This window comes from Pseudomonas sp. TE4620 (assembly GCF_056279045.1).
In genome coordinates this window covers 2,093,944-2,148,643 of record NZ_JBWBQO010000001.1, presented here as the reverse complement: position 1 = coordinate 2,148,643, position 54,700 = coordinate 2,093,944, and the positions used below count along the sequence as shown (strand labels likewise).

The 54,700-nt window shown below is 61.7% G+C and carries 54 protein-coding genes and 2 pseudogenes (2 of these 56 running past the window's edge); 23 read left to right on the top strand and 33 right to left on the bottom strand.

The window, feature by feature from the left end; translation table 11 throughout:
• Positions 1-512 carry the 3' portion of a GNAT family N-acetyltransferase gene (locus ACZ9A3_RS10080; protein WP_203583957.1) on the top strand. It extends 61 nt beyond the left edge of the window, so the window shows 512 of its 573 coding nt (coding positions 62-573); its start codon lies beyond the left edge, outside the window; it ends in the stop codon at positions 510-512.
• Here ACZ9A3_RS10080 and ACZ9A3_RS10075 read toward each other — a convergent pair.
• From ACZ9A3_RS10075 to ACZ9A3_RS10065, 3 genes are read right to left on the bottom strand one after another with little or no spacing between them, the layout of a single operon-like run.
• Positions 501-1,154, bottom strand: coding sequence for a hypothetical protein (locus ACZ9A3_RS10075; RefSeq protein WP_203583956.1), 654 nt, complete (start codon positions 1,152-1,154; stop codon positions 501-503). The two genes, ACZ9A3_RS10080 and ACZ9A3_RS10075, sit on opposite strands and share 12 nt — an antisense overlap.
• Before the next feature lie 54 nt (positions 1,155-1,208).
• Positions 1,209-2,564 (bottom strand): MBL fold metallo-hydrolase RNA specificity domain-containing protein, encoded by a 1,356-nt coding sequence (locus ACZ9A3_RS10070; RefSeq protein ID WP_203583955.1) that lies wholly within the window; start codon positions 2,562-2,564, stop codon positions 1,209-1,211.
• A gap of 31 nt (positions 2,565-2,595) precedes the next feature.
• Entirely contained in the window at positions 2,596-3,483 is an 888-nt protein-coding gene (locus ACZ9A3_RS10065) for a universal stress protein (RefSeq protein ID WP_476252497.1), read from the bottom strand.
• 204 nt (positions 3,484-3,687) lie between these two features.
• Here ACZ9A3_RS10065 and ACZ9A3_RS10060 point away from each other — a divergent pair, with 204 nt between their 5' ends.
• A complete protein-coding gene (locus ACZ9A3_RS10060) occupies positions 3,688-4,236 on the top strand; it encodes a GNAT family N-acetyltransferase (protein WP_460421686.1) in 549 nt (182 codons plus the stop codon).
• A 59-nt stretch (positions 4,237-4,295) separates the two neighbouring features.
• Here ACZ9A3_RS10060 and ACZ9A3_RS10055 read toward each other — a convergent pair whose 3' ends face one another.
• Entirely contained in the window at positions 4,296-5,222 is a 927-nt protein-coding gene (locus ACZ9A3_RS10055; RefSeq protein ID WP_258717131.1) for a universal stress protein, read from the bottom strand.
• Positions 5,223-5,491: 269 nt separating this feature from the next.
• Here ACZ9A3_RS10055 and ACZ9A3_RS10050 point away from each other — a divergent pair, with 269 nt between their 5' ends.
• The 3 genes from ACZ9A3_RS10050 to ACZ9A3_RS10040 all read left to right on the top strand — a co-directional run bounded on the left by ACZ9A3_RS10050 (position 5,492) and on the right by ACZ9A3_RS10040 (position 9,498).
• Positions 5,492-6,565 (top strand): NAD(P)-dependent alcohol dehydrogenase, encoded by a 1,074-nt coding sequence (locus tag ACZ9A3_RS10050; RefSeq protein WP_258717130.1) that lies wholly within the window; start codon positions 5,492-5,494, stop codon positions 6,563-6,565.
• A gap of 819 nt (positions 6,566-7,384) precedes the next feature.
• On the top strand, positions 7,385-8,185 hold the full coding sequence (locus tag ACZ9A3_RS10045; RefSeq protein ID WP_258717129.1) for a helix-turn-helix domain-containing protein: 801 nt from the start codon (positions 7,385-7,387) through the stop codon (positions 8,183-8,185).
• A gap of 71 nt (positions 8,186-8,256) precedes the next feature.
• Positions 8,257-9,498 carry an MgtC/SapB family protein gene (locus ACZ9A3_RS10040; protein ID WP_476252496.1) on the top strand — a complete coding sequence of 414 codons (1,242 nt, stop codon included), beginning with the start codon at positions 8,257-8,259 and terminating at the stop codon, positions 9,496-9,498.
• Between the two features lie 51 nt (positions 9,499-9,549).
• On the opposite strand, the gene ACZ9A3_RS10035 is transcribed toward ACZ9A3_RS10040, so the two are convergent.
• Genes ACZ9A3_RS10035 through ACZ9A3_RS10025 form a run of 3 tightly spaced genes read right to left on the bottom strand, consistent with a single transcriptional unit; the run spans position 9,550 to position 10,708 of the window.
• Positions 9,550-9,969, bottom strand: coding sequence for a DUF6691 family protein (locus ACZ9A3_RS10035; RefSeq protein WP_476252495.1), 420 nt, complete (start codon positions 9,967-9,969; stop codon positions 9,550-9,552).
• Between the two features lie 2 nt (positions 9,970-9,971).
• On the bottom strand, positions 9,972-10,406 hold the full coding sequence (locus ACZ9A3_RS10030) for a YeeE/YedE family protein (protein ID WP_476252494.1): 435 nt from the start codon (positions 10,404-10,406) through the stop codon (positions 9,972-9,974).
• Positions 10,403-10,708 carry a metalloregulator ArsR/SmtB family transcription factor gene (locus tag ACZ9A3_RS10025; RefSeq protein ID WP_476252493.1) on the bottom strand — a complete coding sequence of 102 codons (306 nt, stop codon included), beginning with the start codon at positions 10,706-10,708 and terminating at the stop codon, positions 10,403-10,405. Before ACZ9A3_RS10025 ends, ACZ9A3_RS10030 begins: the two co-directional genes overlap by 4 nt.
• A gap of 157 nt (positions 10,709-10,865) precedes the next feature.
• Here ACZ9A3_RS10025 and ACZ9A3_RS10020 point away from each other — a divergent pair, with 157 nt between their 5' ends.
• Genes ACZ9A3_RS10020 through ACZ9A3_RS10005 form a run of 4 tightly spaced genes read left to right on the top strand, consistent with a single transcriptional unit; the run spans position 10,866 to position 14,249 of the window.
• Entirely contained in the window at positions 10,866-10,997 is a 132-nt protein-coding gene (locus ACZ9A3_RS10020) for a hypothetical protein (protein WP_476252492.1), read from the top strand.
• Positions 10,998-10,999: 2 nt separating this feature from the next.
• A complete protein-coding gene (locus ACZ9A3_RS10015) occupies positions 11,000-11,968 on the top strand; it encodes an ABC transporter ATP-binding protein (protein ID WP_476252491.1) in 969 nt (322 codons plus the stop codon).
• A complete protein-coding gene (locus tag ACZ9A3_RS10010) occupies positions 11,965-13,197 on the top strand; it encodes an ABC transporter substrate-binding protein (RefSeq protein WP_476252490.1) in 1,233 nt (410 codons plus the stop codon). Before ACZ9A3_RS10015 ends, ACZ9A3_RS10010 begins: the two co-directional genes overlap by 4 nt.
• Positions 13,194-14,249, top strand: a complete 1,056-nt coding sequence (locus tag ACZ9A3_RS10005) for a FecCD family ABC transporter permease (RefSeq protein ID WP_476252489.1) — start codon at positions 13,194-13,196, stop codon at positions 14,247-14,249. The genes ACZ9A3_RS10010 and ACZ9A3_RS10005 overlap by 4 nt, the downstream gene beginning before the upstream one ends.
• A 121-nt stretch (positions 14,250-14,370) precedes the next feature.
• Here the strand turns inward: ACZ9A3_RS10005 and ACZ9A3_RS10000 are convergent, their stop codons facing one another.
• A complete protein-coding gene (locus ACZ9A3_RS10000; RefSeq protein ID WP_476252488.1) occupies positions 14,371-15,372 on the bottom strand; it encodes a zinc-dependent alcohol dehydrogenase family protein in 1,002 nt (333 codons plus the stop codon).
• Between the two features lie 109 nt (positions 15,373-15,481).
• Between ACZ9A3_RS10000 and ACZ9A3_RS09995 the strand changes: the two genes are divergently transcribed.
• Positions 15,482-15,892, top strand: a complete 411-nt coding sequence (locus ACZ9A3_RS09995; RefSeq protein WP_258597709.1) for a winged helix-turn-helix transcriptional regulator — start codon at positions 15,482-15,484, stop codon at positions 15,890-15,892.
• A 12-nt stretch (positions 15,893-15,904) separates the two neighbouring features.
• Here the strand turns inward: ACZ9A3_RS09995 and sorB are convergent, their stop codons facing one another.
• The 5 genes and pseudogenes from sorB to ACZ9A3_RS09970 form a co-directional block, all read right to left on the bottom strand.
• On the bottom strand, positions 15,905-16,534 hold the full coding sequence (sorB, locus tag ACZ9A3_RS09990) for a SorB family sulfite dehydrogenase c-type cytochrome subunit (protein WP_476252487.1): 630 nt from the start codon (positions 16,532-16,534) through the stop codon (positions 15,905-15,907).
• 91 nt (positions 16,535-16,625) lie between these two features.
• Positions 16,626-17,930: pseudogene (locus ACZ9A3_RS09985) on the bottom strand (TonB-dependent receptor); the annotation flags it as partial.
• A gap of 91 nt (positions 17,931-18,021) precedes the next feature.
• Positions 18,022-18,855 (bottom strand): FecR family protein, encoded by an 834-nt coding sequence (locus ACZ9A3_RS09980; protein ID WP_476252486.1) that lies wholly within the window; start codon positions 18,853-18,855, stop codon positions 18,022-18,024.
• On the bottom strand, positions 18,852-19,373 hold the full coding sequence (locus tag ACZ9A3_RS09975) for an RNA polymerase sigma factor (protein WP_476252485.1): 522 nt from the start codon (positions 19,371-19,373) through the stop codon (positions 18,852-18,854). The genes ACZ9A3_RS09980 and ACZ9A3_RS09975 overlap by 4 nt, the downstream gene beginning before the upstream one ends.
• A 105-nt stretch (positions 19,374-19,478) precedes the next feature.
• Entirely contained in the window at positions 19,479-19,910 is a 432-nt protein-coding gene (locus ACZ9A3_RS09970; protein ID WP_195884004.1) for a nuclear transport factor 2 family protein, read from the bottom strand.
• A gap of 208 nt (positions 19,911-20,118) precedes the next feature.
• Between ACZ9A3_RS09970 and ACZ9A3_RS09965 the strand changes: the two genes are divergently transcribed.
• Positions 20,119-20,820: an EthD domain-containing protein gene (locus ACZ9A3_RS09965; protein WP_476252484.1), complete on the top strand. Its 702-nt coding sequence runs from the start codon at positions 20,119-20,121 to the stop codon at positions 20,818-20,820.
• Here the strand turns inward: ACZ9A3_RS09965 and ACZ9A3_RS09960 are convergent.
• Entirely contained in the window at positions 20,817-21,293 is a 477-nt protein-coding gene (locus tag ACZ9A3_RS09960; protein ID WP_476252483.1) for a nuclear transport factor 2 family protein, read from the bottom strand. The two genes, ACZ9A3_RS09965 and ACZ9A3_RS09960, sit on opposite strands and share 4 nt — an antisense overlap.
• A gap of 105 nt (positions 21,294-21,398) precedes the next feature.
• On the opposite strand from ACZ9A3_RS09960, the gene ACZ9A3_RS09955 reads away from it, so the two are divergent.
• A complete protein-coding gene (locus tag ACZ9A3_RS09955; RefSeq protein WP_476252482.1) occupies positions 21,399-23,252 on the top strand; it encodes an ABC transporter ATP-binding protein in 1,854 nt (617 codons plus the stop codon).
• Positions 23,253-23,276: 24 nt separating this feature from the next.
• On the opposite strand, the gene ACZ9A3_RS09950 is transcribed toward ACZ9A3_RS09955, so the two are convergent.
• Positions 23,277-23,888, bottom strand: coding sequence for a dTMP kinase (locus ACZ9A3_RS09950; protein WP_093383050.1), 612 nt, complete (start codon positions 23,886-23,888; stop codon positions 23,277-23,279).
• Positions 23,889-24,030: 142 nt separating this feature from the next.
• Between ACZ9A3_RS09950 and ACZ9A3_RS09945 the strand changes: the two genes are divergently transcribed.
• The 4 genes from ACZ9A3_RS09945 to ACZ9A3_RS09930 all read left to right on the top strand — a co-directional run bounded on the left by ACZ9A3_RS09945 (position 24,031) and on the right by ACZ9A3_RS09930 (position 26,999).
• Positions 24,031-24,237 carry a DUF6124 family protein gene (locus ACZ9A3_RS09945; protein ID WP_258597698.1) on the top strand — a complete coding sequence of 69 codons (207 nt, stop codon included), beginning with the start codon at positions 24,031-24,033 and terminating at the stop codon, positions 24,235-24,237.
• A gap of 109 nt (positions 24,238-24,346) precedes the next feature.
• On the top strand, positions 24,347-25,378 hold the full coding sequence (locus ACZ9A3_RS09940) for a hypothetical protein (RefSeq protein ID WP_476252481.1): 1,032 nt from the start codon (positions 24,347-24,349) through the stop codon (positions 25,376-25,378).
• A 42-nt stretch (positions 25,379-25,420) separates the two neighbouring features.
• Positions 25,421-26,146 carry a hypothetical protein gene (locus tag ACZ9A3_RS09935; RefSeq protein ID WP_476252480.1) on the top strand — a complete coding sequence of 242 codons (726 nt, stop codon included), beginning with the start codon at positions 25,421-25,423 and terminating at the stop codon, positions 26,144-26,146.
• Positions 26,147-26,219: 73 nt separating this feature from the next.
• Positions 26,220-26,999 carry a YcxB family protein gene (locus ACZ9A3_RS09930; protein WP_476252479.1) on the top strand — a complete coding sequence of 260 codons (780 nt, stop codon included), beginning with the start codon at positions 26,220-26,222 and terminating at the stop codon, positions 26,997-26,999.
• On the opposite strand, the gene ACZ9A3_RS09925 is transcribed toward ACZ9A3_RS09930, so the two are convergent.
• The 11 genes from ACZ9A3_RS09925 to ACZ9A3_RS09875 all read right to left on the bottom strand — a co-directional run bounded on the left by ACZ9A3_RS09925 (position 26,900) and on the right by ACZ9A3_RS09875 (position 39,150).
• Positions 26,900-27,829, bottom strand: a complete 930-nt coding sequence (locus ACZ9A3_RS09925) for an AEC family transporter (RefSeq protein WP_213601299.1) — start codon at positions 27,827-27,829, stop codon at positions 26,900-26,902. The genes ACZ9A3_RS09930 and ACZ9A3_RS09925 overlap by 100 nt on opposite strands.
• A 5-nt stretch (positions 27,830-27,834) precedes the next feature.
• Positions 27,835-28,887 (bottom strand): NAD(P)/FAD-dependent oxidoreductase, encoded by a 1,053-nt coding sequence (locus ACZ9A3_RS09920; protein WP_176794259.1) that lies wholly within the window; start codon positions 28,885-28,887, stop codon positions 27,835-27,837.
• The gene (locus ACZ9A3_RS09915; protein ID WP_093383062.1) at positions 28,877-29,227 is read right to left on the bottom strand and encodes a cupin domain-containing protein; all 351 of its coding nucleotides are present in this window, start codon (positions 29,225-29,227) and stop codon (positions 28,877-28,879) included. Before ACZ9A3_RS09915 ends, ACZ9A3_RS09920 begins: the two co-directional genes overlap by 11 nt.
• Entirely contained in the window at positions 29,224-30,393 is a 1,170-nt protein-coding gene (locus ACZ9A3_RS09910; protein ID WP_045198930.1) for a CaiB/BaiF CoA transferase family protein, read from the bottom strand. Before ACZ9A3_RS09910 ends, ACZ9A3_RS09915 begins: the two co-directional genes overlap by 4 nt.
• Positions 30,390-31,934, bottom strand: coding sequence for a methionine--tRNA ligase (locus ACZ9A3_RS09905; RefSeq protein ID WP_213601300.1), 1,545 nt, complete (start codon positions 31,932-31,934; stop codon positions 30,390-30,392). Before ACZ9A3_RS09905 ends, ACZ9A3_RS09910 begins: the two co-directional genes overlap by 4 nt.
• Positions 31,927-33,216, bottom strand: a complete 1,290-nt coding sequence (locus tag ACZ9A3_RS09900) for an ATP-grasp domain-containing protein (protein WP_476252478.1) — start codon at positions 33,214-33,216, stop codon at positions 31,927-31,929. The genes ACZ9A3_RS09905 and ACZ9A3_RS09900 overlap by 8 nt, the downstream gene beginning before the upstream one ends.
• A gap of 11 nt (positions 33,217-33,227) precedes the next feature.
• Positions 33,228-34,586: a lysine N(6)-hydroxylase/L-ornithine N(5)-oxygenase family protein gene (locus ACZ9A3_RS09895; RefSeq protein ID WP_476252477.1), complete on the bottom strand. Its 1,359-nt coding sequence runs from the start codon at positions 34,584-34,586 to the stop codon at positions 33,228-33,230.
• A gap of 52 nt (positions 34,587-34,638) precedes the next feature.
• Positions 34,639-35,775 carry an NAD(P)/FAD-dependent oxidoreductase gene (locus tag ACZ9A3_RS09890; RefSeq protein WP_093383074.1) on the bottom strand — a complete coding sequence of 379 codons (1,137 nt, stop codon included), beginning with the start codon at positions 35,773-35,775 and terminating at the stop codon, positions 34,639-34,641.
• Positions 35,772-37,109: a KamA family radical SAM protein gene (locus ACZ9A3_RS09885; RefSeq protein ID WP_213601307.1), complete on the bottom strand. Its 1,338-nt coding sequence runs from the start codon at positions 37,107-37,109 to the stop codon at positions 35,772-35,774. The genes ACZ9A3_RS09890 and ACZ9A3_RS09885 overlap by 4 nt, the downstream gene beginning before the upstream one ends.
• Positions 37,110-37,347: 238 nt before the next feature.
• The gene (locus ACZ9A3_RS09880) at positions 37,348-38,235 is read right to left on the bottom strand and encodes an isocitrate lyase/PEP mutase family protein (protein WP_258597689.1); all 888 of its coding nucleotides are present in this window, start codon (positions 38,233-38,235) and stop codon (positions 37,348-37,350) included.
• Positions 38,236-38,244: 9 nt separating this feature from the next.
• Positions 38,245-39,150, bottom strand: coding sequence for an amidohydrolase family protein (locus ACZ9A3_RS09875; protein WP_476252476.1), 906 nt, complete (start codon positions 39,148-39,150; stop codon positions 38,245-38,247).
• A gap of 124 nt (positions 39,151-39,274) precedes the next feature.
• On the opposite strand from ACZ9A3_RS09875, the gene ACZ9A3_RS09870 reads away from it, so the two are divergent.
• Positions 39,275-40,159 (top strand): LysR family transcriptional regulator, encoded by an 885-nt coding sequence (locus ACZ9A3_RS09870; protein ID WP_045198920.1) that lies wholly within the window; start codon positions 39,275-39,277, stop codon positions 40,157-40,159.
• Between the two features lie 33 nt (positions 40,160-40,192).
• Here the strand turns inward: ACZ9A3_RS09870 and ACZ9A3_RS09865 are convergent, their stop codons facing one another.
• Both ACZ9A3_RS09865 and ACZ9A3_RS09860 read right to left on the bottom strand, forming a co-directional pair.
• Positions 40,193-40,525, bottom strand: a complete 333-nt coding sequence (locus ACZ9A3_RS09865; protein WP_476252475.1) for a hypothetical protein — start codon at positions 40,523-40,525, stop codon at positions 40,193-40,195.
• Positions 40,526-41,896, bottom strand: a complete 1,371-nt coding sequence (locus ACZ9A3_RS09860) for an aminotransferase-like domain-containing protein (RefSeq protein WP_093383083.1) — start codon at positions 41,894-41,896, stop codon at positions 40,526-40,528. It abuts the gene before it with no gap.
• A gap of 138 nt (positions 41,897-42,034) precedes the next feature.
• Here ACZ9A3_RS09860 and ACZ9A3_RS09855 point away from each other — a divergent pair, with 138 nt between their 5' ends.
• From ACZ9A3_RS09855 to ACZ9A3_RS09830, 6 genes are all read left to right on the top strand, one after another.
• Complete coding sequence (locus tag ACZ9A3_RS09855; RefSeq protein ID WP_476252474.1) at positions 42,035-43,321, top strand: hydroxymethylglutaryl-CoA reductase, degradative; 1,287 nt, start codon at positions 42,035-42,037, stop codon at positions 43,319-43,321.
• A complete protein-coding gene (locus ACZ9A3_RS09850) occupies positions 43,321-44,232 on the top strand; it encodes a hydroxymethylglutaryl-CoA lyase (protein WP_093383089.1) in 912 nt (303 codons plus the stop codon). Before ACZ9A3_RS09855 ends, ACZ9A3_RS09850 begins: the two co-directional genes overlap by 1 nt.
• A 58-nt stretch (positions 44,233-44,290) precedes the next feature.
• Positions 44,291-44,767 carry a hypothetical protein gene (locus ACZ9A3_RS09845; protein WP_093383092.1) on the top strand — a complete coding sequence of 159 codons (477 nt, stop codon included), beginning with the start codon at positions 44,291-44,293 and terminating at the stop codon, positions 44,765-44,767.
• Complete coding sequence (locus tag ACZ9A3_RS09840; protein ID WP_476252473.1) at positions 44,764-46,152, top strand: tripartite tricarboxylate transporter permease; 1,389 nt, start codon at positions 44,764-44,766, stop codon at positions 46,150-46,152. Before ACZ9A3_RS09845 ends, ACZ9A3_RS09840 begins: the two co-directional genes overlap by 4 nt.
• Positions 46,153-46,236: 84 nt before the next feature.
• Entirely contained in the window at positions 46,237-47,490 is a 1,254-nt protein-coding gene (locus ACZ9A3_RS09835) for an OprD family porin (protein ID WP_258597684.1), read from the top strand.
• A 100-nt stretch (positions 47,491-47,590) separates the two neighbouring features.
• Entirely contained in the window at positions 47,591-48,517 is a 927-nt protein-coding gene (locus tag ACZ9A3_RS09830) for a class I SAM-dependent methyltransferase (protein WP_230090851.1), read from the top strand.
• 47 nt (positions 48,518-48,564) lie between these two features.
• On the opposite strand, the gene ACZ9A3_RS09825 is transcribed toward ACZ9A3_RS09830, so the two are convergent.
• From ACZ9A3_RS09825 to ACZ9A3_RS09805, 5 genes and pseudogenes are all read right to left on the bottom strand, one after another.
• Positions 48,565-49,872, bottom strand: coding sequence for an MFS transporter (locus tag ACZ9A3_RS09825; RefSeq protein ID WP_093383098.1), 1,308 nt, complete (start codon positions 49,870-49,872; stop codon positions 48,565-48,567).
• A gap of 90 nt (positions 49,873-49,962) precedes the next feature.
• Positions 49,963-51,181 (bottom strand): annotated as a pseudogene (locus tag ACZ9A3_RS09820) (fumarylacetoacetate hydrolase family protein).
• Between the two features lie 20 nt (positions 51,182-51,201).
• Positions 51,202-52,260 carry an Ldh family oxidoreductase gene (locus tag ACZ9A3_RS09815; protein ID WP_195883982.1) on the bottom strand — a complete coding sequence of 353 codons (1,059 nt, stop codon included), beginning with the start codon at positions 52,258-52,260 and terminating at the stop codon, positions 51,202-51,204.
• Positions 52,261-52,276: 16 nt separating this feature from the next.
• Positions 52,277-53,857 carry an aldehyde dehydrogenase (NADP(+)) gene (locus ACZ9A3_RS09810; protein ID WP_476252472.1) on the bottom strand — a complete coding sequence of 527 codons (1,581 nt, stop codon included), beginning with the start codon at positions 53,855-53,857 and terminating at the stop codon, positions 52,277-52,279.
• Between the two features lie 39 nt (positions 53,858-53,896).
• Positions 53,897-54,700, bottom strand: the 3' portion of a protein-coding gene (locus ACZ9A3_RS09805) for a UxaA family hydrolase (RefSeq protein WP_045198906.1). It continues 744 nt past the right edge of the window; the window shows 804 of its 1,548 coding nt (coding positions 745-1,548); its start codon lies off the right edge, out of view; its stop codon occupies positions 53,897-53,899.

Here is a 54,700-nt window from a genome sequence, read left to right as displayed (position 1 = left end):
GCGAACACTGGATCGAGCCGCTAAAGGATGGTGGGCACGTCCTCATCAGACCTCTGCGTGCAGAGGATCGCGAGCGAGAAAGGGCCTTCATCATGCGTCTTTCACCAGAGTCGCGACACTTTCGCTTTTTGTGCCAAATCAAAGAGCCAGGAGAAGCCATGCTTGATCAGTTGATGACCGTCGATCAGCGGGAGAAAATGGCATATGTGGCTTTGGCACACGTCAAAGGTGAACTCCTAGAGGTCGGTATCAGTCGTTATGCAGCAGGCGCCCAGCCAGATGAATGTGAGTGTGCGGTTACCGTTGATGATCAATGGAAGCATCGCGGCCTAGGAGCGCTGTTACTTAGCCACCTGATCGATAAGGCTCGGGCGAATGGGTACAAAGAGATGTACTCAATCGACTCGGCGGCCAATACGGCGATGCATGATCTAGCTCGTGACTTCGGCTTTTCGACTGCGCGTGATCCCAGCGATGCCTGCCAGGTTATCCATCGCCTTTCATTGACTTGATGAGCGCTGCGAAGCTGCAGACTGCTCACCAGAAATCACACGGTTCAGACATTGCTGCTCGTCCTCCTCAGTAATGCCTTGGAAATCACTTACTTCAAAGACTGAAGTGTTGAACAGGGCGAGCCGCAATACACCATTTCTGTCCAGAAACACCTCAGACAAACACAAGCAGATGGGCGAAGAAATAGATACCGACCTCCCATCCTCCCCCGGGAACGCAAGCTGATCGTTGAGGTTCGTTTCACAGGCAGCAACGATGGTACGAATTGATCGAGCCGCGTAGTACAACGTTGTGGGATACCCCACCCCTATGGTTATCAGAAAACACAAAACCAAGTTCGATTCCTTAGCGTAGGTCGAGATACGATCAACCTTATGCCGCCACCCTGTTGAGCCAGGATTGAAAATAGCTTTACCAACAAACAGGGTGTAACGATGTTGCACAATGACCCCAACGCACAGACTGATCGCAACAAAGCCCAGTAAGATCCAGGGCTTGGCCGTAAGCAACTCAACAGCACCATCGAACCAGCCTGCAATAGATACCAACACTACGAAGCTCACCACTCCAGCAATTATGCCGAAGCTAGCTCGTGGCCTTTTCAACCAGGCTTTAAGCTTCTCTTTACTGGTTGCGTTCATGGTCAATACCCTCACATTAGTCCGTGCCAAAGTAGGCTATACGGTGCTGGGCAACTAAAGCTCTACGGTTTCAAGGTGCTCTGGCACTGACACCGACCAACCAAGCTCAAGGCTGATTCGGCGCCGCAGCGTATCAGCTGCATGGGGTTCACCATGCACCACAAAGGTATGCCGAGGGGGCCTCTTGAAGCCCCGCAACCACTGCATGATTTCATCAGCATCGGCATGCGCCGACAGACTCTCCATGGCAGAAACCTGAGCGCGTATCGGGACATCCTCACCGTGCATACGGATTGTCCTAACTCCAGCAATGATGTCCGCTCCGCGAGTACCACCGGCCTGAAACCCAGAAAACAACAACGTATTGCGGGGGTTGGGAGCCAGCGCCTTCAGGTGATGCAGTACCCTGCCCCCGGTTGCCATGCCACTGGCTGCGATGATCACCGCAGGGTCGCGAAGCTGGTCAAGGTGTTTTGATTCGTCGACTGTACGAATGATATGGGTGCTACGGCACATCGCTGCGCACTCCTCGGCAGATAGGCGATGCTCTTGGTGAAAGCGCTGATACAGCGCGGTGGTATCTGATGCCATTGGACTATTGAGGTAAACCGGAATGTCTGGGATTCGGTGCTCTCTTTTGAGCGCATACAGGTAGTACATCAATAATTGCGCACGCCCAACGGCAAATGACGGAACCAGGGTGATGCCGTGCCTTAGCAGTGTTTGATTAATGACATTGGCGAGATACGTCTCTGGAGCCTCCTTCGGGTGCTGTCGGTCACCATACGTAGATTCGACCAAAAGAATGTCTGCGTTCTCGATCAGCTCCGGGGTTCGCATGATAGGGTCGTTGGGGCGCCCTAGGTCACCAGAAAACACTATGGTTTGGCCTCCTGCATTTATTTCGACAGTCGCGGCACCTAAAATATGACCTGCAGAACGAAGATAGACCTGCAGACCGTCGACGATTTCAACCGAGTGATGTAGTTCCAGCGGGCGGAGATGTGCAAGTGCTCGCTTCGCCTCCTCTTCCGTGTACAGCGCCTGAGCGGGGTGGTGTTTGGAGTAGCCACGTCGGTTTGCATAGTCGGCTTCCTCTTCCTGTAGGCGACCACTGTCGAGCAACAGGATCCTCACCAGCTCACAAGTGGCCGCAGTCGCATAAATCGGCCCACGAAACCCATTCCGAACCAGAACTGGAAGGTAACCGCTGTGATCGAGGTGCGCATGGGTAAGGACTACCGCATCGATTTCATCCACTGGTATAGGTAAAGATTGCCAGTTGCGTAAGCGCAACTGCTTGTATCCTTGGAACAGTCCACAATCGACAAGCACCTGCGTCGAGTTGTGCTGGAGTAGATACTTGCTTCCGGTAACCGTACCCGTCGCACCAAGAAATGTGAGCTGCATGATTCTGACCTCGAAAGCTGGCCGGAGGGCTCTAGTTGCCGGAATTAACAGCCAGTACGCTGCAATGTGCCGAGTTCACTATCCGGTCTGTCGTATCACCGAGCAGTTTGCCCAAGCCTTTAGGTTGCACTATCCCCATAACCACAACATCAACAGCCAAATCGCGCACCAGATCGCTGATAGCGTTCACTGGCGGCCCTTGGACAAAATGTCGACATTCAGTAGCAACGCCGTAGAAGTCGGCCAGTTCATCATAAGGTTCGCGTAATACAGCAATTAGCTCCTCAACCCAGTCCAAAGCCGCATTCGAATCGGCAACAAAGATTGGTGAAATGTCATAGGCAGAAAGCAGGTGCAACTGAGCATTGCATTGCAGCGCCATGGCCGTGGCTGCGCGGATTATTTTGTGATTGAAGTCGTTTCCTTGCTCCGAATTGGCCGTATCGACGGCTGCAAGGATTACGTTGGGAAGAGGCACATTGCCATGCTGGACAAAATGTACAGGTACCGGGCTGGCGCGCATCAGCTCGCTATCGAAAGAGACCCCAAACACCCGCTTGAGCGCTGAAACCTCATCAATGTCCTTGATGACCATGTCGGGACGAAGCGTGTGAATGCAGTCAACCACGTCCTTGACGGGATCGTCGGTCAATGCTGCCTGGCTGGTAGCGCACGCATCGTCTATATGTATTGCCCCAACCGTTTCCGTCAATCGATCACGATATTGTGAGAACTGCTCGGCGATTTGCTGTTCAACCTCTACTTCTTCTCGCCAGTTGCTAAGCCCATGAGGTTCAAATAAACCCAAGACATGCAACCCTGCCACCGTCGTTTTAGCCAAAGCCTTGGCGCGTTGTGCCGCTGGCGAGGTCAAATCGGCATCCAGGGCAAGCAGCAACAATTGTTGGTACTGACTCATCGCAAACCTCCAATCATGTCATCGCCTACCGGGAATTGAAGCTCAGGCACTAAATTCTGTGCCTTGACCCCGCTTCAGACTTGATTCAGATCAGAAAGGCTGCGACACGCAACGAACTTGATGCAAGTCAGAACGAGGATGCTGGTGAGCAGTACAACAGTAATCGGCAAGCTCCCTTTGATGACTGTAAGCTCGGAGAGCGCGATGAATAACGATATCGATTTTGGCGATCTGTCTAGGGAGCACTGGATAGAGTCGTTGAACGACGGTACTCCTGTACTGATTCGACCACTGCGTGAGCCCGACCGTGAGAGGGATCATGAGTTTGTAGGGCATGTGTCTTACGAGTTGAGACGCTTTCGCTTCCTAGCAGGGTTTAGCGGGGAGGCATCATCGTTTTTCGAACGGTTGATGGATGTGGACTACCACCACCGCATGGCTTACGTCGCGTTGATGTATGACGGTGGCCAACTGCGTGAAATCGGCGAAAGCCGCTATGCGGCAGTCCCCGACAGCAAGAACTGCGAGTGTGCGGTTGCCGTGAGCGAGCAATGGCAGCGCAAAGGCTTGGGTAGACTGTTAATGAATCACCTGATCAGCGCCGCACGCAGCAATGGCTATGAGCGCATGATTTCACGTGATCTCTCAAACAACTACGGGATGCATCGACTTGCGAAAACACTCGGTTTTTCCTCACGCTACCTGGCTGGAGATGTAACTGAAATCATCCATGAGCTCGACCTACATGGATGATCATTTACCTCTGCGCGGTATTATCCGAGCTCCGAAACCGCGCTGAGGCAGGTTCTTTGTCAGACCACTGGAGTTTCCGGGGTGATGACCAGGACACTGCTAGGCATTTTGTAAAGTACCCTTTCAACCGTGCTGCCGATGTACTTGGCCAAACCACGGTGGTGCACCCGCCCCATCACTACGATATCGGTACCTTGGGCTTCGCAGAAGATGCTCAAGACTTTTGCTGGGTCGCCCATGATCATATGGCAACTCTCCGGATCAATACCGTTGCGCTCAGCCAGCTCGCGAAAGGCGTCGCTTTGGGCTTCATGCAGACTTTCGGCAACATTTGAGCCAAACAAAAATGATTTACGCCCAAGGTTCTCCGCATCCGTTTGCATAGAGGTCAGATCATAGGCATACAAGATCTCCACCTGCGCCTTACATTGCATGGCCAATTTCAACGCCTCAGTGATGATGCGGTCATTGAATCCTTGGTACTGATCCTCGGGACGCGATAGGTCAACGGCAGCGAGAACTTTACGAGGCATAGCATGGCTGGCCTTGTCGACAAAATGCAGCGGCACCGAGCACTCCCGTAACAGCCGGATATCAAGTGTAGTGAACATCGCCCGCATCAGGCGCGACTCATGCTCTATGTCCTTGACCACCATTGCAAACGGCTGCTCCCTCAGATGGGTCAGGATTTCATCCAAGACATCGTTCACCCAGACAACCTCTGTGGTGACTGTAAGCCCGTTCCTACGCAGGGGTACGGCTTGGGTTTCAAGCCACTGGCGGTGCTTTTCGACATAGGCCTGGCGCATCACTGCCAGTGCCTGTTCATTGACCAGCCCTGCGGTGGCAAGCCCCTCAAGGTAATCGAAAGCCACTATATGCAATGCAATGCCTTTGGCTTTTGCCAAAGCGGCAGCACGGTCAAAGGCGTCAGTGCGCTGCATCAAAGGGGGGGCGATGAACAACAAGCGTTGATAGTCGGACATGACACACCTCGCACTAAGGGATGAGTAGGTACGCACCATCCTGCATCCGTCCAAGGCTGTGTGTTTGACTTGCATCAAAATCGGATGCACACCACCTCAAAAGGACACGGAGATTGGCTGTAGCACACGACCATAGGCGCAGTCCGACGCACGGCAACCTAACTACAAAAAATGGATTTGATTCCTTGATCCCGGTCAATTGATTCGACGATTTTCAGCGCACGCTAAGCAAAGGTGAATGCCACGATCCCAAAGAGGAACCCGCTGCCATGGCTACCATGAAAGCTGCAATTTTTGTGGAGAAAAATCGGATAGAACTGGACGAAAAGCCAATACCGAACATTGGCCCTGCCGATGCGTTGGTTCGGCTCACAACCACGACGATCTGCGGAACCGACATCCACATCCTCCGAGGTGAATACCCTGTCGCCAAAGGGTTGACCATAGGTCATGAACCCGTTGGTATCATTGAAAAACTCGGCGCCCAGGTTCAAGGCTTTAGCGAAGGACAGCGGGTCATTGCTGGCGCAATAACCCCGAGCGGCCACAGTAATGCGTGCCTGTGTGGATGCTCATCCCAGGATGGGCCGGGCACCCTTCATGGATTCAAAGCTATTGGTGGTTGGAAGCTCGGCAACACGATTGATGGCTGCCAGGCCGAGTATGTTCGGGTGCCTGACGCCATGGCCAACCTTTCACTGATTCCCGATAACCTTAGTGACGAGCAAGTTTTGATGTGCCCAGACATCATGTCTACCGGGTTCTCCGGTGCAGAACGGGGTGATGTAAAAATCGGTGATACGGTCGCCGTATTTGCCCTAGGGCCCATTGGTCTTTGCGCGGTGGCCGGTGCCCGCTTGAAAGGTGCCGGCACGATCATCGGTGTCGACACCGTAAATGCGCGTATGGCCGTTGCCCGTCAGCTAGGTGCTACTCACGTAATCGACTTCACACAAGGCAACGTCGTCGAGCAAATCATGGCGATTACCATAGGCCGTGGGGTCGATGTTGCGATTGAAGCACTTGGAACCCAATCGACATTTGAATCAGCGCTGCGGGTGCTACGTCCTGGAGGCACCTTATCCAGCCTTGGCGTATACTCTTCGGACTTGCGCATTCCACTTGATGCCTTTGCTGCTGGCCTAGGCGACTACAACATCGTGACCACACTGTGTCCAGGCGGTAAAGAGCGCATGCGACGCTTGATGGAAATCATAGCCAGCGGGCGCATCGATCTGGCGCCACTCGTGACGCACCGGTTCAAGCTGGACGATATTGAAGCCGCCTACGAGTTATTTGGGCATCAACGAGACGGTGTCATGAAGGTGGCCATTACGCCCTGATTCCATCTGCTGTCAGCAGCTTGAATACCTGATGGCATGGACGCCGTTCCTGATTCGATTGAATGTGGAGCGCGCCAAATGCTCAAATTACTCCTACTGTCGATCCTACCGCGAATAGTCCCAGGTTCAATGCTTAACCAGACTAGAAAACGCTTACTTGGTCTCGTCGACGGTAAGCGGAGCTACCGCGCCCCAGACCTGGAACTCATGTTGCGCCGCGAAGTGGGATTGCCCTACCAACCTGTCCTGTTCGCCAGGAACATCGGGGATCAGTTCATCGTCACCGCGGACTTGCAGTCTGTAGGTATCGACAGCTTGCAGATAGGGATTACAACGCAGCAATTCACCTTAAGCGGTTGGGTGATGCCGGATGCTGCCGACGCCTCGACGACAGCTATCTCATCTGAGTGTGGATGTTTTAGTTCTTCACGAACCATTCCGCCCTCAATGGATCTTGACCATTTCACTCTCAATTACCATCAGGGTTTGTTGGTATTCAGCGTACCTAGTAAGCACTCACAAAACCGGCGTCCTTTGCATTCCACTGCATCGATTACGGAGTAGCATCAATGAACGTCTACATTGAAAATAATCCGCGTCAAAACCGTTGGTGGGTTCACCTGGACATATGGATGGTGAGTTTTCGCAGTATTGACGAAGCGACAGCCTTCGTTGATCGACTTAATACTCGATTGAACGCCCCACACTCCCTGGCGATGATTGCTAGCTATCCTCTAGTACCTGGAAAGTTCATAAATCGCGACCTGCATGACCCTATTGCCCCATCAGGATCTGCTACCCCGGTATCGGAGGTGAGAAATGCATAGCCTCCTGAACGTTGCCACTGACCTAGAGGAACGTAATCCCATAGGGGTGATATCACCGATCAATGTAAACCCATATAGGGCGGCTTGCGTGGATTGCAAGGTCGGTTCGTTGTGCCTTCCAACTGGCATGTGCAAACACGGAAACGACCGTTTCAGTGAGCTGATCAGGCAGCGCATACGGATTAAGAAAGGTTACGGCTTGTATCACGCCAACGACCCGTTGGAATTCCTCTACGCAGTACGCTTTGGGAGTTTTAAGACCTGCTTTGCAAATGCGGAAGGACAAGGGCTGGTAACCAACTTCTGGATGTCAGGAGACACAATGGGGTGCGATGCGATCAGCACCAACCGGCATGTATGCAGTGCGTTTGCTCTTGAGGACAGTGAAGTTTGCCTTATTCCTTATCAACGCCTGGAGTCGTTAGCCCATGAGTTCCCGTTCTTACAACAAAGCCTCAATAGGTTGCTCAGCAGTGAAATTGTTCGAGAGCATAAGCGGCTTTTAATGATGTGCAACCTCACCGCAGAAGAACGAATGGCCAGCTTTCTACTAGGCTTGTCCAAACGATACCTAGAACGCGGATTTTCCGCCCATAGCTTTGTTTTACGCATGTCGAGAGATGACATTGCGTCCTACTTGGGACTGAGACTTGAAACCATCTGTAGATCCATAGCGCACCTGCGCCAGCTGGAAATAGTTCAGTTCAGCGGACGTACAGTGGAAATTTTGAATTTGTCTGACTTAAAGGCTTTAGAACATGGCTACGGTAGAGGCCCAGCGGCAACTCACTAAGTCGGGATGGGTTTCAGCTCATCCCGAGCAGTCCCGACACCTACCCTCTCCCGCACATCGATGCGGCTCTCATGCTTGAAACCCTGGACATTACACATCTCGCTGCTGCCTTGGGTATAGGTATGCTCGTAGGCCTGGAGCGTGAACGCAAAAAAGGTACCGGGGAACATCGCGCATTTGCCGGACTTAGAACCTTTGCCATCACGTCTGTACTGGGTTACGTATGCATGGCCGTCGCGGGTGCGATGTTGGTCGCCATCATGAGTATTGCCCTGGCAATCATCGTTGCAGTCGCCTACTGGAAACACTCTGGCAAGGATCCAGGCATCACCAGTGAAATTGCTCTGCTTTTCGTCTTGCTACTCGGCGCCCTGAGTTATGACCAGCCCGAACTGGCTGTCGCCGTCGGGGTCGTGCTTACGGTTGTCCTCGCATTCAGGCAAGAACTGCATCGTTTTGTCCGCAATCAATTGACTGAAAGCGAAGTCCGCGATGGGTTGGTACTGCTGATTGCCGTGTTGGTCATTCTACCTTTGGCACCCGATCGTTTCGTCGGCCCCTTTGGTGCTATCAATCCCCGCACAATCTGTACCCTGACCGTACTGCTGATGGGGGCTGGGGCATTGGGTCATATTGCCTTACGTGTGGTGGGCAAGCGATATGGCTATACCCTCAGTGCCATCGCATCAGGGTTTGCTTCAGGCTCGGCGACCATCGCTCTGATGGGACATCTGGCCCGGAGCGAACAGTCGTCTGTCAAAGCGTTCAGCGCCGCAGCGATATTCTCTAACCTAGCAACTATCGCGATGTTGGGTCTGGTGCTGGGTACAGTCGATCCGGCTTTTTTGGGGGAATTATGGGCTTCTATTTTGCTGGCTGCGTTCACAACAGTGGCATATGGTTCGCTGCTCCTCGCCCCATGGAACCCTGCGCTTGTGCACGCCGCAACCCAAGTCGGCGACAGTGCTTTCAATCTCAAGGTCGCCCTCATTGTGACTGTGGCCGTAACGGGCATCACGTTGCTGTCCTCGGCACTGCTGCATGCCTTTGGACACAATGGTGTACTGATTGCGTCGGCATTTAGCGGCCTGGCTGATGCTCACGCAACGGCAGCATCTATCGCGTCGGTAGTAAAGTCCGGGCAACTATCAATGGCCGACATTGCGGTGCCCGCGCTGACCGCAATGAGCAGCAATACACTTACCAAATGTGTTCTAGCCTGGATCAGCGGGGGCGCAAAATTTGCCGCTTATGTCATAGTCGGTCAGTTGGCGATCATTACTTCAATGTGGGCTGGATTGCTGCTCCAGTAAAGGATCCGCCCCCTTCTCTCAAGGCTGAGACACGATGGCACTCGTGGATCTTTAACGAGCACGCCAGCTTTCCAGCAGGCTGAAGAGCGCCATTCCCACCAACATTGCAAGTACGAATACTAGTATTTGCCAGTGGCCACTTAACACCAGGGCGAGTGCAGGCCCCGGGCAGATACCGGCAATACCCCAACCGACACCAAATACCAGGCTGCCCACCACCAACCGCCGATCTAGTGCCCGCATCCGAGGCATTTGCATCGGCAAACCAAGCATCGAGCGTGTTTGTTTGCTGCTCCACTGCATGGGCAAAAGTGCCACCCCGATAGCACTCACCATTACCAACCCAAGCGATGGATCCCAGCTTCCAGCCAGATCCAGAAAGCCGAGTACCTTGGCTGGATTAACCATGCCCGCCAACAGCAAGCCAAGGCCAAACACCACACCGCAGATCAAAGCCATTGCCCATCGCATATTCATACTCCTGCTAGGTGACGGCTAACGAATACAACTGCAAATCCCGCGCACATAAAGCACAGTGTTGCGACAATTGAACGAGGCGACAGTCGCGCAAGTCCACAGACACCATGCCCACTGGTGCAACCTGCCGCGTAACGTGTTCCCAGGCCAACCAGCAGACCGGCCACAAGCAACCCTACCCAGTCTGTCTGAAACTGTACGACCGGCCGACCCGCAAATAACCACCACACTAGGGGGGCGACCAACACCCCCAGGAGAAACAGTGCTTTCTCGCCTCTGCCCTCGCCCTTCTTTTGCAGCAAACTGCCCAGCAGCCCGCTAATACCGGCAATACGGCCATTCACAAGTGCAAACAGGCTCACGGCAAGCCCGATCAACGCACCGCCGAGCAAGGCCGACCAAGGTGTGAAATTGACCCAGTCGATAGTCATTTCGGCTCCTTCGCACAGAACCATTGATACAAGGTTTTAATCACCGCCAGGGCAGCTGGACTATCGATGCGATAGAAAATCTGCTTACCTTCACGCCTTGTCGCCACCAGATCTTCGCGCCTCAAAACCCCTAATTGCTGAGACAAGGTGGGCTGCTGAATGCCAAGCAGAGACTCCAGCTCACTTACACTGCGCTCACCTTCAGACAACTGGCATAGCAACAGCAGTCGCTCTGGATTTCCCAGGGTTTTAAGCAACTGAGCTGCTGCTTCGGCGTTGCCGCGTAACTGCTGAACATCCATCGCCAGTCCTTCTATGACTGTAATCTCGCCCACATGATACATCTAAATATATTATATACAATGATATAATAATTATTTATACAGAACCTGCAAGCATCAAGACCGATCAGGTTCCGACGATATGCCCCGGCGACGTTGGTGCCGATGGTCTCAGGCAATGCGTTACCGCATACAGTTGAATGTGCAGAACCTGTTTGACAAGCGTTACTACGATTCGGGCGGCAGTTTCGTGCCGATGTATCCGGGGGCGCCGCGTACTGCAACGGTTACCCTTGGCGCGGTGCTTTAGCCATGCTGCGCAGCTACGCACTGGAAGTCGGCTACCGCCGAAAAGCCCTGCTCGGCCCTCTGGACCTGCATTTACCCAAAGGGCGCCTGGTATGTCTGCTGGGCGCAAATGGCGCTGGCAAGTCAACCCTGATCCGCACATTGAGCGCCATGCAGCGGGCTGTTTCAGGGCGCATCGAACTGGATGGCCAGTTGCTTTATTCCCTCACCCCGGCAGAGCGCGCACGGCGCATGGCCGTGGTGCTGACCGATCGGGTTGACCCGGGGGTGCTTAACGGCTTTGAACTGGCCGCGCTCGGACGTTACCCCCATGTCGGCTGGGCTGGAAGACTCAACGAACACGATCGGCACATCGTCGCGCAGGCGCTCGAGCACGCAGGCGCTGCGGGGCTGGCAGCCAAAGCGGTAGCAAACATGTCTGACGGCGAGCGGCAGAAGGTACTGTTGGCGCGCGCCTTGGCGCAACAGCCCAAGGTACTTATCCTCGATGAGATCACCGCTTTCCTGGATCTGCCTCGGCGCATTGAAACCCTGAGGCTGCTGCAACAACTGGCCCGGGAGCGGGATCTGGCCATTTTATTGTCGTGCCATGACCTTGAGCTTGCCCTGCGCTGCGCCGATCTACTGTGGCTGATCGACCCGTCGCAGCAGTTGCATTGTGGTGCCCCAGAGGATCTGGTGCTTGATGGCCGGCTTGCTCAAACCTTCTCCAGCAGTGGTTTGCACTTTGACCTGGAGCGCGGCGAATGGGACCTTGCGACCGGGCCGGGGCGTCCCGTGCGCTTGCATGCCTCTGGTATCACACGGGTATGGACGCAACGCGCCTTGCAGAGGATCGGCTATCAGGAGACTGAGGGCGCCGCCCTGCACATCAGCGCAGAGCCCAAGAATTTTCGACTGCATGACGGTGAGCTCACTCAGCAGTTCAGCAGCCTAGAGCAACTTGTTCGGGCGCTGGAGGTATTGGCATGAGCCGGCGTTTATGCGCCGGGCTTGCGCTGTTGATCTTTGTTCCAGGATGCGATGGCCGCCAGGCTTCGCTGGCTCGTGTGCAGCCTGCGCATAACGTCGGCCTGCAACTCGAACATAACCAACAGCAGGCGTGTGTTGCTGACTACCATGCCAGCGTCGACTACTTTCCGGAGCGCGTACGCTTTAACTGGTCAGATCAGTTGTCCGTAGAGTACGGGCTGAACTTCAAACGTTTGCGATTTCACTCCAGCGTCAATGCCGGCGAGCCCCTGGAAATTCTTTTAGTCCAGTGTGGTACGCCGACACCTGCGCATTCGCCTTCAACATTGGTGGTTCAGGTCCCCATCCAGCGACTGGCAACCGGTAACTCGGCAATGCTGGGAGCGGCGGATGAGCTAGGTATCGTTGACCGACTGGTGGGTATCGAGAACATCCGCGCGCCCACCGTGGAATCAGTACGTAAACGGATTGCAAGTGGCCACATCCAGGAGCTGTGGGGCAATGCACACTCTAATATTGAACCGATCATGGCGGCTCAACCAGATGTCTATCTGAGCTTCTTCTCCGCCTACCCGCAATACAACATTCATCCGCAGTTGCAGCTCGTGGGCGTGAAGGCTCTGCCTCAGGCCGATCATCTTGAAAGCCATCCTCTTGGCCGTGCTGAATGGTTGAAGTTCCTGGCCTTATTGGTGAACCACGAAGCTAAAGCCAATCGCCAGTTCGCTTCGATTGAACGCGACTATCTGAACCGGGCGGCATTGACCAAGGATGTTCAGCTGCGTCCTCTGGTCATGGTGGGCTTTCCTTCTGGCCGTAGCAGTTTCGAGGTCTTTGGTGGGCTTAATCAGCGGGCGCGGTTGATTGCCGATGCGGGTGGACACTTTGTCCTTGATCAGTCTCGGGAGCATGGAAGCCTGGTCCAGGTGAGCTTCGAACACATCTACGAGAAAGGCGCCGCCGCCCCCTTCTGGCTAGGTGCCAAGCCCGGGTATGCCTCGCTGCAGCAAATGCTCGCAACCAGCCCGCAAAGCGCTTGGTTTCGCGCAGCACGCGAGGGCCGGGTGTATGCCTTTGACCAAGGCTACACAGGTGCCTGGGCATCGCCCTATCAGGATCAGAGCATGACACGGCCGCACCTGTTACTGGCCGAACTGATTCAGATACTGCACCCGCAACTGTCAACCTCACCCCTGCCCACCAACGTATTTATTCGCAAGTTGCCATGACCACGAACCTTAAGCCCTACCCCTCTTTTACTTGCCTGCCCGCTTGGTGCCGCTACTTTTTGCTGGCAGTCCTGACCCTGACTTTGCTGATTGCGGAACTGACCATCGGGGCCGTTGAGATCCCGGTCACAGCGATTCTGGGGGCGCTGGCAGGCGGGCCGATTGAGAGTGTCTGGCACAACATTCTCTTTGAGTTTCGTCTACCTCGGGCTTTGAATGCGCTGGTCAGCGGAGCAGCTCTGGGGGCGGCTGGATTGTTGCTGCAGACGCTGTTTCGCAACCCTCTGGCAGACCCTTATGTCCTCGGCATCGTCCACAGTGCGCGGTTGGGCGCCGCTGTCTTGGTGACACTTTCCGGTGTGGCAGGTCACACTTTGTTAAGTAAGCTCGGCTTGGCCGGCGACGTCGGGCTGGCACTTGCCTCCGTCGCAGGATCGACCTTGCTGTTAAGCCTGTTGGCGTTTATTTCCGGGCGGGTCAACACCATCACACTGCTCATCAGCGGGCTGATGGTAGGTTACATGGCTGTGGGCTTGATCAGTGTATTGTTGCACTTTGTCGACGAGAACCAGGCGCGGGCGTTCAAGGCCTGGGATGACGCAAGTTTTGCCGGAGCCACTGCCGCGCAGCTGCGTTTACTGATACCCGGGGTTCTTCTCGGCTTAGCCGCCCTGTGGATGCTGTTTAAACCGCTTAACGCGCTGCTTCTCGGGGACCGTTATGCGGCGTCGATGGGTATGCCGGTAAAGCGCATTCGCAGGATCGCCCTGTTTATCGCTGCATGGCTCTGCGGGCTGGTCACCGCTTACTGCGGACCGGTGGCTTTTCTTGGCTTGGTCGCCGCGCAAGTCGCCCGAGGGATCATACCGAGTGCAGATCACCGGCTGTTAATGCCAGCGGCAGTGCTCTTGGGCGCCTCGCTAGGGTTGGCGGCCGATCTTGTGACGCATCTGCCATGGAGCCGGCACGTGTTGCACCTCAACGCCGTGATCGGCCTGGTGGGCGCCCCCATCGCACTTTACGTATTACTGCGCCCCCACACCAAGCCTTGATCCGCGTCCTTCTGAGCGGGCTGGCCACAACCATCGGTTTGGCCAATTGCCGTCGGTCAGAACGTGCCCCTTCCATGGCTGGTTGTTGCTTGCAGCGGGAGCGCCCCGGTGCATCAGGACGTTACTCGATATCGATCACAACCTTGCCCACAGCCTTGCCCGAACCCTGCAAAACCAGTGCATCTTGGGCTTGGGCCAGGCCAAAACGGTGAGGGTCCATCAGCGGTTTGAGCTTGCCCTCTTCCGCGAGCCGCGTCGCATGCCGCAGGATTTGCCCATGGTGCGCGCGCCCTTCCCCGCTGAGCATTGGCAAAAGCACGAATATGCCTGACAGCGTCACGCAACGCAGGGAGCCAGGGGCCAGGTTATGGGAGGCGAAAGCAAAACAACTGGCGACATGGCCATAGGCTTTGGCCGCAACCAGGGAGTCGTCCAGGCTCTGTCCGCCCACGGTGTCGTAAACGATGTCGAAGCCTTTGCCTTCAGTGAAATCCGCAACGTATTGCTCGACAGTTTTGGCGTTGTAATCAATAGGCGTAGCGCCAAAGGATGCGACGATTGCTTGCTTGCCGGCGGACGCTGTCGCGTACACCTCAGCGCCGTGTGCGGCGGCAATCTGGATTGCTACATGGCCGACTCCGCCAGCGCCGCCTTGCACCAGCACACGCTGGCCGGGCTGGACAGCAGCGCGATCGACCATGCCTTCCCAGGCGGTCAAAAATACCAGCGGAAGTGCCGCGGCTTCGCGCATACTCAGGTTCTTCGGTTTCAATGCCAGCAGCGCAGCGTCGACCGCAGCATACTCGGCCAGCGAGCCCTGCAGGCCGCGAACGCCTCCGGTGAGTCCGTAAACCTCATCGCCGACGTTGAAGGCCGTCACCTCAGGCCCGGTTTCAACCACGACGCCTGCAAGGTCGGTACCGAGAATCGCGGGCAACTCCGGCATGGCGTAGGGGGCAAGCCCCAGACGAATCATGTTGTCGATGGGGTTAACGCCGCTGGCTGCAATGCGCACGAGGACTTCGCCCGCCCGTGGCGACGGGCGTTGTACGGTTTTCTCCAGCAATGCTCCGTTAGCGTAGTCGTCTAGCACCATGGCTCGCATCGTGTACTGGCTGTTCATTCTGATCTCCTGAGAGGTTGTTTACAGTGGGTAATCCAGGGATTAGGGTTAGCTTGAGCCTTTAGGTATCATCTGTCGATTAGGCACTTTTTTGAAACGTAGGCACCCAATGGTAACCATCACCACACCCACTGTTCGCGATCCCGGTAATCCCATGGTGGTCTGTGAGCAATGCCCGCCTCGCCGAATTCACGCGCTTTTGGCGCCGAAATGGTCGTCCATGGTGATTTATGTGCTGAGTTTCGGCTCGATGCGCACAGGCCAGCTCCAGCGCACGATGCCGGGAATTTCAAAGAAGATGCTTACCCAGACCCTGCGCGAGCTGGAGAGTGATGGTTTGCTCGCGCGCAAGGTGCACCAGGTGGTGCCGCCCATGGTCGAGTATTCACTGACCGAGGTGGGGCACAGATTTGTCGAGCCGCTGATGGCGCTCTATGAGTGGGCAGAAGACAACGCCGAGCTTCTGGACGAGATTGAGGCCAATCGGGCGGCTTCCGGCGGCAATTTAGAGGCCAGCTAAAGCCACACCACCTCACTGGCGCAAAACAAACTCGGCCAACTGCTCAAGCGCCTGCGAACTCAACCCCGCAAATGCCGGCATCGGTACTTCCCCCCAGCGGCCACTGCCGCCCTGGCTGATATGCTCGATGAGTTTCGCGACCGCCTGGCCATCATTTTTATAGCGCTTGGCAACGTCCCGATAGGCCGGGCCGACCACTTTGTGGTCAATGGCATGGCACGCCAGGCATGCATTCTGGTCCAGCAGCACCTGCACGTCGTTGACCGGCTTGTCGGTTGCCGGCAAGACGCTGGTCTGCGGTTGCATAGCCGTTGCCGGCGCACCTGAATAAGCCCCCGCCAGGTACTCGCCGATCACCTCCACATCGGTGTCCGACACTGGCGCGCCGTAGCTGTCTTTCATCTTGCGGACCAACGCTGTCCAGTGCGCCCGGTCGAAACCCGGCGGCTGGTACTCGATGTAGTCGGCCGAATGACAAATCCCGCACTTCTGCTGCGCCAGGCTGTAGCCGGGCGCCTGCGACGGGCGCAGCTTGACTGTTTCGGCTGGCAACTCAATGGTCAGCGGCGCGGCATTCGCCTGCGCCGCGCAGGCAAGCAACAATGCTGACAGTGCAACGTGTTTAATCAACCCAGCGTTCATTGTTTCACTCCTGGACCACGGTAACCGGGGTGCTTTCGATGTCGTTCTTCAGGTAGATGGCGGGGTTCCACTGCAGTGTCCGCGGTTGCTGCTCGCCGTTGTTGCTGGTGGCGCGTACCTGCAAACCGACCTTGCCCACCGCCCGCGCATCAAACGGCGTGAAGCGGGTGAAGTAGTCGCGGTAGTAAAGCTGCGCATTGAGCGTGCCGCCGAGGATGTCGGTGTGCGCATATTCAAGGTTGAGCAAGGTGTTCTTGATCTGGTTCTGCTCATCCAGCGACAGCCCCGACAGCGGCCGGGCCGCTACCGAGCCAGGCGGCAGGCGGGCAACCGAAGGGTCGGAGGTGTAGTCGGAGTTCTGCTCGGCGTTGTAGTGGCTGGCCGACAGCTGGATGCGCTGCACATCGTCGATGCGCAAGCCCAGCTTGCCGCCGATGTTGTAGGTGTTGGAGTCAAACAGGTCGCCCTGGCTCGGCTCGGGCGCTATACGGTGGCCTTTGGCGTCATAGGAGGCGCCAATGTGCCGGGCGCCAAAATCCAGGGCGTAATCGACCTGGCCCTGGGCGCCCGACAAGTGATGCTGCAACTGCCCGCCGAGGCCGTCGCTGTCCAGTTGGCTCAGTGGCGATACAGCGCTGAGGGTGGTTTGCGCACGCGGCTCGCCACCGGCCGGGCGGGTGGTGATGGAGATGATCCCGCCGGTTGCCCCCGCGCCATAAATGGCGCTGCTGCCACGAATCACTTCGATGCGCTCGATCAGCGCCGGGTCGATGTTGGCCAGGTTGCGTGAGGAATCGCGGTTGGTGTTCAGCGGTACGCCGTCGACCAGCACCAGCATTGTCCGGCCACGCAGCGTCTGCCCGTAGTCGGTGATGGTGCGGCTGGAGTCCGCCATGCCGGGGATGCTTTTCGCCAGTAGGGTGGCCAGGCCATCAGAGCCCTGGCGCAACTGCTGCAGTTGCTCGCGCTCGATGACATTGACCTGCCGGGCTTGCGGCACCAGGTCGCTGTTCAGGCGCGACGAGCTGATCTCCAGGCTGGCCAGTTCCACTGCAGCCGAATCGCTGGCGGCCGCTTCTTTAACAGCCGAAGTAGCGGCCGGCAGCACCAGGTAGGTATGTTCGTCACGCTCCTGGGCGGTCAGCCCGCTCTTGCCCAGCAGCCGCTGCAGCGCTTGCTGCAAGGTGTAGCGCCCGCGCAGCGCAGGTGCACTCTTGCCGGCAGTGATGTCGCTGGCAAAGAGGATCTGCGCCGAGGATTGGCGGGCAACGGCGTTCAGGGATGTTTCCAGCGAGCTGGCGGGCACATCGAAATCGACCGGTGCCGATTGCGCCAGCGACCACTGGCTCAGCAGCAGGCCGCTGGCCAGCAAAGACAGGCGCACAGGCGCACGCAGGAAGGGCTGACTCACGTTTTTAGGCTCCACAAAGTAAGGTTGCAGAGAGATAGCCGTCAGCACCGCCGCGCAACCCTACCTCTGGCGCAGATTATTTTTTCGTGTCGCGGGAGTTGATCAGCACCGCGCCATCGGCTGCGGTTGCAACGCTGACCGGCAGGATCGCCGGCAACAGCGCCAGCAGACGCTCGACATGCTCGCTGTCGAACACCCCGGATACCGGCAAGCGGGCCATGCCCGGGTCGATCAGCCTGATCGGCTGGCGGTGATAGCGCTGCAGCGTGGCGATGACCTCAGCCAACGGCGTGCTTGCGAACACCAGGCGGTTGTCTTTCCAGGCCGTGACATCATCGGCGCTGACCCGGGCTACCGGGACGGCGACGCCATCGCGCACGCGCAGTTGCTGGCCAGGTTCGAGCAACGTCACCGCCTCGGTGGCACGCCCGCGCACCGCGACCTTGCCTTCGGCCACGGTCACCTGCACGTCTTGCCCGTTGCGGTTGACGTTGAAGCGGGTGCCGACCACCCGCACCCCTGCCCCGCCGGCATCGACCAGAAACGGCCGGTAGACCCTCGGCGACACCTGGAACAGCGCCTGCCCCCGTTGCAGCTCGACCTGGCGGCTGCGCAGGTGCCAGCTGATGGTCAGCGCGCTGTCGCTGTCGAGCAGCACCTGGCTGCCGTCGGCCAGTTGCAGGGCCTGGCGCTGGCCGACCTGGCTGGCGATATGTTGAGTCTGATACGCAGGGTCCAGCCACAGCGCGCCCGCCGCCAGGGCCAGCCCAACCAGCCCCAGGGTTTTGCCGGTGGTGCGCTTGCGCTTGGCGGGTGTAGACGCCGGCAGCGGGAATCGCTGCTTGAGCTCCTCGCGAAAGCGCGCCAGGGCTTCGTCTTCTTCGCGGTAGTCCTGGGGCTTGCGGCTCATGGCAGCAGCTCCGTGGCCAGGTGTTTGCGGCACGCACTCATGCCCAGGCGCAGGTGTTTTTCTACGGTCTTGAGCGAGATGCCCAGGCGTTCGGCCACTTGCGCTTGCGGCAGTTCGTGCAGCTTGTGCATGACGAACACCGCCTGGCAGCGCGCCGGCAAGTTGGCAATCGCATCGGTCAGCAGCGCCAGGGTGCGTTCAGCGTCAAGATGGCGCTCCTGGCTTGGGGCGCCACTGGCGACCTCAGGCAAGGCATCAACGCCGATTATCCAGCCCTGGCGACGGCGCTCGCTACGGTAGCGGCTAACCGCAATGTCGTGGGCGATCTTGCGCAACAACGCCACTGGCGTGCGCACGTCCTGTTTTTCGTCCTTTTCCAGCAACTGCAGGCACAGGTCATGGACCACTTCACGGGCGAACACCCGCTCGCCAAAACGTCGGCGCACATGGTCCACCAGCTCGTCATAATGACGGACCAAGGTTGCCAGGAGTGTGGGTTTGCTGGGCTCGACCTGCACGATGACCTGCGCGAAGGGAATGCCAAGGGAGGCGTGGCCGCGCAGTATAAATGCGAATACTTTACATTTAAAGCAAATACCGCATTCGCGCCTCCAGGCCCTTGACTAGCCCTCCACCCGCGAATGAGCGCTGAAGCAGGTCTCGATCAACTTCCACTGCCCGTCGATGCGCCGGTAACGATCCTGGTAAATGCCACCCAGTTGCCGCGTGGCGCCGCTCTCGCCATCCAGGTTGAAGTAGTACAGGGCCCAGCGGCCCTGGGCCTGGTCGTCACCGGTCAGGTGTATTTCCGGGTTGGCGCCGTGATGCAGGTCGATCACCCGCGCGTTGCATGCCAGTTGCTGATAGAGCGCGACGAAACTGTCGCGATCGCGAAACGTCCCCACCGGGCCGTAGTCGATGAGGATCTCGCCTTCGGCAAAGCAGTCGCGGATGACCTCCACCTGCTTGAGGTCGCAGGCGTTGAAATAGCGGTGCTTGAGCTGGCGAATGGCGTCAAGCGCCTCCAGGCGGGCAATGCGGTGTTCCAGGCTCATTCGGCTGACCTCACAAGTGGGTGTGGCTTGAGTCTATCGAGCCGCAGGCGGGTGCTGATCGTCCGTTGGGACTAGCTGTGGCAAAGCGTTTGAACAGGGGCCAGCGCTAGTCTGTTCGGAGGATTCCGTGGTTTCGCGTTGCCCCCAGCATGGCTTTGGGTCGATACCCCGCCCGCTCATTGACCAACTGCGAAGGACCTTGATCGCCATGGAAAAAGTCATCTACCTGCTCTGGCGTGACACCCAGACCCCGCGCGAAACCTTTGCCCGGCAACTGCGCTGCGAACTGGCCGCGCAACTGCAGGCGCAGGGCGCGCAAAGGCTGCAACTCAACCTGGCCGACAGCGACGTCGACGCTGCGGCAGGCCTGCGCCAGGAGAACAACCGGCCGCTGCCGCACGCCTGCCTGTCGCTGTGGCTGGACAGCGCCAACGCCAGTGCCAGGCAGCCGTTCGACCGGCTGATCATGGCCGCAACCGCGCGTATGGCGGCCTATCTGGTGTGTGAGTCGGAAGCCATCGGCAACACACGCTTTGCTTGCGCGCCGGGCGAGCGAACCTACGGTTTTGCGCAAATCGCCCTGCTGACCCGCCCTCCTCGCCTGACCCCGCAGGCCTGGCTGGACATCTGGCGCAACCACCACACGGCAGTGGCCATCGACACCCAGGACAACTTTCAGTACGTGCAGAACCTGGTGGTGCAGGTGCTGACCCACGGCGCCCCGCCGATCGACGCCATCGTCGAAGAGTGCTTCCCGCCGGCGGCGATGACCGACCCTCACGCGTTCTTTGACGCGGTCGGCGACGAGGCAAAGTTCCAGCGCAACCTGGCAATCATGATGGACAGCTGCGCGCGCTTTATCGATTTCGACAAGATCGACGTGCTGCCCACCAGTCAATATCGCCTCTAGGGCCGGTCAAACAGGTTGGCCGTGACCTTGAACTGTGCAGGTATCGGTGAGGTCACGGTTTCAAACAGGCGCTGGTAGCCTGTGGCAACGATCAACCAGCGCCCGTCACGTTTGACGTAGTCATCCTGGTACAGCGCCGTGCCGTGCAGCATCCAGTCGCCCTCAAGGTCGATGGCGTGATCTTCCAGGTACCAGCTGCCACGCGCGGTGTCGGCCGAGAGCATTTCGATCTGCGGATGGTGCCCGTGGTGTTTGCACAGGAACGTCGGCCGGTCGAGTATCGCCTTGAGCCCTTCAATAAAGGCTGCCCGGATGTCGAAGCTGTATTTGCCGCCGTCCAGGGCGGTGGTCAGGTCTTCGGCAAGGCAGGCCTCCAGTGCCGTCCAGTCATGGCAATCAACCGCAAGAAAGTAACGGTACTTGAGCTGCTTGATGTGCTCGATCTCGACAAGGTCGTCCAAAGTAAGGGCCATCAGTGGTACTCCTGGGGGTGGGGAGGCATCGGCACAGGATAGGTCGATGCCCACTGACGTCATCGTCCGGCTAGACTACAGGGCTACACGTTTTCGGAAGCCACCATGCTGCAGATCTTTGAACGCCGCCTCGACCCCTTCCCGCCCGACGAAGTACCACCGCCACCGGTAGGCCTGTTGCGCTTTCTGTGGGCCTGCACCCGTGGTGCGCGCGGCTATGTGCTTGCGCTCGCGCTGCTCAGTGCCAGTGTGTCGATCTACGAAGCCTGGTTGTTCGCCTTTCTCGGCCAGGTGGTCGACCTGCTCTCGACCTGGCAGGCCGGTGGCGCTACCGACGGCGAGGAACGGCGGGTGCTGTGGGGCATCGGTATCGTGCTGTTGACCAGCATCGGCCTGGTGGCGCTGCGCACCATGGTCCAGCACCAGGTACTGGCGATCAACCTGCCGCTGCGCCTGCGCTGGGACTTCCACCGGCTGATGTTGCGCCAGAGCCTGTCGTTCTTTTCCGATGAGTTCTCCGGGCGGGTGACCACCAAGGTGATGCAGACTGCCCTCGCCGTGCGCGAAGTGCTGTTCACCCTGATCGAGATCATCCCCGGCATCGGCGTGTACTTCATCGCCATCATCGCCCTGGCCGGTGGCTTCGCCCTCAAGCTGATGCTGCCTTTTATTGCCTGGGTGGCGTTGTTCGGCCTGGCCATGCTGTACTTCGTGCCGCGCCTGGGCAAGGTCGGGCAGGAGCAGGCCCATGCCCGCTCTTCGATGACCGGGCGTATCTCCGACGCTTACACCAACATCACCACGGTCAAGCTGTTTTCCCACTCCAAGCGTGAAGCGCACTTCGCCCGCGCGGCGATGGAAGATTTCAAGCAGACCGGCTTTCGCCAGATGCGCCTGGTCAGCCAGTTCGAAATCGTCAACCAGGCGCTGGTGGTGGCCTTGATCATCGGCGCCGGCGGCTACGCCCTGTGGTTGTGGCACCAGGGTGACGTCGGCACCGGCGCGGTGGCGGCGATTACCGCCATGGCCCTGCGCATCAATGGCATGTCGCACTGGATCATGTGGCAAATGACCGCGCTGTTCGAGAACATCGGCACCGTGCAGGACGGCATGGCCACCCTCACCCGCGGCCCCAAGGTGCAGGATGCGCCGAACGCCGGCGTGCTGCAGACCCGCGGCGGCGCGGTGAGCTTTGACAACGTCAGTTTCAACTACAACGGCGAGCGCCAGGTGCTCGATGGCCTCAACCTGAACATCCGCGCCGGCGAAAAGGTCGGCCTGGTGGGCCGCTCCGGCGCCGGCAAGTCGACGCTGATCAACCTGCTGTTGCGCTTCTACGACGTCGACAAGGGGGTGATCCGCATCGACGGCCAGAACATATCCGAGGTCACCCAGGACAGCCTGCGCAGCGCCATCGGCATGGTCACCCAGGATACTTCCCTGCTGCACCGCTCCATCCGCGACAACATCGCCTATGGCCGCCCGGATGCCACTGATGCGCAAATCCGCGCGGCGGCCTACCACGCCCAGGCCGATGGCTTTATCAGCCAGCTGAGCGACAAGCAGGGCCATAGCGGCTACGACACCCTGGTCGGCGAGCGCGGTATCAAGCTCTCGGGCGGCCAGCGCCAACGCATTGCCATCGCCCGGGTGATGCTCAAGAACGCGCCGATCCTGCTGCTCGACGAGGCCACCAGCGCGCTGGACTCGGAAGTTGAAGTGGCGATCCAGGAAAGCCTCGGCGAAATGATGCAAGGCAAGACCGTCATCGCCATCGCCCACCGGCTCTCGACCATCGCGGCGATGGACCGGCTGATCGTCATGGACGAGGGGCGCATCATCGAGCAAGGCACCCACGCCGAACTGCTCGGGCGCAACGGCACCTATGCACGGCTGTGGCAGCACCAGAGTGGCGGCTTTCTGGGTGAGGACCAGGGGCTGGCGCTGGCCGAGGAATAGCTGGCCGAGTAACAGTAGCCGTTGCTAGTGCAGGACTGCATAGATCGACGAAACCACCTGGCGGGTGGCTTCCTCGATCGTGCCTTCATTGCGGCACAGCACCCAGCCGTTATCGGCAACCGCCTGCTCGAACGCCTGGGTACTCGCCACGTGCTCTTCGAGCCTGTGCATCACCGTGCTGTTCAGCCCGCGGTTGCGTGCCGCGGCCCTCGCCCACGACACTTCAGGGTCGGTGACCACCCCGACATGCAGGTCCGGCACCCGTACGTTGCGCTCCAGGTTCAACTGCAGAATCTCGGCAAACGGCACCAAACGGCGAAACGCCGCATCGGACGGGTACCAGCGATCGATGAGGATGATGCTGTCGGCGGGCTGTTTGCTCAGCACATGCGCGGATATCCAGGTGCGGCTATCGGCCAGACGCTTGCACACGGCCAGTTCCAGATCCCGGCAGGGATTGCGCACCAGCTGGTTGACCAGGGCCATGGTTGCACCGCGAAAGGGATCGCTTTTTTTCTCGCACAGGCGGATCACCTTGTGCTTGTCGGCGCGCAAGGCTTTGGTCACGGCCTCCAGGAGCGTGGTCTTGCCGGTGCCCTTGGGCCCATCGAGGGAAACAAACAGCGGACGGTTCATGCTTCAAGCAACAATTGAGGGAGTGATGCGCACTCTACTGGTTTCTGCCGATCATTGGGCTTGCTCCCACAGTAAACAGCGACAAATCGCGACGCTGTAGGTGTTTTCTGTAAGACCGTTCTGAATCATACTTCCGCCGCCGTTGCGCTATCCCGCCGAAGAAGCGCTGCTGCATGCCTGCCAGTTGCTGGAATGCGCCGAGGCCACGGTCAGCGACGCGCTCGACCACCTGACGCTCAACGACCACTCCCTGGTGTACGGCGCCGGCCAGCACATCGAGACGGCGCGGGCGCTGATTGACGCCGTGCTTGATGGTGGGGGCGTGAACCGGGTCTTTAGCCCCCGCTAGACGGCGGGATCAGGGGCGAGTGGAGCAAGGGCAGCTATTGGCTCAATACCCCAGGAGCCAATCATTGGCTATCATGCCTGCCCGTCAGACAACCGGAAGTCCGATCCTCATGCTCAAGCCCCTGGCCCTGCTGACTCTCGCTGGTGCGTGTGGCTACGCCAGTGCCGCATCCAGCGACCTTGCCGGCGTCTGGCAAGGCACTCTGGGCAAAGCGCCAATCACCGCCTGTTTCAATGCCGCCCCCGAGCGCAACGGTAGCTACTACTACCAGCGCTTTCTCACGCCGATCCCGCTAGCCCAGGAAAACCCCGGTGAACCCTGGGCCGAACACGGCAATACGGGTTTCTGGCACCTGGACGCACCCCAGGGCGATCACCTGAGCGGAACCTGGCGCAAGGCCCCGGGCGCCACGCCGCTACCTCTGGCGCTGACACGCACCAGCGCCGAAGGCTGTGGTGGCGACGCCTTCAACCAGCCGATGGAGGCAGCCCCGCTGCCGGTCAAGGTCGAGAAAAAGACCTTCGGCGAGCATGCCTATCAAGTACGCACCCAAGGCGCCCAGGTCACCTTTAAGCTCAACGGCGACAGCCCGGCCATCCATAAAATCAATCAACACCTGGCCCGCCTGGCCGCAAGCCCCGAGGGCCAGAACACCTTCTTCAGCGAACGCCGCGAATTCCTCGGCCGCAACGGCTCCGCCGCAACCAGCGAGATCAGTGTCGAGCCCACCTACTGGTCATCACAGTGGATCACCGTCAGGTTCTACCGCTGGAGCGCAGGCTATGGTCGCGGCGGCATCAGTTGGGGCCTGCACAGCTGGAACCTGCAAACCGGCGAAAGCGTCGACCCCTGGACCTGGATCGGTACGCGCTTTGCGTGGGACAGCCCCTACACCGGGCATGTCGAACTGCCGAAAAAATTCGCCAGCTGGTTGCAGACCCAGGCCAGCGCAGACAGCGACTGCCCGGATGTCGCCAGCTACAGCAGCTACGACCTGAGTTTCGACACCCAGGGCCTGCGCCTGGCCAACCAGCCCAGCGGCGATGGCTGTGATGTCGACCTGAGCTTCACCTGGCAACAACTGCAGCCGCTGCTCTCGGCGCAGGGTCGGGCCGCGCTGCCGAGCTTGCAGGTGCCGTGACAGGTTCGCCAAACATAGACAACTCCCCGAGGTAGCCAGTCAATGGACCCGACCGACACCCAGGCCCTGCAGCAACTGCGCAGCGCCATCCCCATCGGCCTGCGCCATGCCCTGGCCTTGCTGGAGCGCTGCGCAGGCGACCCGCAGCAGGCCGCCGAGTGCTACAAGGCCGAGCTGCTGCAGGTGCTGGTGGACAGGTCCGGGCTGCCCGCCGATCAGGCCCGGGCGCACCTGCATGGCGCAGGCTATGACCTGAGCCGCGCCTTGAGCGCCATCGAGCACATGCGCTACAGCCTTACCGAGCGCATCTTGCGCCAGCATCACCAGGACAAGGGCCGCGCCCTGGACCTGATAGCCCAGGCGCTGGAAACCGCCGAGCAACTGCCGCGCCAGTACTGGCTGGACTTCGCGCGGCTGGAGCAACTGCCCCCGGCTACCCGCTGCTTCATGGTGTTGCACGAATGGCTGGCCTTCGAGGACTGGGAAGGCTTTGACTGTGCCCTGCACTTTCATTTGCCGCAGGCCATCGCCCAGCTTCGGCACCTGCAGCGGGATGCGCTGGCCGATACCCTGGACCAGGCCGAGCAACGCCAGCAACAACTGCGGGCAGCCCATGCCGGGGGCGAAAGCGCCGCAGAGCTTGCCGTTCGGGTCAACCAGGATGCGCTGTTCAACACCTGCCAGCAGCGCTTCAGTGAGCAGCGCGCGCACCTCGATGAGTGCCTGTACGCGTGGGTAGAGCGCCATATCGAGCAGTTCCCCGCCTGAAACGGGGCCGTCAGGCTGCAAAAGCCGGTAGACTGCCGCCCTCACCGAACACGGACCTCGGATCAACGCCGCCATGGAACTGCACTTCAGCATCACCCCCGCCCATCTTCACACCTGGATGGCCGAACGGCTCGAGCAGGAATTGCTCAAGCAGGATCAGCAGCAAGCGCGGGCCATGGCCACCTTTGCCCGTTGGCAAAGCCGCCTGGTCGGCCCGCTGATGTTCACCCTGTGCCTGGTCGGCGGCCTGCTGGCGATCTATTTCCCCGAACGACGCTTCACCCCGCAAAAGGTCATCACCCTGGGGCTGTTCGTGCTGCTGTTCATCCCGCTCTGGTGGCGTTTTTCCGGGCGCTGGATCAAGCACCTGCAAGCACGCATCGCCGCCAACCACGCCAAGCCCCGGGCACCGTTGCGCGGGCTCAATCAGCGGCTGATCGAAGCCCGCTTGCGGGCGCCACTGAAATCGCTTGAAAGCACCTATTGCCTGCGCTTCGACGAGCAGGGCTTTAGCCTCGACAAAGCCGGTGCCGGCACCAGCAGCCTGGCCTGGGAGCAGATCGCGCAGGTGCTGGAAACGCCTTACTGCTACCTCGTGGCCAGCGCGCCGATGGTGAGCCAGGGCCAGTCCTTGGTGATTGTCAAAGACAGCGAGCTGATGCCGCCTGAGCAATACCAGCAAGGCTTGCGTGCGTTCCTCGGCCACTGCCCGGTGGCGCCCTCGACAATCGTTGAGGCCACCGGGCACACCGATCAGGGTACGGACATCACTGATAGCGAGCCGGCCAGCAGGAACATTGGCACGAACGACAGCACCGTGGACACCGCCACGACGAACGCCATCAGCCGATGATCGCCACCATACTGGGTTGCCAGCACATATGAATTGCTCGCACAGGGCGCCACCGAGTACAGCAGCACCAGCGTGGCGACCAAGGGCGGCACGGGCCAGGCGCTGATCAGCGCATAGGCCAGCAGCGGGAACAGCCCCAGGCGGATGCTGGCAGTGAGCAAGCCGGTCTTGCACAAGCGGGCAAACTCGCCGCTGGGTATCTGCAAGGCCGCCCCGACGCAGATCAGGCTCAACGGCAAGGCCGGTGCACCCAGTGCGCTCAGCGGCTGGGCAAGCGCTTGCGGCAGCAGCACGCCGCTCAGGTTGAGGGCAAGCCCCGCGCCACTGGCGAGGATCAGCGGGTTGAGGCAAACCTTCAGGACAATCCCCCACACCGAGCCGTCCCTGCTGCCGAACGCCAGCAATACCACGGTATTGGAAATCGCCACCATGTAGGCAACCACCACCGCTGCAACGCCGTAGTCCTCGGGCGTGAGCAACTGCGAGGCCACCGACAGGAAGATGAAACTGTTGAAGCGCACCGAGCCCTGCATGATCGAGGTGAAGGTTGCATGCACCACGCGCAGGTAGCGACAGCCCAGCAGTACGCCCAAGGTAATCACCAGGGTGACCGCACCGAGGATCAGCACCGTCGATTTGGCCGTGCTGCCCATGGCGCCGGCGGTGGCGATGGTATGCACCAGGTACGCCGGAAAGAACAGCCAGTGGGTGAGCTTCTCGGCGCCCTTCCAGAAGCCGCTGTCCAGCCACTCACCACGCCTGAGCACGACACCGATCAGGATCAATATGAATGACGGCGCAATGGCCGCCAGTGCTGTTGCTGCATGCATGATGCTCAGGTTTCCTTGCAATGATTGATAAAGCCCGGGGCGCTGGCATTGGCCAGCAGCCCGACCGCCACCAGCGCTTCGTTTGCCAGCGCCGGGGCAAAACGCACCCCCGAGCCGGAAGCACCGACCAACGCACAGGCGCCAGGCCCCCCGGGCAGGCACACGACCCTGGGTTCGCCATCGGCGCAGTAGCTGTCAAATGCCGCGCGCGCGCGCAGCGAACGGATGGGCAGGCCGGGCAGCTCTTGTTGGAGAATGCTCTGCGCTTCACGCGCTTCGTCGGGCAAGGCGTCGACGCGACCGTCAGCGACAGCGCGCCAGTCGGCAGAGGTGATGCTTAACAGCCAGCCATCGCGGCGCTGGTTGGGCATCACAAAGGCCTTGCGCGCTGGCATGTAGATGACCCCTTGCGTTGGGTCCGGTAGCTGTGCAGCGTGCAGGTCGAACGCCACGATCTTCTTGATCAGGCTGCCCGGGATTGCCCCCAGCAACGCGTTGCTGCGGGCACCGCTGGCGAAGATCACGCGCCGCGCCGTCACCGCGCCGGCGCTGGTCTGCAGGCACCAGGCACGGCCATCGCCGTCCAGGCGCTCAACCCGGGCGGCAAGCCGGGTCAGGCGACCCTCGCCAGGTGCCAGGTAAGCGCTCACCAAGCCCGGAACATCGATGACAAAGGCATGCCCGGCCTGGAACAAGGCCGGCTTGGCCGAGGCGCCGCGGTACTGGTGCATGAGCGCTGCCAGGCGGCCTTCGAGTGGCTTGGCGTCGAACAACAGCGGCCTTTGCCCCTCGCTGGCGACAAAGCTGAACGCAACCTTGGCGACCCCCGGCCAGCGCTGGCTCAGTGCCTGGTAATGGTCGAAGGCCAGCTCCGAGCGCCGGCGCCGGCTGCCCGCGCCGCAAAACGGCGTCACCAGGCCCGCCGACAGCGCCGAGGCACTGGCGCGCTGGCCGTCATCGACCAGCATCAGTGACAAACCGGGCAAGCACTGGCGTACCCGGGCCACCAGGGTCGCGCCGACAATGCCGGCGCCGACCACCACCAGGTCAGCCTGCATGGACATTCCACCAAACGGTGCTGATGACCAGCGGTTGCACACCATCATTGTGAATCTGGTGCTGGTGATGCGGCTCGAACAGCAGCACATCGCCCTGCTCGACCCGCAGCGTGCTGCCCTGGTATTCCAGCACCCCGCCGCCGTTGGCGATCATCCAGCATTCGCGTACTGCGTGCTTGTCCGGGCGCGAGGTGCACTGGGGCGCCACGGTAAACAGCCCGCCCCTGAACGGCGTGACCCCTGCGCCCAGGCCGGCGAAGTCCGCCTGGCGCAGCACCACGCCCGGTACATGCGACTCGGCGGGCAGTGGCTTGACCTTGGGATTGGCAGTGCTATTCATGCTTTTACCTCCCGAATGGAGCGTGACAGTTGCTTGAGGATCGCCTCGCGATCCTGGTCCAGTGCCGGTGCGGCGCGACGCTTGCGTGGGTCAGGCGCGTCAGAAATCTTGATCGGCGAACCCACCAGGCGGTAGCGCCCCACTTGCGGGTCGTCGATGTCGATGAGCATGTTGCGCTCGGCCACCTGCGGATGGGCGACGGCCTGGTCGACGCGGTTGATCGGCCCGGCGGGCAGCCCGGCCGCAGCGAAGTGCTCGGTCCAGGCGCTGACCGGTTTTGCCGCCAGGGCGGCATTGAGCGTCTGTGCCAGCAGTGCCTCGTTGTCCTTGCGTGCTTCGGCGCTCGAGAAGCGCGGATCGAGCAGCATGTCCGGGCGCTCAATGGCCTCGCACAGCACGGCAAACAGCTTGTCGTTGCCGGCCGCGATGATCAGCCCGCCATCGAGCGCCTGGTACACGCCAAACGGTGGGGCGATCGCCGGCCGGTAGCTGCCCACCGGCCCGGTCACCTCGCCAGTGGCGAAATAGCGCCCGATGAAGTATTCCATCAGGGCCAGCTGGCAATCGAACATGGCGATATCGACCTTCGCGCCATGCCCGCTGTGCTGGCGCTTGAGCAAGGCCATCAGCAGCCCGCAGGTAAGAAACAGGCCAGCGCTGATATCGCCGATCGACACCCCGACGCGCACCGGGGTGCGTCCTGGTTCACCGGTGACGCTCATGATCCCGCCCATGCCCTGGACGATCATGTCGTAGGCGCGCCGCTGGGATGACGAACCGGTGTGCCCGAACCCCGAGGCGGCGCCGTAGATCAGCCGCGGGTAGCGCGCATGCAGGGTATCCCAGCCATAACCGAGCTTTTCCATGGTGCCTGGGCGAAAGTTCTCGGTCAGCACATCGGCGTGCTCCAGCAGGTCTTCGAAGATCTGCCGGTCTTCGGCCTTCTTCAGGTCCAGGGCGATGCTTTGCTTGCCGCGATTGAGCGACGAGAAATAGGCAGACTTATTGCCAAACCACGGGCCATAGGCGCGGGCGTCGTCGCCCTTGCCCGGCTGCTCGACCTTGATGACCCGCGCCCCATGGTCGGCCAGCAGCATGGTACAGAACGGGCCCGCCAGTACCCGGGTCAGGTCGACGATGAGCAATCCTTCAAGGGCAGGTTTCATGAGCTGGCCTCCAGTTGGCCGTTGGCGACGGCTCGGGTTGCAGCGCGGCGTTGCTGCTTGAACGCCTGCACGCTGACCTCACCCGGCTGCCCTAGCCTGTGCCAGATCGACTGCGCCAGCGTCGGCAGCAACGGACAGGCCAGCACCGCCAGGCCCTTGAGCCACCAGTACCGACTGTTGTCGTCAGCCAGGCTGGCGAACAGCGCCTCCCAGCCGGCGATGCTGCGGCTCACCGCCTGCGGATCGAAGCTGGCGAAAGTCAGGGCCTGGGCCTGCTCGGCGTAGGCTGCATCGAATGCAGCCATCACCGGCGCATCGACCGCCGCAGCCTTGGCGGCACCGCCGAGTGCCGTGTTCACCTGCTCGATCAGGCCCGCGTAGCGGCCATTGAGGAACTGCTCGAAGTCTTGCCGGGTGAAATCCGTGCGCTGGTGAATCGGGCTGGTGCTAGCCAGGAAGTACCTTAGGGCATCGCAAGGTACCCGCCCTTCGCGGGCCATGTCCTCGACCCACACCGCCCAGCCGAGGCTGGTGGAAAACTTGCGCCCCTCCAGCGTGTAGAAGTGGTTGATGAGAAAGTGCTCGAACGGCTTGGAAAGGCCGTCAGCCATGGCCATCGCCTGGATGCTGACCAGGTGCGAAACACTGTTGTCGATGCCAAAACCATTGACCGTGATGACCGGCGAGTCGCGATCGAACGGGTTTTGCGCCAGGCCCGTCGCCCGGGCAAAGCAGTCGCCGACAAAACGCACCGCGCCAAACAGCAGGCCATGGCCAAACAGCGTCCGCGCCTGGCCGTCCAGCTGATAGGGCAAGCCCCATCCGGCATGGTTGGTGACCCGCACCCGGGCTGGCAGCCGGCTTAGATGGCGCCGGGCGATGTCGATGAATGGGTCTGGGGTCTGTGTGGCCTGCAACTGCGCGAGCAGCGCCTGCGGCTCGCGGATCTGGAAGAACAGGTTGTCCAGTGCCCGCGCGGGCACCTCTTCGCCCCAGCGTGCACGTGGCGCGCGCACCTGGTCCGGCTCGAAATGTGCGCCGCAGTCTTCACAGAAGAACCCGGAAATGGCCTGATCGCACTGCGGGCAGTGCCCGGTCAGAAAGCTGCCACTGACAAACGTCTGCCTGGCGGTGGACCACGGCATTTGTTCTTCGACGCAGCTCACCTGGCCCTGGGCGCTCAAGCGATCGACCAGGTCGACATGCGCGGCCAGGTATTGCTCGCGGTGCTCGGGGTCGAGCGGATCGACGAACAGGTCGACCTGGATGTTCATGTAGGCCAGGTCGTTGATGATCCCTGCGCAGCTTTCCTGGGCCAGCGACGCGGGATCGACGTCCGCCTGCTGGGCGCGCAGCGGAATGTAGGAGTCGAAGGGGTCGCTGGCGCAGACGATGCTGGCCCGGTGGCCTTCGCGGCGCAGGTGGCGCGCCAATATGTCCAGGTTCAGGTACGGGCCGGCGATGTGGCCAAGGTGCAGCCGGCCGTTCGGCGCCGGCATCGCCGGTACCAGCAGGTATTGTTTTGCCGTGACCTCAGACATGTGACGCCTCCCGTTGCTGAGCAATGTCCACCTTGACTTCGCTGGCCAACTGCCCGAGCACCGCGTGGATATCGTCCTCCAAGGCGCACTGGGCAATCAGATAGGCAATTTCGTAGGCCTTGAAGCGCTCGGCGGGCAAGGCCATTTGCGCGCCCTCGCCGGCCACCACCTGAAGAAAGCGCATCTCGCTGCGTTTCCACAGGCGTTCGTAGCCTTCGACCCGGGTCACCTGGCCGGTGCGCGGCGGCATGATCACCCGTTGCCCGGCGCGGGTAGCGGCGCTGGCGATGCGATCCACGCAGCCGTCCGGGATCACCCCGCACGCCAGTTGCAGCACGGCCTGATACGGGGAGTAGCCCAGCAGGCTGTTGGGCAGCAGGTGCGAGTTGATGAACTCGCCGCCCAGGCGCCCGCCGATCTCGAGGATCTTCGGCCCTTGGGCGGTGACCATCAGGTCGACATGAAAGCCGCACCAGTCAATGCCGGTGGCCGCGACCGCCGCGCGAACCATGGCGCAGATACGTTCCTGCAGCGCGCCGTCGAGCTGCGAAGGTGTGGTGTTTTCGTACTGGATCGGGATCGAGCGGTCGAATGTCTTGTCGATGATTGCGTTGATCACCACCCGGCCGTCGGCGACCAGCCCCGACACCGAGTGCTCGCTGCCGACCAGTTGTTCCTCAAGCAGCGCATGCTCGCCATACAGCGCGTACATCTCGCCTTTGTCCGCAGTGTTGTAGGCACGGAAGGCGCGGTACACCTGCAGCGCATCGCAGCCTTGGTCGAGCACAAAGATGCCGCGGCTGCCCGAGTTGCCGGCAGGCTTGAGCAAGGCTGGCAGGCCGACGCTTTGCAGGCCGTCAAGGAACGCCTGTTCGTCGCTGACCACGGCGTAAAGGGGGTTGGCGTTGGCCACCGCGTCCAGGCAGCGGCGCGTGCGCGCCTTGTCACGCACATTGGCAGCGGCCTCGGCCGAGCTCCCCACCAGGCCCAGGCGCTGGCTCAGGCGGCTGGCCAGTTCGACCTCCAGGTCCTTCCAGGCAACGATGCCTGAGAGCGTGATGCGCTGCTCGTCGAGGTAGCCAAGAATCGCCTCCTGAGCGGCGTCATAGTCGCCCAGGCGAGTGGCGATCAGCCCTGCGCAACCCATGGACTTGAACACCTCTGGCGTGGGCGTGGCAACCAGCACTTTGAAGCCAAGCGCATGGCCCGCGGCGATTTCGGCGATCCTTTCGCCGGCCAGGGCACGGGTGTCGAGGTAGAGGATGTAAGGTGCTTCAGACATGATGTGGTCCTTCATTCAGTCAGTTGTTGGTCTTGCATCAGGAACGTCGGCGGCGCCGCTTCTGCGCCCCACTCGACCAGCCCCGGCGGCGTGCCGACGTCGTAGTGCGGCTTGCCGAGCAAGGCATTGGCGATCTTGGCGCTGCGCCAGGCGGCCAGGCTCAGGTTCGGGTCGGCGATGCCGCGCAGGTGACGCGCGGCGTTCTGGAAGAACAGCCGTGGGTGGTCGGCCCGCGACCATTTCACCGAATAGTCTGCGCTGAGCTCGGGCAGGCCATTTTTCGTTGCCATCTCGAAACGCAGCGGCTGCAGCGCTGCCGGCATCTGAAACTCGGAACCGGTCGCCAGCAGCACCAGGTCGGCACCCAGGTTGCGCGTGCCGGTGGCATTGCCGATACGCAGCGCCAGCCCGTCGTCGACCGTGCGCAGCGACTCCAGGGTGGACCCGGGCAGCAGCCGGCAGAATTGATTGCGCCCCTCGATGTAGGTCACCTCGTAAAGGCGCCGGTAGATGCTTTCGAGCAAGGCCTGGACCACCCCGTCACTGGCCATGTGCTGCTGGGCGAGTGCGCCTTGCCGTTGCTCGGCGGGCAAGCCGAAAAAGTGATCGCTGTAGCCGGGGACAAACCACTCGTTGACAAAGGGCGAGTCGTCCATCGGCAAAAAGTTGCTGCGCCGGCTGATCCACACCAGCGACGCCGGTGCGCTCGCTTCTGGCAGGTTGAGCATCATCTGCATCAGTTCCGCCCCGCTCTGGCCGCCACCGATGACCACCACGCGCTTGCCGCTGACCTGCGGGGTATTGACCACGAACTGTGAGGAATGCATCACCGCCGGCCCCAGGCAGGCTTGTGCACACTTGGGAATGAACGGCCGCTGGCCGGCACCGACCACCAGGTTGGCGGTCCTCGCCGTGCCCTTGGCGTGGTTGATCACCCACTCGTTACCATCCCTGGACACCCGCAGCACCTCACTGTCGAACGTCAGGTTGTGCAGCGACCGGCAGACCCAGACCATGTACTGCTCGAACTCCTTGCGGCGCACCGTGGGAAAGCGCGCGTTAAGGAACGAGTAGAACCGCTCGGTCTTCTTCAGGAACGCGATGAACGAATACGGGCTGCAAGGATCAGCCGGGGTTACCAGGTCCTTGAGAAAGCTGGTGGTCAGCGAAGAGTTCACATGCATCATGCCCTCGTGCCAGCGAAAGTCGGCACGGCGCTCGAAGAACATGCTCTTGAAGCCTTTACAAGGCTCCAGCAACGCCGCCAGGCTCAGGTTGGCCGGGCCGATGCCCAGGCCGATGACGTCGAAGCGCTCGCCGTGACGCGACACGCCCTTGGCGCCTACCGACGGGATTTCATAGGTATTCATGGATAACACACTCCCTGCATGCTTCAGGAAACCGCAGCGCGCCCGGGCGGGCTCAGCGCTGGTGTGATTGCATCGGTTGCGAGCCCGTGGTGACACCGGCCTCGGTCGCCATCCTTGCCAACTGCCGCCCGCACTGCACGGCCGTGGCAATGCCACTGCCGCAGTACCCACCGCCCCAGGCCACCGGGCCGCTGGCCCCCAGGCGCGGCAGGCCGTTGTCGGTAAAGCCGAGGCTGCCCGACCACACCCTGGCCACCGGGATTGCCGCCAGTGACGGGAAATAGCCCGCCAGCCGCGCCTGCAAGGCGGCGACCACGGCCTGGGGGCTGGCATCCAGCGGTACCAGGCCCAGGCGACTGCCGAACAACAAGCGGCCGTGGTGCACGCGAAAGTAATCCTTGTCGGCGGTGGCGGTGCCATAGACGCGGGCACGCCGGGATATCAGCTGCAAATCCCGCGCTCCGAGCACCTGGCTTTCGCACAGGTGGGTCTGGAACATCGTCAGCGGTTGCAACGCAGCCTCTGTGCAGAGGCCCCAGGCTTCCTCGCTGGCGATCAGTACCCGCGCCGCGTTGACCCGCGCCGCAGGCAACTGCAGGTTGACCGAGTCTGCCTGCGGATCGAGCGCAAGCACCGGGCTTGAGTAGTCGATGCGCACGCCAAGGGCCTGGGCGTGATTGCGCATGGCAAGCAGCAGCCCGGCGGGATCAATCAAGGCAAAGTGCTCATTGAGCAGCCCCGCCACCACCCCTTGCGCAGCGGTTTGTGCACTGACCTGACGGGCGTCCAGCCAATGCACACCGCCGCCAAACAGCGTGCTCGCCTCGGCATGACGCTGCTTGAGCGTGCGCGCCGCATCATCATCCATTGCCAGGGTAATGTGCCCGGGCTGACGCCACTGGCAGTCGTATTCGAAGGTGTCGATCTGGCGCTTGAGTTCGCTGATCGGCTCCAGCACCGCGCGCAGGCGCTGCTGCGCATCGGCGCCTTGGGAGCCTTGCGCGTCGCGATTGGGCAAGGCCGGGGGCATGGCCGCCACCGAGCCGAAATTGAAGGCGCTGGCATTGCCCGCCCATTCGCCGCGTTCGAAGACGCGTACGCCAAAACCCCGGCCAGCCAGCTCGATTGCCGCACTCAAGCCACAGTAGCCGGCGCCGATGATGGCCATTTCGCAGGCCAGCGCCTTCATGCCTCACCCCGTACGAGCGCTTGCGTAGCTTGTTGTGCTCCTTGCTCGACGAACCGGCGGTATTGGGCCTCGAAGAAAAACTCCGACTGCCCCTGCGGCGGTTGCAGTTGATCGAGCCAGCAGGCGGTCTCGCTGTACCTGGCCAGGAACGGCTTGCCCAGCCAGCGGGTATCGCGCGCCTGAATGAACTTCAGCAGGAAATAGCGTTGCCCTTGCAGGTCGAGGGTTCCGCTGACCTCGACCTTGCCCGGCCCGGCGCTCATCGAGGGGCCCCGCGCGGTTTTCGCCAGGCCCGAGACGGATTCGATGGCCTCGTTGTAAATCGACAGGGCCCGCGCCAGGGGCACCTGGAAGTAGTCCTGCGGGCCGGTATCGCGCTCCACGAACATATAGTAGGGCACGATGCCCAGGCGCACTTGCTGCTCCCAGTTGCGTTTCCAGGTGCTGGCACTGTCGTTGATGTGCCTGAGTACCGGCCCCTGGGCACGGATCACGATGCCCAGTTGCTGCAAGGCAGACACTGCTTCCTCGGCGACTGGCGTGGTCAGTTCCCGCCAATGGTTCAAATGGGCCATGAGCGCGACGTTCTTGCCGCTGTCCACCAGGCGGCGCAACAGCGCCATCAGCTGCGGCGTATCGGTGTCGCTGACGAAACGGTACGGCCAGTAGCTCAGTGCCTTGGTGCCGATCCTGATGGTGGTGACATGGCTCAGCGCCGGTTGCAGAAACGGTTCCAGGTAGCGCGTCAGGTGCGCGGCCGTCATCACCATGGGGTCGCCGCCGGTGAACAGCACGTCGGTCACCTCAGGGTGGCGCGCCAGGTAGCGGTGCAACTGTTCGCCATCGTTTGAAGCAAACTTCAGCGACTTGTCGCCAATGAACTGCGGCCAGCGAAAACAGAAAGTGCAGTAACTGTGACAGGTCTGACCGTGGCTGGGAAAGAACAGCACCGTTTGCGCGTACTTGTGCTGCACCCCTTGCAGCAGTTGCCCATCCAGGGAAGGCGCGTTCAACTGCTGGTGCGCCGGGTGCGGGTTCATGCCGTCGCGCACGCGCTGGATGAGCGCGTTAAGTTGCTGTTCACCGACCTCGTTGCGTACGCAATACGCCAGTTGTTCGAGGTCTTCGGCGTCAAGCATTTGCGCCTGGGGAAAGGTCAGGCGAAAGATCGGATCGTTTGGCACATCCGTCCAGTCGATCAGTTTGTTGACCACGTAATCGTTGACTTTGAACGGCAGTACACGTGCCACCAGGCTGATGGACTCCATCAGGTGGGGCGCATGCCTGACCAGTTGCGGGATCTGCCCGAGGCGCTGGTGGCTGAATACACGCATGGGCGGCGACGCCAACTGCGTTCGACGTGCACTAGTGCTCACGTTACAGGTGTTACTTGCTGAAACTTTCGTAATCAGGTTATCCATAACCACTTCCGACCTCAGATTATTAAATATTGTATTGAGTCAGTTTTCAGACGAAGGAAACCGCCACCGAAACTTCAGGGTCTCGGTGTTTCACACGTTGTTATTCAGATGCACGCAAGGACGTTGATACGCGGCAGGCGCCGCAGTTCAATTACCTGTCAGGCGCGGCGTAGTGACGCTCAAGTTGATCAAACATCGTCTTGTTCACCAGGCGCTGGCGCTCGGCGAACGGCACCACCAGCGACGGATCTTCGTCCAGGCGGCCGTCGCGCAGCAGCGTAGCCAAGGCGCGTTGCATGCCCAGTGAGGCGCTCTGCAGGCCGGCATTGGCGTAGAGCACGATGCCGTAGCCGAGCGCTGCCAGCTCATCGCGGCTCAAGGTCGGGGTCTTGCCACCGATGACGATGTTGATCAGGTTCGGCGTGCTGAACAGCGCCGGCAGGCGCCTGATGTCCTCGAGGCTTTCGGTGGCCTCGATGAACAGGATATCGGCACCCGCCTGCACATAACGATGGGCGCGCTCGATGGCCGCTTCCATGCCTTCTACCGCGCAGGCATCGGTGCGGGCGATGATCAGCAGGTTCGGGTCCTGGCGGGCATCGACCGCCGCCTTGAGCTTGCCGACCATCTCGGCGCAACTGATCACTTCCTTGCCATTGAAATGCCCGCACTTCTTCGGCAGCACCTGGTCCTCGAACTGGATGGCATCTGCCCCGCTGCGCTCCAGCACCCGTACCGAGTGGCGCACGTTCAGGGCATTGCCGAAGCCGGTGTCGGCATCGACGATCAGCGGCAAGTCGGTGGTATCGCGAACCCGGGCGGCATGGGCAGCCATCTCGTCCAGCCCGACGAAACCAAGGTCCGGCAGGCCGAGCGCCATGTTGGTCACCCCTGCGCCGCTCAGGTACAAGGCCTGAAAACCGATATCGGCAGCGATCCGTGCGCTCAGGGCATTGAATACACCGGCGACCAGCAGCCCCTGGCGGGCTTCGACCTGGCGACGAAAAGCGGCTCTGCGCTGCAAGCTTGAAAGGCTCATGGAAACTCCTTATGGATTGAACTTGAACAGTTTCTTCGGGGTTTGGCACACCACGTCGTGGCGCTCGAGCGGGTCAGGTACCCAGTCGGCCAGCGCCGACTTCGCCGCGGCGTAATCGACCCATTGGCGGTGCTGGGTATGAGGCCAGTCACTGCCCCAGAGCAGCCGCTCACTGGTAAAGGCCTGCATCAAAAGCCGCGTGGCCCGTTGCCCAAAGGCCCGGCCGCCGGGGTCGGCAGCCGGCTGTGCACAGCGATAGGCAGCGGACAACTTGACCCACAGCCGGGCGCTGTCGCCCTGGCGCAGCAAATACTCAAAGCCCGGGTCGGCCTCGGCCTGGCGTGGGTCCGGGCGGCCAAAGTGGTCGACCACTACCTTGCAGCCGCTGGCCAGCAGTACGCTGAGCAGGCCCGGCAGGTCCTGGGCCTGGCACTGCACCTCGACGTGCCAGTCCAGGGCCTTGATGCGTGCCAGAAAACCTTGCCACAGCAGGCTGCGCAGCGCCGGCAGGGGGACACCGATCAGGTTCAGCCGGACGCCGACCACACCCTGCAGCGCCAGCGCTTGCAACTGTGGCTCGTCGATATCCGGCGCGACCACCACCACGCCACGAAAGCGCGACGGATAGCGTTCGAGCGCCGCCAGCAGAAAGGTATTGTCGGTGCCAAGAAAACTCGGCTGTACCAGCACGCCATGGGAAATCCGGTTGGCTGCCAGGTGGCGGGCGTAATCATCCACGCAGGCGTTGTAGTCCGGCGTGTGTCGCCGCTCCGGAGCCAGGCGCAAGCCCTGGACGAAAACGTGAGCGTGGCTGTCTATCGCGCTGATCACCGCTGCGCCTTGTGCGCCCCAACGATCGGCAAACCCTACGGCGGTGTGTGCCTGCCTGATCGTCCTTTCGCCATCCTGGGTCATTGCGCTTCCTTGTTATTGCCTGCCGGTCTGCAAGGCTTTATTGGATCCGATCCTTGGTGCCATCCTATGAAAATCTTGGATTGATATCTATTATGTCAACGATCAATATTCATACCGTGGGCTTATGGAAAACCGTCACCTGCGTTACTTCCTGGCAATCGCCGACACCGGCAGCATCACCCGCGCCGCAGAACACCTGGGGATTGCCCAGCCGGCGTTGAGCCAGGCCCTGGTGCGGATGGAAAACGAGCTGGGGGTCAAGCTGTTCGAGCGCTCGCGGCGCGGCGCCGTGCTGACCCCTGCGGCTACCGCGATCATCGATGACATCCGCGTCAGCCTGGCCAGGATTGACGCCGCCACCCAGCGTGCCCGCGCCATCGGCGCCAAGCGGGCCGGCCGGCTGATCATCGGCTTCGTCTCCACGGCATTGTTCGGCGCCCTGCCCCGGGCACTGGACCGCATGCAGGCAAACTACCCGGGTGTAGAAGTGGTGCTGCGCGAGATGAGCAACGCCGAGCAGGGCCTGGCCCTGCAACGGGGCGAAATCGATATCGGCCTGCTGCACACGCCGGTGTCGATCCAGGGCAACATGCGCGAGAAGCTCATCAGCCAGGACCCGCTGATTGCCGTGCTACCCAGTGGCTACGCGCTGGGCGAAGACGGCAAGGTGGGCATGGAGCAACTGGCCGCCACCGGGCTGGTATGGTTTCCCGAACAGCAGTTGCCGTTGATTCGCAATGCCATTGTCGGCACGTTTCGCCGCCTCGGGCACCCGATCGAGATTATCCAGGAGGCCAACCGCACCCTGACGGTCGTCGCCTACGTTGCCGCCGGCCGGGGGGTTTCGCTGTTGCCGGCAACGGTGCAGGCCCTGCAATTCGAAGGCATGAAGTACAGCGAGATCCGCGATGGCGCCGACTTGCCGCACTTCGAGCTCAGTGCCATCTGGCCTGCCCAGTCCAAGCCGACCATGGCCGACCGCTTCGCCGAGCTGTTGTTTGCCCGCTAAGCGCTGGCAGGTGAAACCAGGTTCCACCCCCCTTCACTGCGCTTTACGAATCGTGGCCAGGGCTTTTTCCAGCAGTTTCATCTCCGGCGGATTCTTTTGCCCGCCTTTGGAGCCCAGCCAGCGCTGCACCGGATTGTTGCGGCCATGGGTAAGCAGCTTGCCCTCCCCGCTTATCTCGCTGGCCATGAGCGCGCGTTTGAACAGCTTGCCTTGCGCATCGGTTACCCGACAGGTCAGAAGCTGATGCTTTTCGAGAAAAACCAGCAACGCTGTCAGGCCGGCTTCGACACCCGCCCTGAGTTCAGGCTCATGGCTGTAAGCCTCAAGAATCTGATCGATATCCCATACTGCGTAGTCTTCGCTCATTCAGTCCCTCACCATCGCCTTGAGCAGCGCATCATTCAAATACGCCACGTTTAACCGCGTCCACGGATTCACCCGGGCCTGCTCGGGCGAAAAGATATGCCCGGGGGCAATCATGAAGCCCTTGGGCAATAGCTGGCGGGTCAGCTCTTTGGCATCCTCGACCCCAGGAAACCGCGCCCACAGGTACAGGCTCTGCTCTGGCCGCACGAACACCTCGGCACCGATCTCGTCGAGCATCTGCAGGCCCGCCGTGGTGGCGGCTTTCAGGCGCTCCTGCAGGCGGATCAGGTGGCGCAGAAAATGCCCTTCGGTGAGGATCACGTCAACGGTGCGCTCGCACAGCTCCGAGCTGCTGGTGTGCAGGAGCATCTTCAGGTCACCCAGCTCGTCGATGACCTCCTTGCTGCCGGCAATGAAGCCGACCCGCAGCGCCGCCGACACCGACTTGGAGAAACTGCCGACGTACAGCGAGCGCTGCAACTGGTCGAGCGCCGAGACCTTGATCGCCGAGGCCGGTTTGAAATCGGCCAGGGCGTCGTCGTCCACCAGGATGAACTGATGTTCTGCGGCCAGTTGCACCAACCGATGGGCCTTGCTTGGGGAAATGTCCGAGCCGGTCGGGTTGTGGCCCACCGACTGAATGAAAAACAGCTTGGGCCTGTGCTCGCGCAGGTGCTGCTCCAGCACCTCGATGTCCGGGCCATCCGCTAAACGCGGCACCGCGAGCATCCGCGCACCTTGCAGTTGCAGCTTGCCGAATAGCGGGTAATAGCCCGGGTCTTCGACCAGCACGCTGTCGCCCGGGGCGACGAAGCGGCGGATGATCAGGTCCAGAGCATGGTTGGCGCCATGGGTGGTGACGATTTGCCGGGGGCTGGCGCTGATTGCATAACTGGCGAGCTTCTGCACCAGGTGCTGGCGCAGGCTGGCGTTGCCCAGGCGGTTGCCATAGCGGAACAGCGTGGTCACCCCGGTGCGCATGATCTGCCGGGTGAACTTGTCCAGGCGCATGTCCATCAGCCACTCGACCGGCGGGAAGCCCTCGCCCAGCGGTGAGTGGCCGGGCTCGCGGACGAACTGCTGGCGCATCAGCCAGATGGTGTCCATCGCCCGCTCGTAGGGCATCGGTTCTTCGGCTTCGTGGCCGTTGGGTGCGCCTTGCTTGACGAAAAAGCCCTGCCCGTGGCGAGCCTCGACCAGCCCCTGGGCAGCCAGCGCTTCATAGGCGTTGATCACCGTGTTTTTCGAATGGCCGAACAGGCGCATGCACTCGCGCAGCGACGGCAAGCGTTCGCCAACCCGGTAGGTGCCATTGCCGATCTGCCCGGCCAGGGATGCCGCCAGTTGTTCTGCGAGTGTCAGCCGCGCCATCGTCAGGTGTCCTGAATGCCTTTTATCCACCGAGGGTACAGCTTGGGTACTGTCTGTCCAAACTGTACCTTCTTTAGCACAACAGTTCGGACTAGGGTGGCGCCATCTCACAACAATAACTGCAAGAGAGCCCTCCCCATGAGCATCGACTCCCGCCTGCCCATGTTCCGCGCCATGTCGCCTGCCGAACGCTTGAGCCACTTGCAAGCAGTGCTCGAACTGCCCGAGCAGGACCTCGCCCTGCTTCGCGACGCCGGCGCCCTGGCGCTGGAAATCGCCGACGGCATGATCGAGAACGTCCTCGGCACCTTCGAATTGCCCTACGCCGTGGCCAGCAACTTCCAGATCAACGGCCGCGACGTCATCGTGCCGCTGGTGGTCGAAGAGCCTTCGGTGGTCGCCGCCGCCTCGTTCATGGCCAAGCTGGCCCGCGAGGCCGGTGGCTTCCAGACCTCCAGTTCGCTGCCACTGATGCGTGCCCAGGTGCAGATCGTCGAGATCGACGACCCCTACAATGCCCGCCTGAGCCTGATGCGCCGCAAAGACGAGATTATCGAGCTGGCCAACCGCAAGGACCAGTTGCTCAACAGCCTCGGTGGTGGCTGCCGCGACATCGAAGTACACACCTTCGCCCAGAGCCCGCGCGGGCCGATGCTGGTCGTGCACCTGATCGTCGACGTGCGCGACGCCATGGGCGCCAACACCGTCAACACCATGGCCGAGGCGGTGGCGCCGCTGCTGGAGGAAATCACCGGCGGCAAGGTGCGCCTGCGCATCCTTTCCAACCTCGCCGACCTGCGCCTGGCCAGGGCCCAGTTGCGCATCGCTCCCGAGCACCTGGGCACGGGCGCCTACAGCGGTGAAGAGGTCATCGAGGGCATCCTCGATGCCTACAATTTTGCCGTGGTCGATCCCTACCGGGCCGCCACCCACAACAAGGGCATCATGAACGGCATCGACCCGTTGATCGTCGCCACCGGCAACGACTGGCGCGCAGTGGAAGCCGGCGCCCATGCCTATGCCTGCCGCAACGGCCACTACGGCTCGCTGACCACCTGGGAAAAGGACCGCCAGGGCCATCTGGTCGGTACTCTGGAGATGCCGATGCCGGTCGGCCTGGTCGGCGGCGCCACCAAGACCCACCCGCTGGCGCAACTGTCGCTGCGCATCCTCGGGGTGAAAACTGCCCAGGAACTGGCCGAAATCGCCGTCGCCGTGGGCCTGGCGCAAAACCTCGGGGCGCTGCGGGCACTGTCGACCGAAGGCATTCAGCGCGGGCACATGGCCTTGCACGCACGCAACATTGCCCTGGCGGCCGGGGCCCGCGGCGATGAGCTCAACTGGCTGGTCAAGCAGATGGTCGAGGCCCGCGATGTGCGCGCCGACAAGGCGGCAGAACTGCTCAAGCACAAGCGGGCGCAGTAATGGACGCGGTACGGCTGGTCGAAGTCGGCGCCAGGGATGGCCTGCAAAATGAAAAGCTGACGCTGTCGCCGCAGATTCGCGTGCAATTGCTCCAGCGCCTGGCCGACGCCGGGTTGCAAACCCTGGAAGCCGGGGCGTTTGTCTCGCCGCGCTGGGTGCCGCAGATGGCCGGGTCCGATGAGGTGTTCAAGGCGTTGCCTGTGCGCCCGGGGGTAACCTGGACGGCGCTTGTGCCCAACCTCAAAGGGCTGCAGGCGGCAATCGCCGCGGGTTGCCAGGAGGTCGCGGTGTTCGCCGCCGCCTCCGAGGCATTCTCGCAAAAAAACCTCAACTGCTCGATCGAACAAAGCCTGCGCCAGTACCAGCAGGTCATGGTCCGCGCCCGTGACGCCGGCATCCGTGTGCGCGGCTACGTGTCGTGCGTCATGGGTTGCCCGTTCACCGGTGCAGTAAAGCCTGAAGCCGTGGCTGCGGTCAGCGCTGCATTGTTTGGCATGGGCTGCTATGAAATCAGCCTTGGCGACACCCTCGGCACCGGTACGCCGGCGGCGACCCGGGCGCTGCTCGCGGCCTGTCGCCAGGTGGTGCCGGTCAGCGCGCTGGCCGGGCATTTCCACGATACTTACGGTATGGCCATCGCCAATATCCATGCGGCGCTGGAAGCCGATGTACGGGTGTTCGACAGTTCGGTCGCAGGCCTGGGTGGCTGCCCGTATTCGCCCGGCGCCACTGGCAATGTCGCCAGCGAAGAGCTGGTGTACCTGCTCGACGGCCTGGGCGTGAACCATGGCGTCGATCTTGGCGCCCTGATCGATGCCGGTGAGTTCATCAGTGCCGAACTCGGCAGGCCGACCGGCTCCAGGGTCGCCCGTGCCCTGCTCGCCCAACGCCGCCTGTGTGCAATGCAATAAGCGTTATCTCTTCACCTTCATAACAATAAAAGCCCGCAAGGGCAGTGGGAGAATCCCGATGAAAGCCGAACTGTTCGAAGTCTGGGGCGACACCGTCGACGGTCGTCACCTGATCTGTTCCATCGCCATTGGCGCCAGCGTCAGCCTCGGCGCGTTTTTCACCGCCCAGCACCTGCTGAGCGGCTGGGTGGAGTCGCTGCAAATGGCCCGCGCCTACGCCATGCTGGTCGGTATTGTCGGCTGCCTGGCCGGCGGCGCCATCAGCGCAGCGCTGTTCAAGCCCAAGCGCAACGTTGTCGAGCACCTGGCAGACCCGGCATGGCGGGCGAAAATCCTTGTCGAGCTGCAAAACGAATTCGGCCCTCTCGGCAGTTTGAGCGACCTGCCTGCGGCTACGATTGCCGAACTGCGCGAGATGGATCTGTATGACCTGTTCGCCGACTACGAAAAAGGCCTGCGCTCACCCCCGGACAACCCTGACGTGACACCTGCCGTGGTGGTCCGCGCAGCCAGCGCCGCCGGAGGCCGCTCATGATTGCCCTGTTGATGGATCAGTTTCTGATCGCCCTGGGCATGGGGGTTCTTGGCGCGGTGATCTTTGCCGGTATCGGCCTGATCTCCGGCAGCGATGAAACCACCACCCTCGCGCCGCTGACGCTGTTGGTGGTACTGCTGGGTGTACCCGCCCCCGGCGTGCTGACCTTCTTTCTGGCCGGCGCCGTGGCCAAGCACATGACCCATGCGGTGCCGACCGCCTTGCTCGGCATCCCGGGCGACACCATGGCCACGCCGTTGATGCGCGAAGCGAACTTTTTGCGCAACCTCGGGGTTCCGCACATTGCCCTGCGCAAGATGATTTCCGGCGCGGTGATTGCCACCCTGATCGCCGTGCCCATGGCGGTGTTGTTCGCGGTAATGCTGGCGCCGTTCGGCGACATGATCAAGCATGCCGCGCCGTGGGTATTCCTGTTGGCGGCGGTGGCCATCGCCTGGTTCTCCAAAGGCCGCCTGGCAGCGGTGTTGACCCTGATCCCGTTCGTCATGGTGATTATCGGCCTGCAGACCCTGACCGCGCAGCATGGGGTCAAGCTCAGCGTCAGCTACTTCCTCGGCATTGCCATCGGCCCGTTGATCGCCGCGCTGTTCTCTCTGCTGGCGCCGGCCGAGCGCGCCAGCATGCGTCGCCAGCAGCCGCGCACCTTCTCGTTGTCGCCTGACGTAAAAAGCTGGGGCGGTTTCTTTCCCAACCCACTGCGCGTGCTCGACAGCAAGCAAAGCCTGTGGACGGCCGTTACTGCGGTGGTCTCCAGCGCCACCTTCGTGTTCAGCCCGGTGGCCATGACCGTGATTCTCGGCGAGGCGGTCGGTTCGCGGGTCAAGCACGTCTACCATCGCCTGACCACAGTGATCACTGCGCGCAACGGCGTCACCGAGTCCACCTACATCGCCGAAGCGCTGATTCCGCTGATCGCTTTCGGCCTGCCGCTGAGCCCGGTCGCCGCCGGCCCGGCTGCGCCGCTGTTCAATGCACCACCGCGCTTTAGCGTCGATGCCGCCAGCGGCCAGGTCAACAACCTGCACTCGCTGCTCAGCACCTGGGAGTTTCTCGGCTACGGCATGCTGGCGGTGATCGTCGCCATCCTGATCGCCTACCCCTTCACCATGAACTACGCGCACCGGGCAGCCTCCTACGTGTCGCGCAAAATCAGCCATGAGGCGGTGATCGCGACCTTTGTCGGCCTGATCCTGGTGATCGGCATCTGGGAAGGCGGCCTGCTCGGTTTGCTGGTGATCGTCACCATTGGCCTGCTGGGCGGATTTCTCTCGCGCTTTCTGGGCTTCAACATCGGCGTGCAGTTCATGGGCTACTACACCGCCGTGCTCACCGTGCCCGCACTGGTTGCCCTCATCGGCGCCTGACCCCCACTCCTCCTGTAACCGCCATTTTTCGCGGCCTTTGCGCTGCGAGGGCTTGCTGCGCTCACTAGAAAGGAAATAACAATAATGAAGATCCTTGCACGCACCAAAACCGCAAACCTTGCGTCACTGTTGATCTGCTCGACAGCCTCGCTTGGCGCCTCGGCAGCCGGCCTGGTCGACGACACCACGGCGTCGCTGAACCTGCGAAACTTCTACCACAACCGCAACTTCGTAAACCCGGCCTACCCCCAGGGCAAGGCCGAGGAATGGACGCAAAGCTTCATCTTCGACCTGCGTTCGGGCTTCACCCAGGGTACGCTAGGCTTTGGCGTCGACCTGCTGGGGCTGTACTCGGTCAAGCTCGATGGCGGTCGCGGCACGGCCGGTACGCAACTGCTGCCAGTGCACGATGACGGCCGCCCGGCCGACGACTTTGGCCGCCTGGGGGTTGCGCTCAAGGCCCGCTATTCGAAGACGGAACTGAAAGTCGGTGAATGGGTTTCGCTGTTGCCGATCTTGCGCTCGGACGATGGCCGCTCGCTGCCACAGACCTTTCGCGGCGCCCAGCTGACTTCACGGGAAATCGACAACCTGACCCTTTATACCGGCCAGTTTCGCGGCAACAGCCCGCGCAACGACGCCAGCATGGAGCGCATGTTCATGACCGGCCGGCCCGACGCCACCTCGGACCGTTTCAACTTTGCCGGCGGCGAGTACCTGTTCAACGACAAGGCAACCCAGGTGGGCCTGTGGTATGCCCAGCTCGAGGACATCTACCAGCAGCAGTACTTGAACCTGATTCATAGCCAGGCTGTGGGTAGCTGGAAGCTGGGCGCCAACCTTGGCCTGTTTCTGGGCGATGAAGACGGCGCGGCCAAGGCAGGCCAGCTGGACAACAAAACCGCAACGCTGATGCTGTCTGCGAAAACCGGCGCACACACCTTCTCCCTCGGCCTGCAGCGGGTGTATGGCGAGACCGGCTGGATGCGGGTCAACGGCACCGCCGGCTACCCGCTGGCCAACGACACCTACAACTCAAGCTACGACAATGCCCGCGAGCGCTCCTGGCAGTTGCGCCACGACTATGACTTCGTTGCCCTCGGCGTGCCGGGCCTGACCCTGATGAACCGCTACCTGTCGGGTGATCATGTGCACACCAGCGCCACCAGCAACGGCAAGGAATGGGGCCGCGAGACGGAGCTGGGCTACGTGTTCCAGAGCGGCCCGCTCAAGGACCTGTCGCTGCGCTGGCGCAATTCGACCCTGCGCCGGGACTTCAGCAACTACGACATCGATGAGAACCGCTTGATCGTCAATTACCCGATCAAGTTTCTTTAATCCCTGGCGCCCTCAACAATCTGCCGCCCCTGCCGATAACCACTGTGTCAGGCCGTATACTCGGCCTGACATCTATTTTCAGGGGCAGACAGGATTCGATATGAACGAGATGGGTATGGCGTTGGCCAACAAGTATTGCCAGGGTGCCGGTCTGGAGATTGGCGCTGCCAGCCATAACGCTTTTTACTTGCCAGACTGCCTCAATCTGGGCCCCTGTGACGGTGAGTCGTTTCTGTACCCGCTGGACTTGCAAGACTTCAACCTCTACAAGAACGAACAGGCCAACTACCAGGTCCCGCCTGCCCGGATCGACGCCCTGGGCGATTTCACCGACATACCGTTCGCCGATCAAACCTTCGACTACCTGATCAGCTCGCACGTCATCGAACACGTGCCCAACCTGTTTGCCGCCTATGTCGAGGCCGCGCGGGTGATCAAGGACGATGGCGTGTTCTTTTGCATCTTCCCGAAAAGAAACGCCGACCCCAATGACCGGGTACGCGCCCTGACCACCCTGGAGTCGATGATCGATGCGTTCGAAAAACGCGTCGACATGAGCGTGATGCCTGAATACAACTGGCGCGGGCACTACCATGTGTTCTCGCTACAGAGCATGCTGCGGGCGATCAACATGATCAACTCGGTAGGCCTGGGGCACTGGCTGATCGAAACCATCGAAGAGACCGATTCGAAAGTCGGCAATGGCCACACCGTGGTGTTGCGCAAGCAACCCGGGCTGTCGGCCTTGAGCGCCAGCGACGCCAGTCAGTTCAACCAGGAGTTCAACGCACGCTTTCAGGCCCAGGACCTGAACGGTGCGCTGCACCTGGTGAAGGTCGCGCTGTCGTACGATTTCTTCAACGCCCAGAACCTGTACCTGGCCTTCGCCCTCAATTGCCAGCTGGACAATGCCCGCGAGGGCGTGGAGTTCCTGCGTCAGGCACTGATCCTTACCCCTGAGAACGAAGAGTTTCGCAAGCTGTTCGTCCAGGTCACCGGTGGGCCGTTCATCAACCCGGTGCAGTAACAGTCGCAGGGCGGCGTGATCAATCATCGCCCCCTGCACCCTGCCCCTTATTGCGTCACGCCCACCACCCGCTCAGGCGCGGCTTGTGCGTTGCCAATCGGCGCCTTGAGCAACAGGAAATACGCCAGCGCCGAACACAGCGCGACGATCGCACTGATCATGAACGCGGTGTTGAACGAGCCCGAGTACTGGATGCTGAAGCCGGTGACAATCGGCGCGACGGAGCCTGCGATGTAGCCGCCAAAGTTCTGGATCGAGCCGAACGAGGCCACCCGGCGGCTGTCGACGATGGTGTTGACGATCATCCAGGCCGTGGCACTGGCCATGTTGATGCTGAACAGTGCCAGGCACAGCAGGACGATGCACGCGGTCAAGCCGCTGACATACGACAGCGGCAAGGTGAACAGCGCGGCCAGCACCAGGCCGGTGATCACGCTGAACTTGCGACTGGCCAGGATGCTCAGGCCGCGGCGCACCAGCAGGTCGCAGAAGCGCCCGGCGACGATGGTGCCGACAGCGCCGAAACCATAGGCCAGCGACACCACCCAGGCGGTTTTGTACAGGTTCAGGCCATGCTCGCGCTCAAAATAACCGGGCAGCCAGGTCAGGTGCAGCCAGAGCATGTAGATCACCCCCATGAAACCGAGGATCGCGCCCCAGGTACTGCGGTGCCTGAACAGGTCGAGCCAGCCGGCAAAGTACGAAGCCTTGGGCTCTGCCGTTGCCTGTGGCGCCTGGTACTCACCTGGCAACGGCTTGCCTTGCGCGGCTAGTTCGGCCAGGTACTGCGCCTTGCTCTTGAAGAAGCTCAGCCAGCACAGGGCCAGGACGATGCCAAGCACGCCGGTGATGATGAACATTCCGCGCCAGCCGAAGTTGACCATGAACAGCGTCAGCAACGGCGGCGCCAGGCACGGGCCCAGGCAGGTCGAGGACCAGACGATGCCGGTAGGCGTGCCGCGCTCGTTGGCATCGAACCACTCCGACAGCGCCTTGGCTGCCGAGGGGAACATCGGCGCCTCGCCAATCCCCAGCAGCACGCGCAAGCCCATGAAGCCGGCAAAACTGTTGACCATGCCGAACGCCGATTGCGCCACCGACCAGGCCAGCAACGAGGCGCCAAGGGCGATCTTGCTGCCCAGGCGGTCGATGATCAGGCCCATGGGCAACTGGGCGAAGGCATAGGCGATGGAAAACGCCGAGAGCAGGATGCCCATCTGCGACGGGCTGATCATCATGTCCTTCTGGATCGAGGTGTTGGCGATCGACAGCGCGCTACGGTCCAGGTAGTTGACGATGCCGATCAACAGCAGGAAGACAACGGTGATGCGTTGGTACTTCTTCAGTGCGTTCATCTGATGGCCTTTATTATTATTGTTGCAGCGGTTTTATCGCCGGGGCGATCCTTCAGGCGGTCACACACTCATCCCTGGAACGTCTTTCAATCAGCGCTGGCGGGCGCTCACAGCGGCATCGAGCAGGCCGCGCCGGGCAAGGCTGTCGATCAGCGCGCGCACGCCGAAATCCCACTGCGGCGCCAGGTCGCTGGTGGTCACCCGGTTGCACAGGCTGCCCAGCTGCCCGTTGCTGATGGTCACCACATCGCCGGGTTTGTGGGTAAAGCCGTTGCCCGGCTGGTCGCGGTCCTGTTTGGGCGCGAACAGGGTGCCGAGAAACAGCACCAGGCCGTCGGGGTACTGGTGGTTTTCGTTCAGGGTCTGCTGCACCAGGTCGAGCGGGTCGCGGCTGATCTGGCGCATCGAGCTGCGGCCCTGGAGCACAAAGCCGTCCAGGCCTTCGACCCGCAAGTCGACCTCCGGCGCTGCGCACATCCTCAAGGCTGAAGGTCTCGTCGAACAGCCGCAGCAGCGGCCCCAGTGCGGTCGAGGCGTTGTTGTCCTTGGCCTTGGACAGCAGCAAGGCGCTGCGCCCTTCGAAGTCGCGCAGGTTGACGTCGTTGCCGAGGGTGGCGCCCTGCACCGTGCCGTTGCTCGACACCGCCAGCACCACTTCCGGCTCGGGGTTGTTCCAGCTCGACTTCGGGTGAATGCCGATATCGGCGCCATGGCCGACCGCCGACAACGGCTGGGCCTTGGTGAAGACCTCGGCGTCCGGGCCGATGCCCACTTCCAGGTACTGCGACCACAGCCCCTGCTCTACCAGGACCTTGCGCAAGGCTTCAGCCTGCGCCGAGCCCGGAACGATCTGCGACAGATCGGCGCCGATGCGGCTGGCTAGCGTCGCCCTGATCGCGTCGGCCTTGGCCGGGTCGCCCTTGGCCTGCTCCTCGACCACCCGCTCCAGCAGGCTGGCGGCGAAGGTCACGCCGGCGGCCTTGACCGCCTGCAGGTCGATCGGCGCCAGCAGCCAGGGCAAGGCCGGATCGCGATGATTCGGGTCGCTGTTGGCCAGCAGCGCCGGCAACTCGATCAGCGCCTCGCCCAACGGCAGCGACCGTAGGTAGGCCACCGGCTCAGCTACTTCGAGCAAGGCCGAGACGGTCGCCACATGGGCGCTGATATCGTGCACGGCGCCGGCTTTGACCAGCACCACGGCCGGGCCCTGCTGCGCCAGCCAGACGCGGCCGATCCAGGTACCGGTGTTGAATAGCGCAGCGTCTTTGCTCAGGTGTAGCGGTGTTTGGGTGTTCACGTGCTCTGTCATGTCAGCGCTCTTGTTGTCGGTTAATGCGAAAGTGTCGGGCACTGCAGTTGCCCGGCGAGCTGGTTGAGGTTATCGATCAGCTGTGGCGACAGGCTCAAGCCTTCGCTCAAGGCCTGCTTGCGCCGTTTCAAGCCCGCTTGCCCAGGCAGGCGCACCGGCCGCTCGGGGTCGAGCGGGCGGCTGGCGAGCAGCAGCTGGCCGAGAAACGAGGTTTCAGCGGTGAAGGCGTCAAGCCCGCCAAAAAAGCGCGGATCGATCACCACGGCGGTTGCCGAGGCGCCCCACTGATCCGGCGCGTCCTTGCGCCCATAGCCCGCCAGCCCCGAGGTCAGTGCCTCGACCAGCAGCGCCAGGGCAAAGCCCTTGTGGCCGAAAGCCTGGCCGCCCAAGGGCAGGATGCTGCCGCTGGGGGTAGTGAAAAAATCTTCCGGGTTGTCGCTCAGACGCCCGTCGTTGCCCAGCAACACCGGGTGCGGCAGTCGCTGCCCGCTGTCGCGGCACTGGCCGACCAGGCCGAGGGTCACGGTCGACATGCTCACATCGAGCAGGATCGGCTCGCCACGGGTCGGAATGCCGGCGGCAATCGGGTTGGGCGTGTACACAGGTTCAATACCGCCGTGGGCGCAAACCAGCGCCACCGACGGGTCGCTGGAATACAGCATGGCCACCAGGCCACGCTCGGTGAACGGCTGCAGGTAGGCCGCCAGGCAACCGATGTGCGCCGCCCGGCGCACCACGGCAATGCCAATGCCTTGTGCCGTTGCGCCCTGGGCCGCGCAGTCGAGGGCGCGGCTGACGCAGTACGGGCCGAGCAGATAATGACCGTCGAACAGGCTGGAAATACCGCTGTGCGCAAGCTGTTCGAGCAGCCCTGCCCGGGCCTTGACCTGCCCTGCCTGGATGCCGCCAATATAGCGGCTGACCAGGTTCAGGCCATGGGTGCGATGGCCCAGCAGTTCGCCTTCAAGCAGTACCCGGGTGACCACCCGGGCGACTTCGGCATCGGCACCGGCGGCTTCAAACAATTGCTCGACGAAGGCTGTGAGGCTTTGCACATCAACGCGGCGGGCGTCGCTCATCGCTGTTGCTCCGTGATCAGTTCAGGGCCGCGTTGCTCGGCTTGCCATCGACCAGGCGCTGGATACCCAGCGGGTTGGCATCGCGCAGCGCTTCGGGGAGCAAGGCATCGGGCACGTTCTGGTAGCACACCGGGCGCAGAAAGCGATCGATCGCCAGGGTGCCGACCGAGGTGCCGCGGGCATCGGAGGTCGCTGGGTACGGGCCGCCATGGACCATCGCATCGCAGACCTCGACGCCGGTCGGGTAGCCATTGAGCAGCACCCGCCCGACCTTGACTTCGAGCACCTCGAACAGTTGGCCAAAGGCGGCCAGGTCGTCGCTGTCGGCCAGCAAGGTGGCGGTCAGCTGGCCATGCAGGGCGTTGACCGCGCGCAACAGCTGGGCCTGATCATTGACCTCGACCACCACCGTGCACGGGCCGAAGACTTCTTCCTGCAACAGCTCGTCCTGCTCCAGCAGCAGGCTGACATCGGCCTTGAACAGCTGCGGCTGCGCCTGCTTGCCGGATTGCGCCAGGCCGCTGAGTTTTTCTACCCCCGGGTGGGCCAGCAGCGCCTGGATACCCTTGCCGTAGCTTGCCAGGGTGCCGGCATTGAGCATGGTCTGCGGCGCCTGTTCGGCCATATGGCCGCGCAGCTGCTCGATAAAGGCACTGAAGGCCGGCGAGCGGATGCCCAGCACCAGGCCCGGGTTGGTGCAGAACTGGCCACAACCCTGCACCACCGAGGCGCTCATGTCCTTGGCCAGCTGCGCACTGCGACTGGCCAGGGCCTGGGGCAAAACCAGCACCGGGTTGATGCTCGACATCTCGGCGAATACCGGGATCGGCTTCGCCCGCGCGGCGGCCATGTCGCACAGGGCGCGGCCGCCCTTGAGCGAGCCGGTAAAGCCCACGGCCTGGATGCCCGGGTGCTTGACCAGCGCCTCGCCGACACCGCCACCAAAGATCATGTTGAACACACCCGCCGGCATGCCCGTGCGCTCGGCAGCGCGCAGCAGCGCCTCGGCAACCCGCTCGGCCGTGGCCATGTGGCCGCTGTGGGCCTTGAACACCACCGGGCAACCGGCAGCCAGGGCGGCGGCGGTATCACCGCCGGCGGTGGAGAACGCCAGGGGGAAGTTGCTGGCACCGAACACCGCCACCGGGCCGACACCAATACGGTACTGGCGCAGGTCCGGGCGCGGCAATGGCGTGCGCGCTGGCAAGGCGCGGTCGATGCGCGCGCCATAAAAATCGCCCCGGCGCAGCACCTGGGCAAACAGGCGCATCTGGCCGCTGGTACGTGCGCGCTCACCGACAATGCGCGCACTGGGCAGCGCGGTTTCCTGGCAGGTCACGGCGATAAAGTCCTCGCCCAGGCCGTCGAGCTCGTCGGCGATGGCCTCGAGAAACTGCGCCCGGCGCTCGGCCGAGAGTTTGCGATAGGCCGGGAACGCGGCGCTGGCCGCATCCACGGCATTGTCGACTTCGTCCAGGCTGGCCTGGTGAAAGGCGCCCGGCAGGCGCTCGCCGGTGTGGGCATCGACGCTGTAGACCAAGGTGTCGCCCAGGGCACTGCGCTGGCCGCCAATGAAGTTGTATCCGCTAAAGCTCATGTGCATGTCGCCTCGTCAAGAAGGTTGCAGGGCTGTCAATCAGGTCACGGCACCGATCTGCCAGGGCACGAATTCGTTCTGCCCGTAGCCGTGCTGTTCACTCTTGCTGCGCTCACCGGAGGCGATGCGCAGCATCTGCTCGAAGATGTAGGCGCCGCGTTCTTCGATGCTGGTGCTGCCGTCGGCGATGCCGCCGCAGTTCACATCCATGTCTTCAAGCTGGTGCTCGAACACCCGGTTGTTGGTGGCCAGCTTGATCGACGGCGCCGGCGCGCAGCCGTAGGCCGAACCGCGGCCGGTGGTAAAGGCAATCAGGTTGGCGCCGCCGGCGACCTGGCCGGTGGCCGAAACCGGGTCGTAGCCCGGGGTGTCCATGAACACCAGGCCTTTGGCGCGCACCGCTTCGGCGTACTGGTAGACGTCCACCAGGTTGCTGGAGCCGGCCTTGGCCACTGCACCGAGGGATTTCTCCAGGATGGTGGTCAGGCCGCCGGCCTTGTTGCCGGCCGAGGGGTTATTGTTCAGCGCGGCGTTCATGCGCTGGCAGTAGTCTTCCCACCAATGGATGCGGGCGATGAGTTTCTCACCCACTTCACGGCTGACCGCGCGGCGCGTGAGCAAGTGCTCGGCGCCGTAGATCTCCGGGGTTTCCGAGAGGATTGCGGTGCCGCCAGCTGCCACCAGACGGTCAACGGCATTGCCCAGGGCCGGGTTGGCGGTGATCCCCGAGTAGCCGTCGGAGCCGCCGCATTGCAGGCCGACTACCAGATGGCGGGCGCTGACCGGCTCACGCTTGACCCGGTTGGCCTCGGCCAGCAGCGCCTTGACCTGCGCGATGCCGGC

Excerpts from the sequence above, each read along its gene's own strand:
- ACZ9A3_RS09855 (WP_476252474.1), top strand. The coding sequence starts at position 42,035 with ATGAGCATCGACTCCCGCCTGCCCATGTTCCGCGCCATGTCGCCTGCC.
- ACZ9A3_RS09915 (WP_093383062.1), bottom strand. The coding sequence starts at position 29,227 with ATGAATAGCACTGCCAATCCCAAGGTCAAGCCACTGCCCGCCGAGTCG.
- ACZ9A3_RS10055 (WP_258717131.1), bottom strand. The coding sequence starts at position 5,222 with ATGTCCGACTATCAACGCTTGTTGTTCATCGCCCCCCCTTTGATGCAG.
- ACZ9A3_RS09815 (WP_195883982.1), bottom strand. The coding sequence starts at position 52,260 with ATGAGCGACGCCCGCCGCGTTGATGTGCAAAGCCTCACAGCCTTCGTC.
- ACZ9A3_RS10030 (WP_476252494.1), bottom strand. The coding sequence starts at position 10,406 with ATGACTATCGACTGGGTCAATTTCACACCTTGGTCGGCCTTGCTCGGC.
- ACZ9A3_RS09875 (WP_476252476.1), bottom strand. The coding sequence starts at position 39,150 with ATGACCCAGGATGGCGAAAGGACGATCAGGCAGGCACACACCGCCGTA.
- ACZ9A3_RS10015 (WP_476252491.1), top strand. The coding sequence starts at position 11,000 with ATGCTGCGCAGCTACGCACTGGAAGTCGGCTACCGCCGAAAAGCCCTG.
- ACZ9A3_RS09810 (WP_476252472.1), bottom strand. The coding sequence starts at position 53,857 with ATGAGCTTTAGCGGATACAACTTCATTGGCGGCCAGCGCAGTGCCCTG.
- ACZ9A3_RS09955 (WP_476252482.1), top strand. The coding sequence starts at position 21,399 with ATGCTGCAGATCTTTGAACGCCGCCTCGACCCCTTCCCGCCCGACGAA.
- ACZ9A3_RS09850 (WP_093383089.1), top strand. The coding sequence starts at position 43,321 with ATGGACGCGGTACGGCTGGTCGAAGTCGGCGCCAGGGATGGCCTGCAA.
- ACZ9A3_RS10000 (WP_476252488.1), bottom strand. The coding sequence starts at position 15,372 with ATGAACAGCCAGTACACGATGCGAGCCATGGTGCTAGACGACTACGCT.
- ACZ9A3_RS09940 (WP_476252481.1), top strand. The coding sequence starts at position 24,347 with ATGCTCAAGCCCCTGGCCCTGCTGACTCTCGCTGGTGCGTGTGGCTAC.
- ACZ9A3_RS09930 (WP_476252479.1), top strand. The coding sequence starts at position 26,220 with ATGGAACTGCACTTCAGCATCACCCCCGCCCATCTTCACACCTGGATG.
- ACZ9A3_RS09995 (WP_258597709.1), top strand. The coding sequence starts at position 15,482 with ATGGTAACCATCACCACACCCACTGTTCGCGATCCCGGTAATCCCATG.
- ACZ9A3_RS09890 (WP_093383074.1), bottom strand. The coding sequence starts at position 35,775 with ATGAAGGCGCTGGCCTGCGAAATGGCCATCATCGGCGCCGGCTACTGT.
- ACZ9A3_RS10010 (WP_476252490.1), top strand. The coding sequence starts at position 11,965 with ATGAGCCGGCGTTTATGCGCCGGGCTTGCGCTGTTGATCTTTGTTCCA.
- ACZ9A3_RS09870 (WP_045198920.1), top strand. The coding sequence starts at position 39,275 with ATGGAAAACCGTCACCTGCGTTACTTCCTGGCAATCGCCGACACCGGC.
- ACZ9A3_RS10070 (WP_203583955.1), bottom strand. The coding sequence starts at position 2,564 with ATGCAGCTCACATTTCTTGGTGCGACGGGTACGGTTACCGGAAGCAAG.
- ACZ9A3_RS09840 (WP_476252473.1), top strand. The coding sequence starts at position 44,764 with ATGATTGCCCTGTTGATGGATCAGTTTCTGATCGCCCTGGGCATGGGG.
- ACZ9A3_RS09830 (WP_230090851.1), top strand. The coding sequence starts at position 47,591 with ATGAACGAGATGGGTATGGCGTTGGCCAACAAGTATTGCCAGGGTGCC.
- ACZ9A3_RS10040 (WP_476252496.1), top strand. The coding sequence starts at position 8,257 with ATGCTTGAAACCCTGGACATTACACATCTCGCTGCTGCCTTGGGTATA.
- ACZ9A3_RS09965 (WP_476252484.1), top strand. The coding sequence starts at position 20,119 with ATGGAAAAAGTCATCTACCTGCTCTGGCGTGACACCCAGACCCCGCGC.
- ACZ9A3_RS09960 (WP_476252483.1), bottom strand. The coding sequence starts at position 21,293 with ATGGCCCTTACTTTGGACGACCTTGTCGAGATCGAGCACATCAAGCAG.
- ACZ9A3_RS09835 (WP_258597684.1), top strand. The coding sequence starts at position 46,237 with ATGAAGATCCTTGCACGCACCAAAACCGCAAACCTTGCGTCACTGTTG.
- ACZ9A3_RS10025 (WP_476252493.1), bottom strand. The coding sequence starts at position 10,708 with ATGGATGTTCAGCAGTTACGCGGCAACGCCGAAGCAGCAGCTCAGTTG.
- ACZ9A3_RS09910 (WP_045198930.1), bottom strand. The coding sequence starts at position 30,393 with ATGAAACCTGCCCTTGAAGGATTGCTCATCGTCGACCTGACCCGGGTA.
- ACZ9A3_RS10065 (WP_476252497.1), bottom strand. The coding sequence starts at position 3,483 with ATGAGTCAGTACCAACAATTGTTGCTGCTTGCCCTGGATGCCGATTTG.
- ACZ9A3_RS10075 (WP_203583956.1), bottom strand. The coding sequence starts at position 1,154 with ATGAACGCAACCAGTAAAGAGAAGCTTAAAGCCTGGTTGAAAAGGCCA.
- ACZ9A3_RS10045 (WP_258717129.1), top strand. The coding sequence starts at position 7,385 with ATGCATAGCCTCCTGAACGTTGCCACTGACCTAGAGGAACGTAATCCC.
- ACZ9A3_RS09885 (WP_213601307.1), bottom strand. The coding sequence starts at position 37,109 with ATGCGTGTATTCAGCCACCAGCGCCTCGGGCAGATCCCGCAACTGGTC.
- ACZ9A3_RS09900 (WP_476252478.1), bottom strand. The coding sequence starts at position 33,216 with ATGTCTGAAGCACCTTACATCCTCTACCTCGACACCCGTGCCCTGGCC.
- ACZ9A3_RS09950 (WP_093383050.1), bottom strand. The coding sequence starts at position 23,888 with ATGAACCGTCCGCTGTTTGTTTCCCTCGATGGGCCCAAGGGCACCGGC.
- ACZ9A3_RS10020 (WP_476252492.1), top strand. The coding sequence starts at position 10,866 with ATGCGTTACCGCATACAGTTGAATGTGCAGAACCTGTTTGACAAGCGT.
- sorB (WP_476252487.1), bottom strand. The coding sequence starts at position 16,534 with ATGAACGCTGGGTTGATTAAACACGTTGCACTGTCAGCATTGTTGCTT.
- ACZ9A3_RS09925 (WP_213601299.1), bottom strand. The coding sequence starts at position 27,829 with ATGCATGCAGCAACAGCACTGGCGGCCATTGCGCCGTCATTCATATTG.
- ACZ9A3_RS09865 (WP_476252475.1), bottom strand. The coding sequence starts at position 40,525 with ATGAGCGAAGACTACGCAGTATGGGATATCGATCAGATTCTTGAGGCT.
- ACZ9A3_RS10060 (WP_460421686.1), top strand. The coding sequence starts at position 3,688 with ATGAATAACGATATCGATTTTGGCGATCTGTCTAGGGAGCACTGGATA.
- ACZ9A3_RS09935 (WP_476252480.1), top strand. The coding sequence starts at position 25,421 with ATGGACCCGACCGACACCCAGGCCCTGCAGCAACTGCGCAGCGCCATC.
- ACZ9A3_RS09895 (WP_476252477.1), bottom strand. The coding sequence starts at position 34,586 with ATGAATACCTATGAAATCCCGTCGGTAGGCGCCAAGGGCGTGTCGCGT.
- ACZ9A3_RS09905 (WP_213601300.1), bottom strand. The coding sequence starts at position 31,934 with ATGTCTGAGGTCACGGCAAAACAATACCTGCTGGTACCGGCGATGCCG.
- ACZ9A3_RS10005 (WP_476252489.1), top strand. The coding sequence starts at position 13,194 with ATGACCACGAACCTTAAGCCCTACCCCTCTTTTACTTGCCTGCCCGCT.
- ACZ9A3_RS09880 (WP_258597689.1), bottom strand. The coding sequence starts at position 38,235 with ATGAGCCTTTCAAGCTTGCAGCGCAGAGCCGCTTTTCGTCGCCAGGTC.
- ACZ9A3_RS09970 (WP_195884004.1), bottom strand. The coding sequence starts at position 19,910 with ATGAGCCTGGAACACCGCATTGCCCGCCTGGAGGCGCTTGACGCCATT.
- ACZ9A3_RS09980 (WP_476252486.1), bottom strand. The coding sequence starts at position 18,855 with ATGAGCCGCAAGCCCCAGGACTACCGCGAAGAAGACGAAGCCCTGGCG.
- ACZ9A3_RS09860 (WP_093383083.1), bottom strand. The coding sequence starts at position 41,896 with ATGGCGCGGCTGACACTCGCAGAACAACTGGCGGCATCCCTGGCCGGG.
- ACZ9A3_RS09845 (WP_093383092.1), top strand. The coding sequence starts at position 44,291 with ATGAAAGCCGAACTGTTCGAAGTCTGGGGCGACACCGTCGACGGTCGT.
- ACZ9A3_RS09825 (WP_093383098.1), bottom strand. The coding sequence starts at position 49,872 with ATGAACGCACTGAAGAAGTACCAACGCATCACCGTTGTCTTCCTGCTG.
- ACZ9A3_RS09920 (WP_176794259.1), bottom strand. The coding sequence starts at position 28,887 with ATGCAGGCTGACCTGGTGGTGGTCGGCGCCGGCATTGTCGGCGCGACC.
- ACZ9A3_RS10050 (WP_258717130.1), top strand. The coding sequence starts at position 5,492 with ATGGCTACCATGAAAGCTGCAATTTTTGTGGAGAAAAATCGGATAGAA.
- ACZ9A3_RS10035 (WP_476252495.1), bottom strand. The coding sequence starts at position 9,969 with ATGCGATGGGCAATGGCTTTGATCTGCGGTGTGGTGTTTGGCCTTGGC.